The sequence below is a fragment of the Streptomyces sp. NPDC038707 genome (assembly GCF_040636485.1).
Taxonomy (GTDB): domain Bacteria; phylum Actinomycetota; class Actinomycetes; order Streptomycetales; family Streptomycetaceae; genus Streptomyces.
Map to the genome: position 1 here is coordinate 1 of NZ_JBEZUP010000044.1, position 57,671 is coordinate 57,671.

35 protein-coding genes and 7 pseudogenes (1 of these 42 running past the window's edge) are annotated in these 57,671 nt (G+C 68.4%); 17 read left to right on the forward strand and 25 right to left on the reverse strand.

Annotated features, from left to right (window positions below):
* The first annotated feature begins 645 nt into the window (after positions 1-645).
* Together AB0E62_RS35670 and AB0E62_RS35675 are read left to right on the forward strand one after the other, a co-directional pair.
* Positions 646-1,107 (forward strand): hypothetical protein, encoded by a 462-nt coding sequence (locus AB0E62_RS35670; RefSeq protein ID WP_362203760.1) that lies wholly within the window; start codon positions 646-648, stop codon positions 1,105-1,107.
* 167 nt (positions 1,108-1,274) lie between these two features.
* The gene (locus tag AB0E62_RS35675; protein WP_362203763.1) at positions 1,275-3,506 is read left to right on the forward strand and encodes a hypothetical protein; all 2,232 of its coding nucleotides are present in this window, start codon (positions 1,275-1,277) and stop codon (positions 3,504-3,506) included.
* A gap of 408 nt (positions 3,507-3,914) precedes the next feature.
* On the opposite strand, the gene AB0E62_RS35680 is transcribed toward AB0E62_RS35675, so the two are convergent.
* Entirely contained in the window at positions 3,915-4,067 is a 153-nt protein-coding gene (locus AB0E62_RS35680; protein ID WP_362203766.1) for a hypothetical protein, read from the reverse strand.
* A gap of 160 nt (positions 4,068-4,227) precedes the next feature.
* Entirely contained in the window at positions 4,228-5,790 is a 1,563-nt protein-coding gene (locus AB0E62_RS35685; RefSeq protein ID WP_362203769.1) for a hypothetical protein, read from the reverse strand.
* An 848-nt stretch (positions 5,791-6,638) separates the two neighbouring features.
* On the opposite strand from AB0E62_RS35685, the gene AB0E62_RS35690 reads away from it, so the two are divergent.
* Together AB0E62_RS35690 and AB0E62_RS35695 are read left to right on the forward strand one after the other, a co-directional pair.
* The gene (locus AB0E62_RS35690; protein ID WP_362203772.1) at positions 6,639-7,811 is read left to right on the forward strand and encodes an XRE family transcriptional regulator; all 1,173 of its coding nucleotides are present in this window, start codon (positions 6,639-6,641) and stop codon (positions 7,809-7,811) included.
* Positions 7,808-8,344, forward strand: a complete 537-nt coding sequence (locus tag AB0E62_RS35695) for a hypothetical protein (RefSeq protein ID WP_362203775.1) — start codon at positions 7,808-7,810, stop codon at positions 8,342-8,344. Before AB0E62_RS35690 ends, AB0E62_RS35695 begins: the two co-directional genes overlap by 4 nt.
* Before the next feature lie 15 nt (positions 8,345-8,359).
* Here the strand turns inward: AB0E62_RS35695 and AB0E62_RS35700 are convergent.
* Positions 8,360-9,231, reverse strand: a pseudogene (locus AB0E62_RS35700) (IS5 family transposase).
* A 152-nt stretch (positions 9,232-9,383) separates the two neighbouring features.
* On the opposite strand from AB0E62_RS35700, the gene AB0E62_RS35705 reads away from it, so the two are divergent.
* Genes AB0E62_RS35705 through AB0E62_RS35720 form a run of 4 tightly spaced genes read left to right on the forward strand, consistent with a single transcriptional unit; the run spans position 9,384 to position 17,813 of the window.
* Positions 9,384-10,988 (forward strand): TIGR02677 family protein, encoded by a 1,605-nt coding sequence (locus AB0E62_RS35705; protein WP_362203778.1) that lies wholly within the window; start codon positions 9,384-9,386, stop codon positions 10,986-10,988.
* A complete protein-coding gene (locus AB0E62_RS35710) occupies positions 10,985-12,241 on the forward strand; it encodes a TIGR02678 family protein (protein ID WP_362203781.1) in 1,257 nt (418 codons plus the stop codon). The genes AB0E62_RS35705 and AB0E62_RS35710 overlap by 4 nt, the downstream gene beginning before the upstream one ends.
* Complete coding sequence (locus tag AB0E62_RS35715; protein ID WP_362203783.1) at positions 12,238-16,470, forward strand: TIGR02680 family protein; 4,233 nt, start codon at positions 12,238-12,240, stop codon at positions 16,468-16,470. Before AB0E62_RS35710 ends, AB0E62_RS35715 begins: the two co-directional genes overlap by 4 nt.
* Positions 16,467-17,813 carry a TIGR02679 family protein gene (locus AB0E62_RS35720; RefSeq protein WP_362203786.1) on the forward strand — a complete coding sequence of 449 codons (1,347 nt, stop codon included), beginning with the start codon at positions 16,467-16,469 and terminating at the stop codon, positions 17,811-17,813. The genes AB0E62_RS35715 and AB0E62_RS35720 overlap by 4 nt, the downstream gene beginning before the upstream one ends.
* A 289-nt stretch (positions 17,814-18,102) precedes the next feature.
* On the opposite strand, the gene AB0E62_RS35725 is transcribed toward AB0E62_RS35720, so the two are convergent.
* From AB0E62_RS35725 to AB0E62_RS35740, 4 genes are all read right to left on the reverse strand, one after another.
* Positions 18,103-20,346, reverse strand: coding sequence for a Helicase associated domain protein (locus tag AB0E62_RS35725; protein WP_362203789.1), 2,244 nt, complete (start codon positions 20,344-20,346; stop codon positions 18,103-18,105).
* Positions 20,347-20,418: 72 nt separating this feature from the next.
* Positions 20,419-23,427 (reverse strand): SMC family ATPase, encoded by a 3,009-nt coding sequence (locus AB0E62_RS35730; RefSeq protein ID WP_362203792.1) that lies wholly within the window; start codon positions 23,425-23,427, stop codon positions 20,419-20,421.
* The gene (locus AB0E62_RS35735; RefSeq protein WP_362203795.1) at positions 23,427-24,623 is read right to left on the reverse strand and encodes an exonuclease SbcCD subunit D; all 1,197 of its coding nucleotides are present in this window, start codon (positions 24,621-24,623) and stop codon (positions 23,427-23,429) included. Before AB0E62_RS35735 ends, AB0E62_RS35730 begins: the two co-directional genes overlap by 1 nt.
* Positions 24,624-24,998: 375 nt before the next feature.
* Positions 24,999-26,825, reverse strand: a complete 1,827-nt coding sequence (locus AB0E62_RS35740) for a hypothetical protein (RefSeq protein ID WP_362203798.1) — start codon at positions 26,823-26,825, stop codon at positions 24,999-25,001.
* 415 nt (positions 26,826-27,240) lie between these two features.
* Between AB0E62_RS35740 and AB0E62_RS35745 the strand changes: the two genes are divergently transcribed.
* From AB0E62_RS35745 to AB0E62_RS35760, 4 genes and pseudogenes are all read left to right on the forward strand, one after another.
* Positions 27,241-28,347 (forward strand): exonuclease domain-containing protein, encoded by a 1,107-nt coding sequence (locus AB0E62_RS35745; RefSeq protein WP_362203801.1) that lies wholly within the window; start codon positions 27,241-27,243, stop codon positions 28,345-28,347.
* A gap of 448 nt (positions 28,348-28,795) precedes the next feature.
* Positions 28,796-28,870 (forward strand): annotated as a pseudogene (locus AB0E62_RS35750) (hypothetical protein); the annotation flags it as partial.
* A gap of 193 nt (positions 28,871-29,063) precedes the next feature.
* Positions 29,064-29,288 (forward strand): annotated as a pseudogene (locus tag AB0E62_RS35755) (integrase core domain-containing protein); the annotation flags it as partial.
* A gap of 439 nt (positions 29,289-29,727) precedes the next feature.
* Entirely contained in the window at positions 29,728-30,222 is a 495-nt protein-coding gene (locus AB0E62_RS35760) for a hypothetical protein (RefSeq protein ID WP_362203804.1), read from the forward strand.
* Positions 30,223-30,346: 124 nt separating this feature from the next.
* Here the strand turns inward: AB0E62_RS35760 and AB0E62_RS35765 are convergent, their stop codons facing one another.
* The 3 genes and pseudogenes from AB0E62_RS35765 to AB0E62_RS35775 form a co-directional block, all read right to left on the reverse strand.
* The gene (locus AB0E62_RS35765; protein ID WP_362203807.1) at positions 30,347-30,955 is read right to left on the reverse strand and encodes a ComF family protein; all 609 of its coding nucleotides are present in this window, start codon (positions 30,953-30,955) and stop codon (positions 30,347-30,349) included.
* A gap of 137 nt (positions 30,956-31,092) precedes the next feature.
* Positions 31,093-32,049 carry a DNA-processing protein DprA gene (locus tag AB0E62_RS35770; protein ID WP_362203810.1) on the reverse strand — a complete coding sequence of 319 codons (957 nt, stop codon included), beginning with the start codon at positions 32,047-32,049 and terminating at the stop codon, positions 31,093-31,095.
* A 725-nt stretch (positions 32,050-32,774) separates the two neighbouring features.
* A pseudogene (locus tag AB0E62_RS35775) lies at positions 32,775-33,164 on the reverse strand (transposase); the annotation flags it as partial.
* An 11-nt stretch (positions 33,165-33,175) separates the two neighbouring features.
* Here AB0E62_RS35775 and AB0E62_RS35780 point away from each other — a divergent pair.
* Together AB0E62_RS35780 and AB0E62_RS35785 are read left to right on the forward strand one after the other, a co-directional pair.
* Entirely contained in the window at positions 33,176-33,691 is a 516-nt protein-coding gene (locus tag AB0E62_RS35780; RefSeq protein ID WP_362203812.1) for a tyrosine-type recombinase/integrase, read from the forward strand.
* Positions 33,688-34,023 (forward strand): helix-turn-helix transcriptional regulator, encoded by a 336-nt coding sequence (locus tag AB0E62_RS35785; protein WP_362203815.1) that lies wholly within the window; start codon positions 33,688-33,690, stop codon positions 34,021-34,023. The genes AB0E62_RS35780 and AB0E62_RS35785 overlap by 4 nt, the downstream gene beginning before the upstream one ends.
* 536 nt (positions 34,024-34,559) lie before the next feature.
* Here AB0E62_RS35785 and AB0E62_RS35790 read toward each other — a convergent pair.
* Positions 34,560-34,799, reverse strand: a complete 240-nt coding sequence (locus AB0E62_RS35790) for a hypothetical protein (protein ID WP_362203817.1) — start codon at positions 34,797-34,799, stop codon at positions 34,560-34,562.
* Positions 34,800-35,170: 371 nt separating this feature from the next.
* Here AB0E62_RS35790 and AB0E62_RS35795 point away from each other — a divergent pair, with 371 nt between their 5' ends.
* Complete coding sequence (locus tag AB0E62_RS35795) at positions 35,171-35,482, forward strand: hypothetical protein (RefSeq protein WP_362203820.1); 312 nt, start codon at positions 35,171-35,173, stop codon at positions 35,480-35,482.
* Between the two features lie 218 nt (positions 35,483-35,700).
* On the opposite strand, the gene AB0E62_RS35800 is transcribed toward AB0E62_RS35795, so the two are convergent.
* From AB0E62_RS35800 to AB0E62_RS35810, 3 genes and pseudogenes are all read right to left on the reverse strand, one after another.
* The gene (locus AB0E62_RS35800; protein ID WP_362203861.1) at positions 35,701-37,050 is read right to left on the reverse strand and encodes a relaxase domain-containing protein; all 1,350 of its coding nucleotides are present in this window, start codon (positions 37,048-37,050) and stop codon (positions 35,701-35,703) included.
* Positions 37,051-37,125: 75 nt separating this feature from the next.
* Positions 37,126-37,456, reverse strand: a pseudogene (locus tag AB0E62_RS35805) (conjugal transfer protein TraA); the annotation flags it as partial.
* Positions 37,457-37,467: 11 nt separating this feature from the next.
* Positions 37,468-37,668: pseudogene (locus tag AB0E62_RS35810) on the reverse strand (transposase family protein); the annotation flags it as partial.
* An 88-nt stretch (positions 37,669-37,756) separates the two neighbouring features.
* Here AB0E62_RS35810 and AB0E62_RS35815 point away from each other — a divergent pair.
* Positions 37,757-38,563 carry an IS5 family transposase gene (locus AB0E62_RS35815; protein WP_362203822.1) on the forward strand — a complete coding sequence of 269 codons (807 nt, stop codon included), beginning with the start codon at positions 37,757-37,759 and terminating at the stop codon, positions 38,561-38,563.
* Between the two features lie 189 nt (positions 38,564-38,752).
* Here AB0E62_RS35815 and AB0E62_RS35820 read toward each other — a convergent pair.
* The 9 genes and pseudogenes from AB0E62_RS35820 to AB0E62_RS35860 form a co-directional block, all read right to left on the reverse strand.
* Positions 38,753-39,558: pseudogene (locus AB0E62_RS35820) on the reverse strand (IS5 family transposase).
* Between the two features lie 179 nt (positions 39,559-39,737).
* Positions 39,738-40,055, reverse strand: coding sequence for a hypothetical protein (locus AB0E62_RS35825; RefSeq protein WP_362203825.1), 318 nt, complete (start codon positions 40,053-40,055; stop codon positions 39,738-39,740).
* A 20-nt stretch (positions 40,056-40,075) separates the two neighbouring features.
* Positions 40,076-46,654, reverse strand: coding sequence for an RHS repeat-associated core domain-containing protein (locus tag AB0E62_RS35830; RefSeq protein WP_362203828.1), 6,579 nt, complete (start codon positions 46,652-46,654; stop codon positions 40,076-40,078).
* 165 nt (positions 46,655-46,819) lie between these two features.
* Positions 46,820-50,368 carry a LamG-like jellyroll fold domain-containing protein gene (locus AB0E62_RS35835; protein WP_362203864.1) on the reverse strand — a complete coding sequence of 1,183 codons (3,549 nt, stop codon included), beginning with the start codon at positions 50,366-50,368 and terminating at the stop codon, positions 46,820-46,822.
* 602 nt (positions 50,369-50,970) lie between these two features.
* Positions 50,971-51,336, reverse strand: a complete 366-nt coding sequence (locus tag AB0E62_RS35840; protein ID WP_362203831.1) for a hypothetical protein — start codon at positions 51,334-51,336, stop codon at positions 50,971-50,973.
* Positions 51,337-51,512: 176 nt separating this feature from the next.
* Positions 51,513-51,635: a hypothetical protein gene (locus AB0E62_RS35845; protein ID WP_362203834.1), complete on the reverse strand. Its 123-nt coding sequence runs from the start codon at positions 51,633-51,635 to the stop codon at positions 51,513-51,515.
* Between the two features lie 132 nt (positions 51,636-51,767).
* A complete protein-coding gene (locus AB0E62_RS35850; protein WP_362203837.1) occupies positions 51,768-52,598 on the reverse strand; it encodes a hypothetical protein in 831 nt (276 codons plus the stop codon).
* On the reverse strand, positions 52,595-53,485 hold the full coding sequence (locus AB0E62_RS35855; RefSeq protein ID WP_362203840.1) for a sigma-70 family RNA polymerase sigma factor: 891 nt from the start codon (positions 53,483-53,485) through the stop codon (positions 52,595-52,597). The genes AB0E62_RS35850 and AB0E62_RS35855 overlap by 4 nt, the downstream gene beginning before the upstream one ends.
* Complete coding sequence (locus tag AB0E62_RS35860; RefSeq protein WP_362203843.1) at positions 53,482-53,709, reverse strand: hypothetical protein; 228 nt, start codon at positions 53,707-53,709, stop codon at positions 53,482-53,484. The genes AB0E62_RS35855 and AB0E62_RS35860 overlap by 4 nt, the downstream gene beginning before the upstream one ends.
* A 907-nt stretch (positions 53,710-54,616) precedes the next feature.
* Between AB0E62_RS35860 and AB0E62_RS35865 the strand changes: the two genes are divergently transcribed.
* Positions 54,617-55,363 (forward strand): hypothetical protein, encoded by a 747-nt coding sequence (locus AB0E62_RS35865; protein WP_362203846.1) that lies wholly within the window; start codon positions 54,617-54,619, stop codon positions 55,361-55,363.
* Positions 55,364-55,440: 77 nt separating this feature from the next.
* Here AB0E62_RS35865 and AB0E62_RS35870 read toward each other — a convergent pair whose 3' ends face one another.
* Complete coding sequence (locus AB0E62_RS35870) at positions 55,441-55,776, reverse strand: hypothetical protein (RefSeq protein ID WP_362203849.1); 336 nt, start codon at positions 55,774-55,776, stop codon at positions 55,441-55,443.
* Positions 55,777-56,238: 462 nt separating this feature from the next.
* Positions 56,239-57,671: the final stretch of an RHS repeat-associated core domain-containing protein gene (locus AB0E62_RS35875; RefSeq protein WP_362203852.1), read on the reverse strand. 1,816 nt of this gene lie beyond the right edge of the window; only the last 1,433 of its 3,249 coding nucleotides appear in the window; its start codon lies beyond the right edge, outside the window; its stop codon occupies positions 56,239-56,241.

The window sequence follows — 57,671 nt, forward strand, 5'->3', positions numbered from 1 at the left end:
GGGGGCGGAGAGCCGGTTGGCTCTTAAGTTGGCCTGACGGCCAACTACGGGCCTGACGGCCCGTTAGGTGCTGTCGTCGTGCCTGACGGCACGACTGTGTGTCAAGTGTCAGGGTTGGCCCTGGCGGGCCAACTCGATTGGTTTAGATGTGAGTTGGCGGGCCTGGCGGCCCGCTCAGTAGACGGAATACGGTCCTGCCTGACGGCAGGACCGGTGGAAGAAAAAGGGCAGCCCCTCCCCTGGCGGGGAGGGTTGGGGTGGGCTCAGGGGTGCCGGCGCCTGGCGGCACCGGCGATGTCATAACGGGGTGGTTGCACAGTTATTTGAGTTGCCTGCGCTCCCCTGTCGGGGAGCTTGAGCGGGTGGTGTCCGGCTGTCGCCGGACTGGATAGGTGTCAGTCTCCTTACATACGGGGGGGCGACATCGATCGTCTGCGCTTGCTTTTCCTCTCCTTCCGGAAGCCAATGACAGCACGTGGGCGATGAAGCCGAAGCTGGGTGAGCGATGATGGCCGCATGAACGAGCAGTGGGCCGGAGTGGTGGGTGCAGTCGCAGGCGGAGTTCTGGCCGGTGTTCCGGCGTTGCTGAGCGCTTCCTAGAGTCGCAGGAGCCAGCGTGAGCAGACCCAGGCTCAGCAAGTACTCATGGCAGGGCAGCTGCAGTCGGCCCATCTGCTTCAGGCCATGGAACCGCGGAGGCGTGTCTACGGTGACTTCGTCGCCACGGTGCACCGAACGCGCGCCAAGCTGTTTGAGGCATGGACCGACGGACCCGGCGACGGGTACAGCCGTCTACTTCTCGCTCTCGAAGATGAGGAACTCATCGACCAGTTGGAACGCGTCAGAACTCAAGTTGCGCTGGAGGGGCCCGAGAAAGTCGTCGAGGCGGCCGACAACGTCATGGACGTCATCTCCGCGATGCACACTCGCATCCATTCCGTCGTGGAGAGCGACATCCTGGCCGAGTTCGCCGCTCATGGTGAGACGATCAGCATTCCCCCGGAACTGACGGAACTGAAGCAGTGCCTGGACCGCATGATCACAGCGGCGCGGGAGGCATTGGCGCAGTACGGTGCCGCCGCTCTGCTGCCTGCGCTGCAGCGTTAGCGGACGACACCCGACGTGCCCAGGCTCTCGTAAGTGGTACCGCATTGCCCGGGATGCGCTGTACGTCGCTCAGGCTGGGTCGCTGATGTGGAGCCGGCTGCCAGACAGTCGCTCGTCGATGTCAGTGGCCACGGCTAGGCTCACCCGCACCACCAGCGGGAGGTTGTATGACGTACGGTCTGCTGACGCCAGATGTGCCGCTCGGTCCGTTCGAAGGTGCTCGCGTCACCCTGTGGTCGGCGCAGGGCAAGCAAGCGAAACTGCACTCCAAGTCCTCGTGCTCGTATCTGCGTTCCGCCCGTGTCACCGAGGTCGAAGTGTGGCTGGAGGCCGCGACGATCGGCCGGCTGTGTGCCCAGTGCGCGGCATACGGCGGCTCCTGGGCCCGTCCCGGGACGGGCCTGGCCCTTTTCCTGGACGCGCTCACCGGCCTGGGACTGCTGTATGAACTCGAGCGCTACGGCCAGGGGAGCGAAGACACGTTCGGTGATGAGGAAGTAAGGGAAGCAGCCTCTGTACTCCTCGGCGTGTCCTCGGGCAGCGATGAGCAGGCCAGCACCGGCATCGAGGACGACACTGAGGACGGAGCCTGGGAAGATCTGCGGGATGCCCGGCATGTACGTGAGACCGTCTTCGCCGAGTGGATCAATGCGCTGGCCAGCCTGCATCGCGTATACCAGGTGTTGGACCTGTTTCCCTGGTTGAGGTCCTGGGCCGAACCAAGGGTGCAGCGTAAAACCGATTATCTTCATGTGCTGCGTGCCCGGGCCAGGCAGCTGATCGCCCCGGACTCTCTCGTTCTGGCGGCAGCGGTGTCGGCTATGGACGAGCCGGATGTCCCTGCCGATGATCCCGCTTTCGCCCCGCTGGGTACGCCGGCCGAGGCGGCCAGGGAGCTGGTCTCCTTGTGGCGGCGGTGGCGTAGCAGGGTGGGGAGCAGTTGGGACCATCCGCGGGAGCAGGAGTACCTCGTCCATCATCTGGCCAGCGGGATGAGCAGTCGGCGCAAGGGACGAGACCGGATGCTGGAGCAGGCTCAGGCGCTTCTGGGCGTGTGGGAGGCGGCTGCGCGGTCCGCCGCGACGGACGGCAGGGAGCGAGTCCTGGTCGCGCGTCTGGCCGACGGTGCTCCGGCAGAGTCTGGCAGGGGTGCGTCTGTTTTCGACCGGGTCGGTGAGTGGGAGCGAGGCGTGCTCGCCTCGTACATGGTCTCGGTGGGCTGGGAGCGGTCCGCGCAGTTGGTGATCTCGGTGCGGGTGCCGGAAGTGGTGGCCTGCCGTCTGCTGTCGCAGCCCTCTGTACTCGTCTACGAGGTTCCGGTTGAGGGTGCGCTTGCGCGTGATGCCGACGTGGCAGCGTCGGAGGCGGGCGAGGGGTTGCTGCCCGGGGTGTTTGACGACACCCCGGTTCATGGCCGGCGCATGGTAAGGCCGGAGCACCTGCGAGCCCTGCGTGGCGCGGGGGCGGACGCCGAGCAGTTGTATGCGGTACTTGGCGGTGGCACTGGCGTGGAAGTGGTGGCGTTGAGTGTTCTGGAGCAGCGGTGCGCGGCCGGGTGGCAGGGTGTGATCCTCGCCGCCGCCAGTGACTTGCCCGACGTCTTGTTCGAGACGGGCCTGCATGGCGGGGTCGGGGAGGAGAGCGTGTGGTCTCCTCGCGTGTATGACCCGGAGCACGAGGAGTTCGGCCGCAGCCTGAGTGCGGCGGAGGGTGAGCGAGTGCTGGTGCGGCTGTGCGAGGGGCGGCAGGACGTCGGGCAAGCGCTGAAGTCACTGGTGTTGGCCCGGTCGGTGACAGATCTACGTGATCTTGAAGCGGTCGGATACGACGCGCGGGGGCATCCGCGCCGGGCCTTCGTACCGGCTGTGTGGAACGGACTGCTGGCGATGGAGCAGCTGGACCTGGAGCCCTTCACGTCCGAGTCGGACGACGACTGGCCCGGCGGATCGGGTCTTCCGCTGGGCGTGCTGGCGTCTGTACAGGCGTACACCACAGATGCGTCCGGCCGCTACCAGGGCCGGGCCCACTCCCCTGTTTGCGCACACCGGCGCCCCTATGGGGGCGTCGACCGCCAGGACGACATGGTGACCATCGACGAACTGCTGGGCAACAAGAGATTCGACCCATGTAGCAAGTGCGGCGGATACGCGGTGCGCCGCCTCAGTGAGGCCCAGGTCGCCTATTACCGGGCCGGGCACCGGTTGCACAACCTCATCCAGCGTTCCCCTGCTCGCCATGGGAGAGGCGGTATCGAGCAGTTCCGCCGGACGCTCGACGAGCTCAGCGACCTGGATGTGGCAACAGAGGAAGCGTGGTTTCCCATCAGAGAGCATGCCCGTCAGTGGCGAAGGGTCACCCGTCGCCTGCAGGCAGAACTGCAGGCTGCTACTTGCACGTGATCGCGTGATGCGGCGTGCCTCGTGGCCCCGGGGCTGCCGGGTGCTCCGTTCTACGTCGGTTACACGGAGTTGGCCCTATCCACCGGGGGAGTCGTATCTCGTCCTGGGCCGCTCGGCCGACGCCCGGGCCTGCGCCGCGTCCTCGGTCGAGGTTGCGTTCCCGGCACGTCCGGCTTGGCAGTGGCCTCCCTGGCCTCGCTCAGGCCGATGTCCGCGGTGCTCCGTAGGGCGCCGCGCAGCGCGGACGCAATGTCCTCGAACGGGTGCCGGCTGCACGGCTGTGGTCCACTGTGCGCGCCCGGCTGCGGTAGCTCGATGCGCGGCTGGCCGCGAGGGGGGCGACCGCGCACGGCCTGGCCGAGCATCTGTGTACTCTGCCCGCGCCGATCGGCGCTCATGGCCGTGGGATCAGCTGACCAGCCTCTTGTCCATTCGCACGATGAGCTGGTGAGTGCCGGGCGCGTCGGCCCGGGCACTCGTGGCGTACCCCCGCCGCCGGACGCGGTCGATCTCGGCGGCCATCGCCGGCTGCCGGACGCCGTCCGTTACTGCCGCGACCACGCCGTACTGGTCCGGTCGTGGTGCGGCTGCTGCCCGCGGCGGCAACCGACGTCTGCCGATGGGGGCAGCACGGGCCGCTTGGAGGAACACAGGGCGCGCTTGGTGCCTTCGGCCTAACCGGAGCCCGGTCGGCGCCCTGCGACCCCGATGCTGCGTTGGGTCAGGGCGTGTCGGCGGTTGCCTCGTGGATCAACTTTTCCAGGGTTTTGGGGGCGCTGGGTGTGAGCCGAAGGACGCTGCTGCGGAAGCGGTCCCATGCCTGTGTGTCGTCACCCAGTTCCTCAACCAGCAGTGCCGCCACGGCGGACGCGTGGCCGGTGTGCGCCAAGACCAGGGCCGCGGGCAGCTGGCGGAGATGGGATGCGTCGGCGTAGCGAGAATCCAGGATGGCCTTTGCGGTCTCGCGGCGTCGGGCTGCGGGGCCTTTGAGAGGGAGGAGGGACGACAGCACTGTCGCAGGATCGTCCTGTTGGGTGAGGCTGTCATCCGCCGGCACGGTGAGCCCAGTCAGCGGGTCGCGCTGCTGCGGTGCCGGCTCAGTTTGATGGATGCGTTCCATAGCCTGGTCGACGATGCTTTTCGCAGCCTCACGGACTTGCTCGTCGGGATGTTCGACGAAGTGAGCGGCGGTGGCGTCGGTAAGGAACGGAGTGAGCAGGGCGAGCGCTTCGGCCGGACAGAAGGGGTTGCGGGCCAAGGCATCGGCGGCCTGCGAGCGTGCGGCATTCCACTTCGGGGTCGGGGGCTGTCGCTGTTGCCACGTCGGTGGGACAGCCTGGCTGAGGCACTGGGCGGCGTCTGCCAGCAGGGCGGGTGAGGTGCACACGGCGGCGAGTGCTTCGAATACGTCCCAGCTGCTTTCGTAGATGCCTTCTTCGCGGATCTCGCGTGTCAACTCGCCTGTGGCGGTGGCTATGGCATGGCGAAGGGTGGGACCGTGGAGCAGGAATGCGCGGGGATGCCTCTCTATGACGCTGGCGACCCTGCTGAGGGTCAGTGTTGCGCCAAAGACGCCGGAGAAGAGGTCGTCTTGGTCTGCGTCCTCGGCCGCGTCTTCCGGGAAGGCCGATTCCAGGCAGGTCAGCAGCACCTGGTCGTCGAGGTCGTCGGCACGGTTGAGGAGAAGGTTCGTGATCAGACGGCCGGAGTCGGCATCATGTACGAGCTCTGGCCACAGAGGGCGGGCGGGTGCTGCTTCGAGCAGGGCCCACACATCGTCATGCCATGCTTTTACCACGGCATGCAGTTCCTCGCGCTCCGCTTCGGTGAGCTTCTCGGGACGGTTGCTGAGAGCAGCCGGAGGACGTGCTGCCGCACGGATCAGCGCGCAGCGGATTTGCGGGGTGATCTCGCACTCGGTCATGGCCACCCGGCGGGCGGCACGGTGATCGAGCTGGTCGATGAGCGGGACCAGCACCTCTTTCGGATCGCATCGCGACCGCATGGCCTGCGGCAGCACCGCGTCGGCTCCCAGCACTTTGGCCGCGGTCAGCAGGTGGCTGCCGGTCACCACCGGCGTCGAGAGAAGGGCCGCCAGCACACGTGGGTTGCGTGCGTGCCTCACCATGTGGTCACGGGTCCCATGATCGAGATCGTGCCGGGCGAAGAAGCGCGCTGCAGCATCCGGATGCTGCTCGATGAGGGCTTCGGCGACAGCACGCTGCTGCGTCGGCGACAGGCCAGGGGTTTCCGCGAGCGCGTCCCAAAAGGAGTACGAGTGCATAAGACATGAAAATAGCTGCCCGCACTGACAGCCGCTGGGGCGACGGAGCACGAAGCGGACCCCTTGTGGCGCGGGGACGATGATCCGGAGTGGCTGGAGTGATCGCTGGGGCTGCGACCGCAGTGAGACCGATGTGTTGTTCGACGGCCTGGTGGCAAGGCTTGAGAACGGCCTCGCCGCCTACTGTGCCATTTGAGCGGGACGCGCAGGACTCCAGCGAGTGCGGGCGCGTCACCGTGCCGGCGGGCGCTGTCGTGTGCGGGCCCCGGATCGTCGTCTGCGTGAGAAGTTCCGGTCACTGGCCGGGCTCTGCGCCGACGATCCGGTACCTTCCTCGGCGCCCAGGAAGCACAAGCCGAGGACGAGTTGAATCCTGCGGATCCTGACAAGGTGAACCAGGTGTCCGACCTCGGGTATGCCGTCGCGCCCGAGGAGCTACTGGCGGACGCGACGACGGGCCAAGCCGGCTCCCAAGCCGGCTCCCCTGGCACGTGCAGACTCCCAACTGGTGGCATCGTTTCTTCGGCAGCTTCTGATGAGGGAGGTTCGAGGTCCGCCCCGTGCCTGACAAGGCAGCTATCTCTCACTTCAGGCCGATACCGGAGCCGCTTGATCCGGCGCTTCACGGCCCGGATGATCTGGCCGAGTCACCTCGCTCGGGACGAGGAACCGTTCCTGGACGTCGTTTGGTGTACGGCCTGCGCCACACGAAGCGGCATAGGTCGTTACACGGGGCGACTGCTTCATTCATCGACGCCCTGGAGGTGCACCGTGACTGAAGGTGATCAATTTCGATCATGCGCGACCAAATCATTGCGATTTTCGCAACGTCCGATTAGGGTGGAGTGATGACTGATTCGTTGAATGCGCGGGTGCGCCAGGTACTCGAAAGCGTCGGCGACAGCCAGGCAGATTTCGCGCGGCGCATAGGGATGAGCGCGGACAAACTCAGCAAGTCACTCACAGGTATCCGCCGTTTCACCTCCCTGGAATTGGCGCTGATCGCCGAGCAGGGGCACACAACTGTCGACTGGCTGCTGCACGGAACAGAACCACGCAGGGTCACCGCGATGGCGGCACGTACTCGCGAACGCGGCGCGACCGCGCCGGACGACAGCAAGTCGGCAGCACTTTGCTACGCGGAATGGATCGACGCGCTGGCCAACATCGGGCACCGTCTGACGCTGCCTCGGCTGCCGTCCCTGCCCACCGAGGCCGGCCTCATCCAACAGGGGACACGGCTGGCTGAAGCAGCCCGCACCGCAGTGGGCCGAAGCCCGCGTGGCGTGACCGCTCGTGGGCTTGCCGAGCAGTGGGAGAAGACTTTCGGTCTTGTAGTCGCGGCCACCGATCTACCCGATGGCCTCGACGGACTGTCCTGGGACACAGGCGATTTCCGGCTCGTATTGGTGGGACGGACGGACGTGTGGACGCGCCAGAGATTCACGCTCGCCCACGAGCTGGGGCACATCCTGGCGGGTGATGCAACAGAGGAACTCCTGACCGAGCACGTCGCCCCCAGCGTGGACCAGGACCAGGCGGAGATCAGAGCCAACGCCTTCGCCGCCGAACTGCTCATGCCGCACGAGGAGGTGACGCAGAGCGCCACCGAAATCGGCAGCATGGACAGAGGGGCACTGTTGTCCCTGTCCTGGGACTACCAGGTCTCACCCAGCGCGATGGCAACACGACTTCGCACTTTGGGGATCATCAGCGACAGTCAGCGTCGCTCCTGGTCGGCCGCCACCACCCGCGAAGCGGCCCAGCACGCAGGGAACCCCGACCGGCACATGCAGTACGCCCAACAAGCGGGCGATGGCTGGTACTCCTCAAGCCTGGCTAAAATGGCGATTTCAGCCTACGCGCACGGCGACATCAGCATCCGGTTGGTCGCCGCCGTGACCGGACTAGACTCAGACCGTCTGCTAGACCTGTTCCACCCGGATTCCGAAACACAGAACGAAGCCACGCAGCCCACTGCGCCGGCAACCAGCCCAGCAGAACTGGCCTTCTTCCCGTGACCTCTTGGTGGTTCCCCGACAACACGGTGCTGTGCAACTTCGCCTGCGTGAGCGCTCTTGGCCTGCTCGAGCGCATCCTCGACGGACGTGGGAGGTGGGCGGAAGCCGTCGCACACGAGGCCGACAGGTCAGCCCGCATCTATCCTTCGCTCGCCCGCGTGAAAATTGACGGCTGGCTGGGGGAACCACTGGAGATCCAAGATGACGAGGCGGACGTTGTCGAACGTGTGCGCGTGGCCGCGTTCGGCGGTCGAGCGAGTGAGCCACTGCAGCACCTGGGGGAAGCGCAGACTCTGCACATCATCCAGCGGTGGCCGGGTTACCAGGAGTCCTTCTGGCTCAGCGACGACCGTGCGGCCTGCGATCATGCCCGACGCCTGGGCATCACGACGCTGGAGACGCGGGATGTACTGGCCCGTGGATGCAGCATGGACGAGGTCTCGCCCACCGAGGCCCACAAGTTGCTCCAGCAGATGCGGGACGCGGGCCAGCATCCCTCCATCCCGGGTGACGCCTCCTGGTTCCTCCGCTAGGCGGTTTCGTTTGGATCATCGGGCGGACCAGAGGAAGATGCCCGCGATGTGGAGTCCGGCCAGGTAGATGGTGGCGGTCTTCTCGTAGCGGGTGGCGATGCCTCGCCACTGCTTCAGGCGGTTGATGCAGCGTTCGACGGTGTTGCGCTACTTGTAGGTCTCGCGGTCGAAGACCGGTGGTCTGCCGCCGCGACTGCCCCGACGTAGCCGGTGTGCGCGCTGATCAGCGGGGATGGGGATCACTGCCCGGATGCCGCGCTTGCGCAGGTGCTCGCGGATCGCCCGGGAGGAGTACGCCTTGTCGGCCAGGACCAGATCCGGCCTGGTGCGAGGCCGTCCTCGCCGACGAGGAACCCGCAGACGGGCCATGACATCGGTGAAAGCGGGTGCGTCACCGGCCTGGCCCGCGGTGAGAACAAACGCCAGTGGTCGGCAGCGGGCATCGGCAGCGAGGTGGATCTTCGTGGTCAGTCCGCCGCGGGACCGGCCGATGGCGTGGTCGGCGGGTTCGCCGGCCGGAGCCCCCTTTTGCGGGCCCCGGCCGCGTGCTGGTGAGCCCGCACGATCGTGGAGTCCACCGACACGGCCCAGCTCAGGTCCTCGTCCGCGTCGGCCTGAGCCACCAGAGCGGTGAACACCCGCTCCCAGGTGCCATCCACGGCCCACATCCGCAGCCGGTTGTAGATGCCCCGCCAGTTGCCGTACTTCTCCGGCAGGTGAACCCACTGCGTGCCGGTCTGGAACTTGAAGGCGATCGCGTCGATCACCTCACGGTGGTCCCGCCAGCGGCCACCCCGCTTCGGCGTCCGGTCCGGGAGCAACGGCTCAATCCGCGCCCACTGCGCATCAGTCAACGGCACACCCGGACCAACGACCGACTGATCCAAACGAAACTGCCTAGCCCCGGTGGCCGATCAGAATCGGATGGTTTCGGCCTTTACCGATCAACTGCCCGTCGGGGGAGGCTTTTCCTCTCTAGTCTGATCCCTTGGTGCCTCCCGGCTGCGGTATCCGGGAACGAGCCGGAGGTCGGAGAGGCGTGGGGGAAGAGCAGTTCGATGGCCAGGACGGCCTGGAAGAACGGGACGAGCGACGCGATCTCTTCCGGTACGTGACAGCCGAGCACGCGACCGACTACCTCGCGATCATGGACCTGTTCACGCAGACACTGCTGACCGACCTGTCGGCTGCCGAGGTGAGCGAGGCACTCGCCAAACGCGGCATTGCCCTCTCCCCTGAGAGCGCCGAGGAACGCTGCAACCGTCTGGTGCGTTGGGCGAACCTCATGCCGACCGCACGCGACCCACGCGTGCCCACGGTCGCCGCGCTGCGGCACACGCGGGCACGCTTCCAGATCACCCGGCTCGGTGGGACGGTGCACCGGGAGGTCACCAAGGTCCTGCACCTGCGCGACGGTGCACGGGAAGTGGCGCGGGAGCTGCTCGGCAGCATGGCCGTGTTGCTGACAAGGATCCTGCGCCAGGCACGCCAGCCACGCAGCGTCGACGCGGAGGTGCTGGCGGCCGACGTCACGACCGTCTTCGCCAACCAGGCCTACTTCGCCGACAGCATCCGCGACTTCTACGCCTATCTGTCGTCGGTTCTGGTCCGCTACGACCTGGCGGGCGAGGAGTACGCGTCGTTCAAGGGGCTGTTGCTGGAGTACGTCCACCTCATCGACACCGACGTCTCCCGTCACTCGCCCGCAGTCCTGAAGTGTCTGGAAGAGCTGCAGCCCGTCCTGGACCGCGTCCTGACTGCCCTGGACAGCCTTCCGGGCCTGGCTTCCGCGGACGGCGCACCCGTCGAGAGGCTGCCGGGGCGGCAGGCCGAGGACTGGGCGCAGCTGCTGTCCTGGTACAGCGGCGGGGACGGCGGCATGTCCGGCCCGGCGCAGCTGCGGTCCGCTGCCGAGTCGGCCCTGGGGCAGCTGCTGGCCAACGCACGGCGCATGCTCGCTCCGGGCGGCACGGGAGGGGCCCGGCGCAGTGAACTGCTGCATCTGGCTGGCCTGTTCGCCCAGGCGAGTGTCGAGGAGGCCCACCGGGGTTTCTCGGCCGCCTTCGGCGCGTACCCCGCGCGGCATTTGGGTTTCGGTCCTGAGGAACCCGACTCGCGCAGTACCGCGTCGACCTCGTGGTGGGACGCGGCGCCCGTGGATGTTCCGGTCTCCTTGCGGGAACGGGGCGATCGCACAGCGCGCGGGCGTGCCTCCCGTGTCCCCGACCCGGGTATGGACATCGCCCGTTTGCAGGAGGAAGCCGCGCGGGAACTCGCGGCGCGCAGGGCCGCTGGGGCTGAACTTGCCGCAGCGCGGGCGCTGAACGGGGTCCGTCTGACTCCTGCGGCTCGTGACTTGTTGCTGGAGCTGGTGTCCGCGGCGCTGGCCAGGGGGAAGAGCCTGACGGAAGCGGTGCGCGCGGAGGACCTCGACCTCGATGTGGCCGTGGAGGTGGCCCCGTCCGAGGGCGACACGGTGGTCAGGTCGCTCGACGGAGACACGACATTCGCGGGTGTGGCGTTGACGGCCTCCGACGCGGGCGCGGACCGCGTCGGCGACGCGCCGGACGGTGCGCAGGGCCAGGACGCAGGGCCGGGTGCCAGCCGGCAGCCGCCCTCGGCTGCCGCGGGAGGCTCCCAGTGAGCGCAGATGCGGGCCGGCCGGTGTCCACCACGGCCCAGCACGAGGCGGCGGAGCGTCGCCAAGCGGCCCGCACGCTTTTGTCGTGCCCCGTGCTGACATCACACCGGCAGCCGGACGAACTGGCCTTGGTGCGCCGGCATTCCACTGCTCTGCGGTCCACGTTCGCAAGGTTGCTGGGCTACCACCTCATCGTCGAGCCCTCGTTCGCCCGGCTGGTGAAAACCCCTCCGAGTGCGGACAGTCCCCCGCGCACCGTGAGGCGGGGAGACAGCCCGCCGTTCACCCCGCACACGTACGCGCTGTTCTCGCTGGCCTGTGCTGCGCTGCTCACGCCCGGGACAGGGGAATGGCTGCTGATCTCCTCTCTGGTGGAACAGGTCCGGGCCGACGCGGTCACGGCCGGGGTCGAGCTGCGGGACACACCTGCGGACAACCGCCGTCTGGTGCAGGCCGTCGGGCTTCTCATCGACTGGGGCGTGCTGACCGAGACCGACGGATCACTGTCTGCGTGGAGCGAACGGCGCGAGGAAGGGGTGCTACAGATCCATCGCCCCCTGCTGCCGCATGTGCTGCCCCGTCCGCTGCGCAACGTGGTCTCACTGGCCGACCTTTTCGAACCCATGCCGGCCACAGCGGCGTCCGAGCCCCGGCGCAGCCTGCGGCGGCGTCTGGTGGAAAACCCTCTGGTGAGGCGAGAAGACCTTCCTGAGGACGAGCGCGACGTCCTCTCTCGGGAGCGGTCGGAGCTGTCACGGCTGCTGGAGGAGCACTTCGGGCTCTCGCTGGAGGTCCGAGCGGAGGGGGCAGTTGCCTACGACACCGAGGGAACCCTCAGCGATGTGGCCTACCCCGGCCCGGGCACCGTGCGCCAGGCGGCGCTGCTGCTGACCGACGCGCTCACCGATCTGGCCAGGCCGACCGGGGACCGCCCTGACCTGCTGGTGTCGTGGGACACCGTGCGCAGCGAGCTGGACAATGTGACCGCCCGTCACGCCAGGGCGTGGGCCGGTGCTTTCGTCGCCGATCCGGACCGGTTGCGAAAAGAGGTCGTCACCCTGCTCGAGTCCATGTCGCTGGCCCGCAGTCTGCCCGAAGGGCTGGCGCTGCACGCGGCAGCGGCCCGGTACCGTCCCGAACCTCACGCTCGACCGACACGTGCGGCACAGCGGCTCGCCGTGACCCGCCGCCGGGAGGCCGACGAGCCGCCTTCCGATGCTCTGTTCACCGAGTCCTTCCTCGGGGAGGCACTATGAGTTCCCTCATTCCCGGCCCGCGCAAGCACGACAGCTCCTTGGGCGACCGGCCGCCCGTCGGCGCGCGCCCCTGCCGGTGGCGGCTGAACCGGGCGGGGATCGTCAACGTCTGGTTCTACTTCGACCAGCGTTTCATCCTCTCAGGGGGCCGGCTGGTGCTGCGGGGCTCGAACGGGTCCGGGAAGTCCCGGGCCCTGGAGATGCTGCTGCCGTTCGTCCTGGACGCCGACCGGCGCCGCATGGACGCCACCGGATCCGGCAAGGTCCGGCTCGAGGACCTGATGCGAGCGGGCGGCGACGGTCAGACCAACCGGCTCGGGTACGTATGGCTCGAGCTCGCCCGCAATCCCGAGGATCCCGGTGGAGGTGAGCAGCGCACGGAGTTCTTGACGGTCGGCGCGCTGATCCGCTTCTCGCACAGCACCTCGGAAGCGAAGGCCTGGTATTTCCTCACCCCTTTGCGCGTGGACGAGGAGCTGAAGCTCCTGGACGCCAGCCGCGTCCCACTGTCGAAGGAAGGCCTGGCCGCGGTCATCGGCGCCGATCGTGTGACCTCGTCCCCGGACGTCCACCGGGACCGGGTGCGCGCGGCCGTCTTCGGCCTCCATGGCGACCAGGGGCGCGAGCGGTATGCAGGGCTGTTGCAGTTGCTGCACACACTGCGCTCGCCCGACGTGGGCAACCGCATCGACGAGGGCCGCCTGCCCCAGATCCTCTCCGACGCCCTGCCGCCATTGTCCGACAAAGCCATCGCCACAGCGGGCGACGAACTCGACGGGCTGGAAGAAACCCGGGCGGCGCTGGACCGGCTGGAAACCGCCTACGGTCACGTCGCTGACTTCCTGCGGGTCTACACCCGCTACGCCACAGGTGTTTGTCTCACCGCCGCCGACCGTACCCGGGCCGCAGCCGTCCTGGCCCGGGACACCGATGCAACGGCCTCGCAGCAGGAGACGGCCCATCTCCAGTTCGTGAGCGACCATGCCGATGCGGTGGCCCGGACCGGCGAGCTGGAGGGGTACCGCGATGAGCTGGAGGCCACCGTCGCCGGGATCCGGCTGTCGAGCGAGTACAAGGCCGCACGGGAGCTGAACGAGCGTCTCAACACACTGAAGGCACTGGAAGGGGCCGCCCGTAACGCCCTGGCCACCGCCACGGGTGCCCGTGCGGAAGAACAGCGCACCGCCGACGCGTGCAACGAGGCGGGGATGGACGCTGCGGCCGCTATCACGGAGATGGCCGACGCCGTTGGCGAAACACGCCGGCTGCTGGACGGGGCGGGGCTGAATGTTCCTCTGCCGAACGCTCCTTACGTCGAAGTGCTCACCCCGGATGTCCACGTCGAGCCGGTGCGCACGACGGTGGATGCCGACCCGGAGCCTGTCCGTCGCCCGTCGGCTCTGCGCATGGCCCCTTCACCCGAGGACGTCACCACGGCCATCGAGGCGTTTTTGGCGGCGACTCCCGCTCTGCTCTCCGCTGCGAACAGCCGTGCCCAGCAGGCTGCGGCTCGTGCCGTGGAGGCGGAAGAGCTGACGTCCTTGCTGCAGACGCTTCACCGCGCCCAGGACCGGGCGGAGGACGCGGCCGAAGACGCCGCGGCGGCAGAAGGGCGAGCCGAGCAGGCGGAAACGGACCGTGACGAGGCGGCGGTGCAGTTGGCCATGGCGTGGCGGGAATGGGCCGATTCCTCCGGCTCACAGCGCCTGCTCGGCGCCATCGACTGGAGCAGCACGGCCGTGACCGCCCTCCTGGAGGACGTGGAAGCTCTGGCGGGAGAGGGGGCCGGCCCGGAAGCCGACCGTGAGCTTGCGCGGCTGGACGCCCTGGCCCAGCAGGTGGCCGCTCCGGCCAGGGCGCGGCACGCACAGCAGGTCGCGGCACTTAAGGCCCGGGCCCGGCAGGACACCGCCCGGCGTGAGGAACTGCTGGCCGAAGCAGAAGAACTGCGCCAGGAGCGGGACCTGCCCCCCGTGGCGCCCGACTGGCTGGACAACCCTCCCGACGGCGCGCCGGCGCTGTGGGAGCTGCTGGAATTCCGTCCCGAGGTGGACACCCAGGCGCGTGCGGGTATCGAGGGAGCGCTGCTCGCCTCGGGACTCCTGTACGGCCGGCTCACCCGGGACGGCGATGTCGTCGCGGGCAAGGGGCAGTTGCTGCTGAGCTCCGGCCGTCCGGCGGCGTTGCGCTCACTGCGGACTGTGCTGGCCCCGTCTTGCAGCGATGCCGCGGATGCGGCGCGCGTCATTTCCGTCCTTGACCAGATCGCCCTGAGCCCGGGACACCCTACCTGGGTGTCGATCGACGGGTCCTGGGGGAACGGGCCGCTGACCGGGCGCCATCTGCCTTCGGCGGCCCGCTACATCGGAGCTGCCGCTCGCGCGGCTGCCCGTGCGGCGCGTCTCGCCGAGATCGACCTGCTGCTGCGAGAACTGCAGCAGGCGGCGCAGGCCCGCAGCGAGGAGCAGGATGCATTGGAATCCTGGCTGCGGCAGCTGGAAGAACATCTGATGCAGGCTCCCCGCTCCGTCCAGCTTGCGACGCTTCGGCTGCGGGCCGCTGCGGCTCGCAAGGACGCGGTCGCCTCTCTCAGGCAGGCAGGCGCGCTCGCGGAAGAGGCGGAACGGCTGCAGCGGGCATGGGCGGCCCGTCACCTGCGTCACCGTGAGGTCTGCACAGCTTTGGGTATGCCCGACGACACGGAGGGACTGCGGAGCACCCAGACCAGCGCGCAGCAGGCGCAGACCGCCTGCAGGAATCTGCAACGGGCCGGTGAGGCGGTGGCCAAGCACCTCGCCCGCTGGCAGCGCTTGGCCGGGCGTCTGGAAGAGGTCCGCGAGGCGCGCGGTGCGGCGGAGCGGGACGCCGAGACGGCGAGTCTGGCCTGGTCGAGGGAAGCCTCGGAGCTTGCCGCCCTGCGGGAGAGTCTCGGCTCCAGTCCCCAGAAGGTGCACGAGCTGTTGGAGGCGGCCGAACGCGAACTGAAACAGACCAAGGATGCCCTGCAGAGTGCCCACGCCGATGTTCTGGCTCTGACCGGCAAGGTGGCCGCGGCGAAGGAGAAGGCCCACGGCGCCCGGGAGAAGGCGCGGCAGGCGCGGCAGGCGCTGGTGCTGCAGGCTCAGGCGCTGCATCGGCGTCTGAGCCACCCGGCTTTGGCCGTGGCCCTGGAACCCGGCACCATCGCTCCCCCGGCGCTGTTGTCGGCAAGTAGCGGCGCGGAGGACGTCCTGGCGGCGGTGCGCGAGATGAGGGCAGCCGTGCGGCGGCCTGAGAGCACGGCTGACGCGACGGCGCTGGTGCGGGCCCAGTCGGTGCTGGAGCGTCATACAGCCGGCGCCTACGACGTAACCGTCACGGTCGAGGACGACCTCCATGTCGTGGAGCTGACGGATGCAAGTGGTCGGCGCCACGTCGCTGATGCCGCAGCGGACCTGCGTGAACGGCGCGACCGTGGGCGCGGTGCGCTGACCGAGCGGGAACGCACGGCCTTCTCCGCCTTCGTGCTGGGCGGGATGGCCGAAGAGCTGCGCAACCGCATCCAGGAGGCCGAACGGCTGATCGAGGCGATGAACGAGTCGCTTCTCCCCATCAAGACCAGTCACGGTATCGGCGTGCAGGTCCGGTGGCGTCTGGCCGACTCGGCCAACGAGCACGTCATGCGGATCAAGAAATTGATGCAGCGCGACGTCAGGGTGCTTCGCGACGAGGAGTCCGAAGAACTCATCACCCGGCTGAAGGCACTCGTAGACGTGGCTCACAGCAACGATCCCCAAGCCGGGTACGCCACCCATCTGCGCACCGCTCTCGACTACCGAGCCTGGCATGTCGTGGACGCCTACATCACAGGCCCCGGTCCGAAGCAGGAGCGCAAAATCAGCCGACGGGCCAAACTGTCGCAGGGCGAGACGCGTTTCGTTTCCTACGTGACCCTGTTCGCGGCCGCCGACGCCTACCTCAGCGGCCTGCCCGACACCGGGCGCGCGCTGCGGCTGATCCTTCTGGACGACGCCTTCGCCAAGGTCGACCACCGCACCATCGGGGAGCTGATGGCCCTCCTGGTGCGCATGGACCTCGATTTCGTCATGACCGGTCACGCCCTGTGGGGGTTCTTCGAGGAGGTTCCCGCGCTGGATGCCTACGAGGTCCGGCGAGCCGAGGGCACTGCCGCCGTCACCACGCACGTCCACTGGGACGGCCATACCCGCCATCTGCGCGCCGCGTCATGAGCACAAACGCCGTCCCTCGCCTGCCCGGCCCCATCCGCAGCTACCTCGGCGACCCCAGCCTCACCAGCCTGTGGGGGGCAGCCCGCCAGCGGCTGGAACGCAACCGCCTGGCGCCCACGGGCACTGTGCAGGTCCAACTCGACACGGAAGGCGCCAACCGGCTGGGCGGGTTGCTCGGCACCCGGCTCGCACCCGGCCTGCGCCGTATCCAGCTGGGCGCGCTGGACGCCGCCTTGCGTGCATCGGCCGCCCAGTGCGGGCTTGTCAGCGTGGTCGCGGACCTGACCGGCCAGCCTCTACACGACCGGGCATCGGCCAAAGAAGCACAGCAGACGGCATGGACGGCGCTGTGGCAGCAACTGGACGCCGACCTGACTCGTACCGGACTGAACCACGCCGCCTGGGTGCCGGACTGGCTGACAGAGCTGCGCAGCACCGGCGTCCTCACCCGCGCCGGCGTCGACGCCGCCGCTATCGCGCTCAGCAGCACCGTGCGCGTCTTCACCGCGCTCACGCATACCCCGCTCAACCCTGCAGACGGCGTCGAGCCGAATGCGGCGAAGCAGTGGGAGCTGGGCGAGCTGGCTTCTCACACGACGGGAGACGCCCATGGGCTCGATGAAGGACGCCTCGCCGGCCTTCTGGTCCTGAAAGCCATTGCTACGGCCTGCGGCATGCTGCAGGCCGACTCCACGGCAGGACGCCGGGCACTGTGGGAACGGGTCGGGGTCAGCATGGACTCGCTGTCGGGAACCGTCTTGGTGTGGGGGCTGGCTCCGCCGGGAGAACATTCCTGGGCACGGATGATGCGCACGCGACGTGACCTCGCGCTGGTGACCCATCTGACACTGCAGGAACTGCACACCGTCCCCGATGCCCGCCTGGCAGAGCAGGCACAGACCGTGTACTTCTGTGAGAACCCACAAGTGCTCCAGGCCGCTGCCCGTTACAGTCCTCCCGGCATCCTGGTGTGCGGCAGCGGCAATCCGTCCGCAGCCGGATGGGAACTGCTGCAACGTCTCACCAGCGATGGCGCGGATGTCGCCTATCACGGCGACTTCGACTGGCCTGGTGTCGCCATCGCCGACCGCGTGATACGGGCCGGAGCCCGCCCTTGGCGTATGTACGCAGCGGACTACCTCAGCGCGCTCGCCGAACTGCCCGCCGACCAAGTTCTTCCTCTCACCGGGCCGGTCACTGCCACACCCTGGGATCCCGACCTCGCGGCCGCCATGGCCCACCATGGCCTCGCTGTACACGAGGAAGCCCAGATGCACCGCCTCCTTTCAGACCTCCGCCGCGACGAAACGGGCCGGGACGGAGAGGTGCTTGTATCTCGCTGAAGCGCTGCTCCCACCTCACCGTAGGGCGACGGGCAAAGCGGTGCGGGAGGCAGTCTGGTGCCACTCACAGGGGCATGGTTACTCGGCGGCACGCCAGCCGCTGCAGCGGCTGGCAACCACCCAACACCGATCCCATGGCTGCCATCAGCCGGGAAGCCGACGCTCGGTGCAGGCCCTCACGGATGTCCTGAAGGACCACTACGACACGCATGGCATCCCTCATCCCGTCGAATGAGCCATCCCTGGAGCAGACCCGGGCGAAGTGCATGCACCCTTGGTCTCGGGGAAGTCAGAGCCCGAGCTCGGCAAGTGCCGCTATCCGCTGCGGGCTTAGGCTGGAACGCCGACGGCGTAGGTTGCTCAGCCACTGCCCCAACCGCACCTGGTGCCCATCGATCTCCTCGATGTGCCGCTGCGGGACGTCGAGATGTCCCTCTCGCTCAAGGTAGGCGCGTGCGGCAGCGAGTCCGCGCTGGAAGGCTCGCTCCCTCGGGGGCAGCGGGGTGTCCTCGGTGTGCGGGGCGTGCAGGTCCGGCAGGTCGGGTGCCAGTTCGTTCAGCAGGCGGCGCTGCTCGGGGCGGAGGTCACTGGTGCGCTGACGCTGGGCTGTGAGCCACTCCCCCACCGCTGCCGGGTCCTGCTGTATCTGCCGACGGGCCGCGTGGTAGGCGCGTTGCCAGGTGATCGGCCAGGGTGGGTTCCACCATGGGTCCAGGGCAGTGAGGGCGGCGGCGCGTTCTGTGGTGAGGTGGTGGGCACGGGTGCGCTGGGTGGCCAGCCAGCGGCCGAGGGGGAAGCCGTCGTGGAGGTAGTCGACCGGAACGGCGAGGTGGCCGTTGTGGGCAGCGTAGGCGGCTGCGTGTGCCAACCCCCGCTCGAAGGCCTGCTGGCGGGGATCCCAGATGATGCCGAGGCGTTCAAGGGCTTGGGTGCGGGCCGGGTCGAGGGCGCCGGTGGTGTGGAGGTGGCGTTGCCAGGTGAGCCAGCGGCCCAGGGGGTAGCCGGTGGGGTCTTCGTGGTGTTGGGGGACGTCGAGGTGGTGGTGGGTGCGGTGGTAGCGGCGTGCCGCGTTCAGGCCGCGGCGCCATTCGGCGCTCTTGGGGGCCAGGACGCGCAGGGAGAGAGCGAGGGCGACTTCTTCGGCCTGGGTGGGGCGGTCGAAGTGGAGCCAGGCGCCGGGGTCTTCGGGGGGCACGGTGGTGCGGTGGGTGCGGGGGTCGGCCAGGCGTGCTTCGAGGCGGTCGTCGTGGGCGCGCAGGGCCTGGATGGTGTGCCAGAGGGGGGTGTAGGCGTCGGCGCCGAGGAGGTCGTCGGGGTCTTCGCCGGGGGTGAGGTAGACGGGGACGACGAGGGTGGCCTTCTTGCTGGCGCCGGGCTGTTGGCGCAGGGCGCGGCCGACGGCTTGGACGGTGTCGACGGGGCTGGTTTTGGGGTCGGCGAAGACGACGGCGTCGATGGCGGGGACGTCGATGCCTTCGCCGAGGACGCGTGCGTTGGACAGGACGGCGGGGGTGTGGGGGTTGGTGTGGGAGGCGAATTCGAGCAGGAGTCGGCGGCGGATCTGGGGGGCGTGGTGGCCGCTGATCCAGTCCGCCCACAGGCCGTGGGGTCGCAGGCTGGCGGGGAGGGTGGCGGCGGTCTCGTGCAGGGTGGTGGCGAAGGCGCGGGCGTCGGCGACGCGGTGGTGGAAGGTGATGATGCGGCGCAGGTGGTGGTCGTGGATGGCGCGCAGGGCGGCGACCTGGCGGCCGGCCAGGCGCAGGCCGTCGACGCCGGCGCCGGGGCCGGTGGCGAGCCAGTCGCGCAGGTCTGTGTCGGTGACGACGGGGACGAGGATCTGGTAGTCGGCGAGCAGGCCGAGGTCGATGGCGTCGGAGAGGGTTAGCCGGTAGGCGACGGGGCCGAAGATTTTTTCGTCGTCCATGGAGGCGACCACTTCCGTGTCCCCGTCGCGGTCTTCGTCCGGGTCCCAGATGCGGGGGGTGGCGGTCAGGTAGAGGCGGCGGGCGGCGGGGAGCTGGTCGTTGTGGTGGACGGCGGCCCAGGCCTTGCCGAGGCGGCCGGCGGTTCGGTGGGCTTCGTCGACGACCACGAGGTCCCAGGGGGGCAGGTGGTGGTCGTGGTGGGCGGCGAGGACGGCGGGCAGGGAGGCGTAGGTGGCGTATGCGGTGACCGGGCCGGGGCGGGGTGGGGTGGCGAGGGCGGTGAGTTCGCCGGGGTCGGTGGTGAGGGGGGTGTCGGCGCCGAGCGGTTCGTGGTCGAGGGCCTGGCGGGCGGAGCAGACGGCGATGGTGGTGCCTTTGCGGCCGGCGGCACGCCAGGAGCGGATCGTCTGGGAGAGCAGGTCGAGTGTGGGCAGGAGGACCAGGACGCGGCCGCGGGGGGCGATGCGGGCGGTGGTGCGGGCGGCGATCAGGGTTTTGCCCGTGCCGCAGGCGGCGATCACGCTCGCGCGGGTGTGGGTGCGGAGCGTGGCGGTAGCGGCGGCGACGGCTTCTTTTTGGTGGGGCCGTAGCTCGATGTCGGGGGCCATGGAGGTGCGGCGCTCCGGGGGTCGGCTGGGTGCTCAGGAGGGCGGGGCGCATGCTCCGCTCTCCTGAGCAGGTTATTCGGCTGCTTCGGTCAGGTGGGCGAGGGTGGAGCCGGTGGGGCCTTTGCGGACGTGGAGGCGCTGGGTGATGCGGCGGCGGAGTTCGGGGATGTGGCTGATGACGCCGACGGTGCGGTCGTGGGCGCGCAGGGAGTCCAGGACGTCGAGGACGTTGTGGAGGGTGTCGTCGTCGAGGGTGCCGAAGCCTTCGTCGATGAAGAGGGTGTCCAGGGGGTTGCCGCCGGCTTCGTGGGTGACGACGTCGGCCAGGCCGAGGGCGAGGGAGAGGGAGGCGAAGAAGGATTCACCGCCGGAGAGGGTGTCGGTCTTGCGGGGGTGGCCGGTCCAGGCGTCAGTGACTTCCAGGCCGAGGCCGGAGCGGGCGCCGTGGGCGGCTTGGTGGTCGGAGTGGCGCAGGGCGTAGCGGCCTTCGGACATCAGGTGCAGGCGGGTGTTGGCCGCTGCGACGACCTGTTCGAGGCGGGCGGCCAGGACGTAGGCCTCCAGTTGCATGCGCACCCGGGTGCCGGAGGCGGTGCCGGAGGCGAGGTCGGCGAGGTGGCGGGCGGTGTGGTGGGCCTGCTCGAGTGCTTTGAGGCGGTCCACGACCTCGGCCAGAGCGGTGGTGAGGTCGGTGAGGGTGGTGGTGCGGGTCTGGGCGGTGCTGGAGGCGGTGACCGCTTGGGCGTGCTGGTCGTCTGCTGCGGCGCGACGGGCTGCCGCCGTTTCGATGTCGGCGGCCGGCTGGGCGGCTGCTTGTTGGAGGGCGGGGTCGTCGAGGACGGCTTGGTGGGAGGCGCGGGCCTCGCGCCAGGTGTTGATCTCTTCTTCGATGCCGGTCAGGTCCTGCTCGCTGAGCAGGGCCTGTTCGGCTTGGGTGAGCGTGCCGAACCCCTGGGCTGTGGCAGCGTCGGTGGCTTCGCTGGTGCGTGTGTGCAGGGTTTGGGTGGCAGTGTTGGCGGTGCGGGATGCCTCGGCTGCCTGCTCGAGGTGGTCGGCGGTGCGGGTGAGGTCGTCGATGCGGGCCGCGAGGGTGGGGGCGGTGCCGCGGGCGGCGTCGAGTTTCGCGGTGAGTTCTGCGTGGTGCTGGGACAGGTTGTCGTAGTGGGCGTTGCGGTCGGACAGGCCCGCGGTTGCGCTGCTGTCCTGCTGGGTCATGGCCGTGTGTTCGCGGTCGAGCGCGAGGAGTCCTTCTTCGGCGCTCCTGCGGTCGGCGGCTCGCTTGAGGGAGTCGGCCAGCTGCTTGGTGAGTGTTTCGTGGTCGGCTTTGAGGCTGGCCAGCGGGGTGTCGCCGGCTTCGCCCGTGGCAGCGGCGGCGTCCTCGCGCAGCTTGTGCAGCTCGGCCGCGATCTTGTCGCGCTTCTGCTGGAGGCGCTGGTGGGCCTTCTCGGCGGCTTGTTCGTCCTCGCGCGTGGGATGCCCGTCAGGCGCCTGGGCGGGATTCGGGTGGGAGCAGGAGCCGCATACCGGGCACGGTGCGCCGTCGGTCAGGCCGGTGGCCAGTTCGGCGGCCATTCCCTCGGTGCGCCGGCGGCGGATGCCGATGTGGGCCTGGGCGGCCTTCTCGGCCTCCTCCTCGGCGGCGGCCAGGCGCTGCTCGGTGGCGGTGATCTGTGCGCGGTGGGCGTCGCGGCGTTCGGCGGCCGCCATGCGGCCGCTCAGGTTCTCCAGCTGGGTCTGCTGGCGCCGGCTTTCTTCCTCGGCTTCGCGGGCCGCCTCCCGGCGGATCTCCAGGGCGGTGCGCTGGGCGGTCTCCTGCTCGAGCCAGTCGCGTGCGGTGCTCTGCTGGAGGGCGAAGTCCTGCCGCTCGGCGTCGATCCGCTTCAGCTCGGTAGTGAGCTGGTGAAGTCCGGCTTCCTCAGGGAGGAGAGCGTTCAGCACGGCAATGTCGTCGCGGATGCGCTGTCCGGCCGTGGCGAGGTCGGCGGCCTCCAGTTCGGCATGCTCAGCAAGGAGCCGGGTTCGGGCGTCGCGTTCACTGCTCTGGGCGCGGCTGTGGTCGGCGCGGGCGGTGCTCAAAGCATGCAGCAGTGGTGCCAGCTGCTGGGCACGCCGAGCCTGGTCCCGGCGCCGGGTAAGGGCTTCTTGGTGGGGGGTCTGCTCGTCCAGCCAGTCCAGTTGTTCACGGGCGGTGGCGTAGGTGGTCTGCTGCCTGTGCAGGTCGCGGGCGGCGGCCTCCAGCTTCTGCTGGGCGAGCTGGTTCTTCTTTGCCTTCTCGGCGTCGGCCTGGGCGGTGAGGGCGTCGGCCTGGCTGGCCTGGATGAGGTCGCCTGCCCAGGCCAGGGCAGGGTCGGTCACGTCGTGTGCGGCGTCGGCGCTGGGAGCGTCGTACTGGGATTTCAGGTCCGGGCCAGCGGCCTGGTGGATGCGGGCCGCCAGGTGCAGCACCTCGTCGCGGGCGGCGTCGCGGTTCTTCTGGATGGTGCGGCTGTGGTCGCTCAGCCAGCGTTCGATGAAGGCGTACCGGTCGGTGTGGAAGAGCTTGCCGAGGAGTTCGCGGCGCTTGCCGGCGTCGGCGTAGAGGAACTTGGTGAACTCGTTCTGTGGCAGGAGAACGACTTGGCAGAACTGGGTCCGGCTCATGCCGAGCAGGTCCTTGATCTCCTTGCCTGTCTCCTGGTGGGACTTGCTGGAGGGCTCCCAGTGGCCCTTCCCCGCCGAGTCGGTGGTCCACCGGCTGAGCCGGGTCTCGGCCTTCTGCGGGGTTTCGCCCGTGCCGTTCTTCTTGGGGCGCATCTGCTGGGGGACGCGGTCGATGCGCAGCCGGTGGCCGGAGATGGTGACGTCGAGGGTGACCTGGGTGAGCAGGTCGGCTGGGGCGTGGTGGCTGCGCAGCATCAGGTCGCGGTCGACCGGGGGTTCGCCGTACAGGGCGAAGCAGATGGCGGTGAACAGGGTGCTTTTCCCGGCGCCGGTGTCGCCGTGGAGGAGGAAGAGGCCGTCGGCGGACAGGGCGTCGAAGTCGACGGTGTGGGTGCCGGCGAAGGGCCCGAAGGCCTGCAGGGTGAGGTGGTGCAGGCGCATCAGACGGTTTCCTTCTGCAGTTCGTTCACGCGGGCGGCGTCGACGGCCTGCTGGAGCAGGTCGTGTTCGTCGGGCGTGGGTGCGCTGCCGCGCAGGTCGGTGATGAAGTCACAGGCGATGTCGAGTTCGCTGCGGCCTCGGAGGCGCTCGGTGTAGGTGGGGGTGTCGGTGGCCTGGGCGGGGATGAAGGCGCGCTGGTGCTTGAGGCTGAGGGTGTGGGGGAAGCGGCGGCGCAGCCGGGCCATGGCTTCGAAGGGCAGGGCCGGGTCGGTGAGGGTGACCTCGAGCCAGGCGTCCTTGAGCGTTTCGTGGGCGGGGTCGTTGAGGAGGTCTTCGAGAGGGCCTTGGAGGCGTTCCAGGCGGTGGGGGGTCGGGCAGGGCAGGCGGGTGACGGCGGGGGCCGTGCCGGGGGTGAGGTCGACCAGGGTGAAGGACTTGGTGTGATCGGCCTCGGAGAAGGAGTAGGGCAGGGGGGAACCGCTGTAGTGGGCGCGGTCGGTGAGCTTCTGGGGGCCGTGGAGGTGGCCGAGGGCGACGTAGTCGATGCCGTCGAAGACGTCCGCGCCGACGTGGGCGACCCCGCCGACGCTGATGTCGCGTTCGCTGGCCGACTCCTCCACCCGGTCTTCCTCGCTCTGGCCGGTGCCGGGGGTGACGAAGGCGTGCGCGAGGACCACCGAGCGGGTTCCGGCCGGCTGTCGGTCGGTGAGATCGGCGTGGATCTTGTCCAGGGCTGCGGTCAGCACCGAACGGTGAGTGGCGGCCTCTGCCTCGAGCTGGGTGCGGACCATCGACGGTTCGAGGTAGGGGATGCCGTACACGGCGACCGGGCCGTCGGGATCGTTGAGGATGACGGGGACGGCGCAGGTGTCCGGGTCGGTGCGCAGGTGGATCCCGGCGCGGGCGAAGAGGCCGGATCCGACGCCGAGGCGGTGGGCGGAGTCGTGGTTTCCGCTGATCATGATGATCGGCACCGTGAGGTCGGCGAGCTGGTGCAGGGCGCGGTTGAACAGGCGCACGGCGTCCAGGCTAGGGATGGCACGGTCGTAGATGTCGCCGGCCACGAGGATGGCGTCGACGGCCTCGGTGCGGGCTGTGTCGACCATGTGGTCGAGGAAGGCGCGCTGGGCGGGGATCAGGTCTTCTCCGTGGAACCGGCGGCCCAGGTGCCAGTCCGAAGTGTGCAGAAACCGCATGAGCACAGACAGTAAACACAGGGAGAGCGGTGGCGGGCGGTTTTCCTGATAAACGGGCATCACAGCGGGAACCCTGCGGCGGCGCCCCGTACGGCTTTCGGCCACTTTGCCCACCGTTGGGTGGGGGTGCTGTTGCCGGGTGATTGTCAGTGGCAGGAGGCAAGATGAGCAGTAGGGGGAAGGAGGATGTGATGTCGATATCGCGTTCTGGCAGCAATGAAGCGATGGTGGCGCCGGGCGGGTGCCGCTGGTGCGGGATCGAGGCACGCGGTCATGGCAGGCAGCACGTGGCGGGGGTGGGCTGGCATGCCTGGACGGCTCCGACGCTGCAACAGCGTAAAGAGCGCATGCTGCAGCGCCGTGGCAACCGATCGGTCAGGACGCCAGGGCCTGGATGTCCCTGAAAGCATCCCTCAGCTGTGACGGGACGTCCTCGGCGCGGGTGAGGGTCGTGACCAGCGAGTAGAGCATGTCGTCCTTGCCGTCGGGGCTCGTCCGTTCGGCTCCCTCTTTGATCATCGCCAGAATGCGGCCGCTGAATTTGCCGCCGCGGTGAGCTGCGAAGTCTGCGGCGGTCCATTCCCTGCCCTCGGTGCGCTTCCAGTGCGTGTTGGCGGCCACGGCCCACTGGGAATCGGTGAAGAGTTCCTCCAGCTCGTTGAAGCCGTCGGCCTCACCGACGTAGGTGACCTGAGTGTCGAGGTCGAGTCCGGTCCTGATGAGCCGTTCCGTCTTGAAGTGCTTGTTGGTGCGGCTGTCGGCGTCGACCATCAGCATGACCGTGCGGCGGTTCTTGACGAGGTAGCCGGCCAGATGGAGAGCTCCTTCGTTGTTGCCGCAGGCCCACAGGGCGATGCCGGTCGCCTGGAGGGACAGGCCCTGGGAGAGGCGGAATAGCAACGGCAGGCACTGTTGTTCGGTGGGGCCTTCCACGGCGAGGAAGCAACGTTCGTGCAGAAGGACGGAGTTGCGCAGTCCCACGGCGGCGGCGATCTCGCCAAGGTGGAAATCGACGCCGTCGTGGGACTCGTCGGCAAGGCGCTCGACGACTGTGCGGCCTGTGTCGCTGAGACGGAGGTGAACGACATCGGCGATGTCGACACCGTCGATGAGGTTCATGGAGTGGGTGGCGACCACCACGCTCACATGGGGCAGGGCGCACTGCTTGCGGATGATGTCCATCACGGTGCGCTGGTTGCGGTAGTCGAGGTGGGTGTCGGGCTCGTCGTAGACGACGATGGTCTGCGTCGGCTCCTGCCCTCCCCTCTCCCCCGCGGCGGCAAGTTCACCGTCCTCCAGCAGGCTGCTGGTCCACTCCCACACCGCGAGCGCGATCCGGCGGTTGCTTCCCTGCCCGGAGCGCGTGAGGTCGACCGCTTCCCCGTCAGCCTTGGAAACCTCCAACGGGGCACGCTTGAAGCCTCCCTTGAAGGACACCTCGGGCCTGACCTGCACGCCGACGAATTCCTGGCAGTGCCGGCGGATGTGCTGGCACAAAGAGTCGGCTTCCTTCTCCAGGCGCTGGGTGATCTCCGCTTCGATCTCCCGCACCCGTCCCTGCAGGGTCTCGTCTTCCAGGTAGGTCTCATAACAGCTGTTCAGTGCGGTGCGCACCGCGTCGTCGGGGCGCTCATCCTTGCCTCCGAACGGCAGCAGTCTGGGCAGCCGCTCCTGAAGCTCCTTGGGAAGGGACTGCCACTGCTCCACTTGAGGTGCCGTGGCCGCGTAGGCCGTGACCGCCTGCACCAGGTCATCCTTGAGAGGCCCGGCAGGGGACAGGGAGAACTCCCCTACTAGCTCCTGCAATTCTCCCTTCAGCAACCTGGCCACGTCGTGAAGCCGGCTGTCTTCCGGACAAGAACCGTAGTACTCCCATCGCGCTGTCTGGCCTTCTTCAGCGATACGGCGGATCCGCACGGTCCGCGGCAGTGCGGTGACAGCGGCCTGCTCACCGTCATCCAGAGTAAAAACACCCTCCACCCAGGTCTCGGAGCAGCGGCCGCCTGCAGCGTCTCCCGCCTGCTGGTAGGTACGGTCCTCGTCCGTCAACCGGTGGTGACCCAGGAGAAAGGCCAGCGCCGTCAGCACGGCACTCTTGCCGCCATCGTTCCGGCCAGCCAGGATCGTCGGGCCGCTGACGGGGATGTCCTCCACCAGCGCCAACGAGCGGAAGCCGCACACGGAGAAACGGGTGAGGTACACGGTCGAGCTGCTCCGAATCTCCCTCTTCGGCCTGAGGGTGTGACGTGCGAGTACTCCGGGGACGGATGAGACGGATGAGCACCCAGAACAGACCGTCATCTTAAAGGCACGATCCACAACGGTCGGACGGTTCTCGCCAATTGCCACCGAGGCCGCTCCCCTGCTGTCGATAAACGGAACGCGAGACCGTCTCCGGGACGACGGTGCCCCGGACTCCGCGCACCGCACCACGGGCGGATGCACTGACGCTGGACAGACTCCTGAGTGCGGTGCAGATCATCATGCGTTTCGTCGACCATTTGAGGCGAGGGCTCGGACCGCAGGCCGCTGCCGGTGCACCTCTACCGTGGTTTTACGATCAGCCGGTTCGCACCGGGCTGTCCGGGCCTGGTACTCGCCGCTACAGGACAGGTGCATGTTCTTCGATTCTTGCGCGCCCGAGCCGTTCCTTGACGCCTTGATAGAGGCGCTGCCTTATGAGTGGAGTGGATCTTGCACAGGCCCCCAGCTGTCCGACAGCCATCTGGAGATGCTGCGTCAACGGGATCTAGCCCGTGATGCGCAGGCCTGGGCTCGCTTCCTCCGGCCGGGTGAGGCTACGGGGCCCGGCGAGCGGCTGCTGCTGTCCTTGGGTGACGACGTAATCCGCTACGGAGTAGTGGTGGGATCCCTGTCGGGACCGGACCACGCACCATCCTTGTTCATCTCTTCTTCGGGTGGACTGGCGGACCAGGAGGGCGAGTTTCAGCGGCTGCCCCTTACCAGCACTCCCACCGAGGTGGCTCATCTCCTGTGCCGACTGGCCCGTGCTGCAGACCGGCGTGCGATCGAGAGGGAGCTGCATGAGGCGGCAGCCGAGGGACGCCACAGGGCCGGATGGTTTCCTGGCGGACGGATCATCGTTCTGGATCTCGAGACGACCGGTCTCGACACGGAGACGGCTCGCGTCGTGGAGGCTGCCTGGCTGCTGGCCGACCATCGCGCCCTGGCCTGGGACAGCATCCTGATCGATCCTGGTGTTCCCATCCCCCAGGATGCCTACAACGTCCACAGCATCGACGACAGACTGGCCAGCGGTGAAGGCGCAGCCCCGAGTGAGACCCTTGACGCACTTGTCGGCGTCCTGGCCAAGCACATCAGCGATGGCGCCACACTGGTTATCTTCAACCGCACCTTCGACCTGCCGCTGCTGGACGCAGAGTGCGGACGCCACGGTCTCCCCACGCTTGCCGACCGGCTCGGTCGGCATGTACAGGCCGTGGATCCGATGCGAATCAGCCAACGGACCAGCAACCGGGACGGTCATGCCCTGAGTGATCTGGCAGCCTTGTACTCCACCGGCGCCATCGCCGCACACATGGCTCTGGGTGATTGTCTGGCCACCTGGGACGTCCTGGCCGCGCTTTGCCAAGGCGAACACGGCCGCCGCATCGTACGGCTGCTGGCCCGCTGGCACGAGAATCCCCGCGCTGATGAGCCGCTATCGGTACGGCACCTGCTCGCCTGCAGCAGCGGCTGGTGAAGAACCACCACCTGCTTCGCTCCCGGCGCCAAGGTTTCGGACGGGCTCTGGTAGGCCTATTCCTCCCCGGTTCCAAGGAGAGTGCCATTACTGACTGCCTGTTCTCTATCCGCTCGGGTGGTCGGTGGGGTTCGAACAGGGGCCTGATTCGGGTGAGTCTTCCAGCGCCGGTGCATGGAAGAAGGGCCTCTTGGTAGCTCGCGGATGTCGAGTCCAGCGAGGAGCAAGAGGCCCTGTTGTCGAAGTGTCGCGTGGCCATGGTCGCCGACACCAGTCCGTCCACTCCTGGGCGTGACTGTCTCGCCCACAGGTTCGGGAACGCGGCCGACCGGCCGGGGCGCCGGCCCCGGTATGGCTCGAAGATGAGCGATGCCGAGTGGGCCCTGGTGCGGGATCTGCTGCCGGTGCCGGGATGGCTGGCCGGCCGAAGGGCTCCTGCCACCGGCAGATGATCGACGCGATCCGCTACCTCGTCGACAACGGCATCAAGTGGCGGGCTATGACCTCGGACTTCCCACCCTGGCCACGGGTGTACGCCTTCTTCAGCCGCTGGCGGGATGCAGGACTTGTGGCCGAGCTGCACGACCGGCTGCGCGCGTCCGTCCGCCGGGCTGAGGGCCGTGATCAGGAGCCGAGTGCGGCGGTCGTGGACTCGCAGTCGGTGAAGGCGGACGCCACCGTCGCCCTCACCTCGCGAGGCTTCGACGCCGGGAAGGAGATTAACCCGGCCCTACCGACCCCAGACGAACGGCAAGGTCGAACGCTTCAATCGCACCCTGCTGGACGAGTGGGCCTACGCCCGCCGCTACCGGTCAGAAGCCGAGCGCCGCGAAGCGTTCCCGCAATGGCTGCACACCTACAATCACCACCGCGGACACACCGCACTGAAAGGGCAACCACCCGCCAGCCGCGTCCCCAACCTCACGGGTCAGTACATCTAGGCCGCCTCCTCCCACCCGCCTCCACTTCCTGAGTGTTGCAGGGTCACATCCGTATTGAAGCGCCTACGGTCAGCGTCGTCGGTACCGATCACCAGCTCCGGCGCGACGCAGGCACACTCCCGCTTCATGGCCTGGGCCATGGGCGTGTCGACCTCGCAGTAGGCGATCCAGGCCCTCGCCGGCATCTCAACCCTTCAGTCCGCTTGCCCTTGCTGGCCGCCTGGCACCACCGGTACACCGGCGACATCTCCTGGTGCCTTCCGCCGCCCGCAGCCGCACCGCGCAGGTGGCCCACAGCCAGCCCTGGGGCGGTCGGGACCTGTCCCCGAGGGGTGGACACCTGGTTGCCCCGCGTTATGACAACACCATAGGCCGCGGCGGGCGGTGCCGGTTCTGCAGCCGCCGCGGACCCGGTGACCCGCAGCAGGCGGTCATCGACATGAGGGCAGCCGGTCTCACCCCGCTCGAGCCGTACCGCAACGTCAGCACGCCCTGGACATCGCTGTGCAACGGCTGCGGCACCGTCGTCTCCCCCAATCTCAACAACGTACGCACCCGCGGACAGTGCTGCCCGCACTGCGCGAAGTACGGCCTCGATCCGGCCGCGCCAGCCTTCCTGTACGTCATGGCCCACGTGGTCTTCGGCGCAGTGAAGATCGGCATCACAGGACGCCACACCCGCGAGGACCGCATCGCCCGCCTGCAGGGCTCTGGATGGGCGGTGGTGCGCACCTGGCTGTTCGACACTGGCGCGGCCGCCTACCGTATCGAGCAGACCGCCCTGAAACAGCTGCGCACGCAGGGGCACGGCCCCTACCTGACCGCCGAGCGGATGCCCGCCGGCGGATGGACCGAGACCTTCGACGCCGCCGCTGTGACCGCGACCGCGCTGTGCAGCAGGGTCACCCATGCCCTGACCACGTCGCTGGTGTAGAACCCTCAGGCCTGCTGGGGCCGCGGCACGCCAGCCCCGTACTGGGAGGTCGCTGAGCGGCCTCGGCCCGGTGAGGGCTGGCCCCGCCCTCCGCCGAGGGAAAACGGGCCCCTCCCGTTGGCCGTCAGCCAGGTACGCGAGCCAGTACGAGCCCGCGGACTTCCCTCGCCTGACCTTTCTCGATCAGGAACTTCCCAACGGTGTGGAACTGAGAGCCGGTGGTGAAGACGTCGTCGACCAGCAGGACCCGCTTCCCCTCGACGCCCCGCCGAAGCTTGAGCGCCGCAGCGTGCTCGCGGGCGGCCTCCATCTTGTCGTACCACCCGCCGCCTGCCGACTTGGCGGTGTCCCGCGTCTTGATCAGAACCGGGCTGTCGGGGTCGGCGATCGGCCAACGGTCGAGCTTGTCCTCTGCGTGCGCCGCCTTCATCATTTGCTCGATGTGCTGGAGGGGCGCCCGGTTCGGTGCGGTGGGATTGCCGATGATCAGGTCGATGTCCGCTACCAGGTCCTCGTTGGCTTCGAGCCATCCGACGATGAGTCGTCCGAAGATGACTCCCCAGCCCTGCGAGCCGTCTCTGAGGCCATACTTGTAATCCTTGATTGTCTGTTCCAGGGGGGCGGCGTACAGGGCGAGGGCATCCACTCGCGTGAAAAAGCGCCGACTCGGACTCCAGCCGCAGATCCTGTTCCAGCACTGCGCGCCCTGGGCAGCCAGGGTCTGGCTGCACACTTCGCAGTGGTGCTCGGCAAGCGGACGCACCGCCGAGGCCGCGCATTCCGCACACCCATGGGTGGTTCCTGTGAACCGGTATGCGCAGCGGCGGCAGTGCGGAAAGACAAGGCGCTGGGGAAGGTCTAACTGGTGGGTCACAGGCCCGCCAGAGCAAGCTGGAGGCGCTGCTGCGCGGCCTGCTGGACTCTCTTGGCATTGCCCAGGCGCGAGAGCACGTCGTCGAGTTCGCTGACTTCGACGGCCTTTCCTTCCGCGACCATCTTCGCCGCCCAAGGCTCACTCGTCGCGAGGGACTTGATTAGGAAGACCTGCTTACCGTGCTCGTGGGCGATGCGAGCCTGCATCTTGGCGCCGGAGGTTGAGGAAGCCTCAATCACGATCGAGCCCATGGTGGAGCCAGAGGTGACAACGTTTCGCCTAGGGAAAGTCCAGGTGGCCGGCGCGGAGGTGGGCCAGAACTGCGAGACGAGCGCTCCGCCCTCGGCGACGATCCGTGCGGCAAGGCCCTTGTTCTGGGCGGGATAGACCTTCGCTGCAATGCCGGTCCCCATCACAGCGACGGTCCGACCACCGGCATCAAGCGTGGCCGTGTGGGCGGCGGTGTCGATCCCCTTTGCCAGACCACTGAAAATGACCACGTCCTCAGCCACGAGGAGGCGCGCCATGCGGGCGGCCCGGCGCATTCCGTCCTCGCTGGCGTTGCGGGTGCCGACGATCGCGGCCGAGCGGGCGTCCTTCTCTTCCAGGTCGCCGAGATGGAACAGGAAGGGCGGCAGGTTCGGCACGAGGCGCAGGTTCGCGGGGTAGTCCGCGTCGAGCACGGTCACGAGGCGGGCCCCGGCCTTCTCGGCGGCTTCCAGCTCCGTGGCCACGCGCGCGCGGGCGTCATCGATTGTCGGCAGGGCCTTACGCAGGAGTGAGAGGTTCTTCCGTGCGACGGTGGAGTCCTCCGGAATGTCACCTCCGAGAACGACCTGGAGGGCTTCGGGTGACTGGCAGGTCCGGGCGATCAGGCTCCAGTCGACGGATTTGCTGTCTGCCCGCAAGGCGCAGATGGTCAGCAGCTCCCGCTGCTGAGGTGTTGCGATCATGTTGTGTCCTTCTACTCGCGGCCCCGGTGTGTTCGAAGGGTGCTGCTCGTTGTGAGTGGGCCTTTTCCATCATGGCGTACGCCGGATCGAGTCCGCACGGGGGTGTATGCAACCAGTCGGGTGAACCGCCATGCATTCATTCCGTGACGGTGAGTAACTGATTCGTTTTGGAAAGCCCGCAGGGGTTCAATCCCCGTAGGCCGCTGGGGTGAGCCGACCTGTCCCTCCATGGAGTGGTCCCTGCCAGACCCACGGTGCCCTCTTCCCCGGCGTGGGTCCAGGGCGGCACGCGCCAGGCCGTCGTCGTCCTGGTCCGGTCGTCACCGCGCCGCGCACCAGCTGGCGCGTGATGCGCGCTCCGACCACCGAGATGCAGCAGCCGCCGCCGGAGTCGACCTGACCGCCGCGATAGGCCAGCGCCGTTCAGGGTGCCGTCCGCTCCATCACCGACCGGTTGGTGAACAAGTTCCTCACCAACCCGCCCAAGTGGCTCAAAGCCCTTTGGCACGCTACCGAGGCCCTGGGAGTAGCCACCGCGGCCGGGCAGTCCCGCCCTGTCCGGCCGATGCCGCCGCGCAGACGTCAGGCGGCGCTGAACTAGCGGGCGTGACCGCCGCACCACTCCACCCAGCGCGGGCCGTCCAGGATGGCCTCGGAGGCGCGACGCCGGACAGCATGCCGCTGGCGCCCGCACCGAGCCACCGCGGGCGCCCGCTTAAGAGGTCCTAACAAAGGCGTTGGACGTGGCGGTGTGTGATGAGGCAGGTGGCGAGGCCGAGGAAGGCTTCGTGGATGTCGTCGCATCATTCCCAGCGGATGCGCAGGCGGCGGAAGCCGTGGAGCGAGGAGATGGTGCGTTCGACGACCCAGCGGGAGATGCCCAGGCCGGTGCCGTGTGGCTGGCCGCGTTCGGCGATCGCGGGCCGGATGCCTCGTTTCCACAGCAGTCGCCGGTACTTGTCGTGGTCGTATCCGCGGTCCGCGAAGAGCATGTCCGGCCGTCGCCGTGGCCTGCCGACGACGCCGGCGACCGGTGGGACCTTGTCGAGCAGGGGCAGCAACTGGGTGACGCCGTTGCGATTCCCACCGGTCAGCGACACCGCGAGCGGGGTGCCCTGGCCATCGGATGCTCGACGCCACCGACTTCGGGCGCAACCCGCACGGCGGCGAGTTCGGCGAGTACGGCCGGTGCCAGGTCCGGTTCGGCGAGGCCAAGAAGGGATCTCCGCCCAAGCGCCGCGGGGTGCTGACCGTCTTCGACTGGACCCCGGACGTCTTGGACGAGTGGTTCACCGAGGTTCGCCCGCTGTTCGGCACTGACAACAACCCGGCGGCCTGGCCCTCCGAGCGGGGACTGCGGATCGGCTGCCAGCGGCTCAACTCCCGCTTCATCGCCTACCGCAAGGCCCTGGGCCTGGACGACGGGCTCGACTTCCACTCCTTCCGAAGGTCCTACGTCACTCACCTGATCGAGGACGGCTGGGACCCTCGTTTCGTCCAGGAGCAGGTCGGCCACGAGCACGCCAGCACCACCTCGCTTTACACCTGTGTGTCCTCGGACTTCCGCACCCGCACGCTGCGGCGGTATCTGGACTCCACCATTGCCGCCGCCCTCCAGACCCAGGCCGGGAGGCAAGCATGAAACGCAAGGTCGGCTACACGTGGCGGCTGCGTGAGGTCATGGCCCAGCACCAGATCTTCACGGCCACCGAACTGGTGCCGCTGCTGCGCGAACGCGGCATCAACCTGTCCGCCTCCCAGGTTCATCGGCTGGTCTCCGGCACCCCGGAACGCCTGTCGTTGCAGGTCATGGCCGCGCTCTGCGACATCCTGTCCTGCACCCCGGCCGACCTGGTGGCCACCACCGCCGAGAATGCCGGGGTCCGCAAGACTGCCACCGGCGACCTGCCCGCCCCGCCCGCGAGCGTCGCGAAGCTGCGGCCCCGCGCGGCCCGCATCCTGCCCGACGCATGACCCGCACCTACGCCACCGACGGGCAGTACGAACGCTGGTTCATGGCGGAGTGCTGCCGCTGCGGCCGCCGCAAGCACAAGGCCGGCCACTGGCCCGACGGATACGTCTGCCGGAACTGCTCGGACCGCGCAGTTCGGACACGCGGCGCCTGCCCAGGCTGCGGCCAGGAACGTGCCCTTCCCGGACTCCGCCCCGGCGACGGCGCCGCGATCTGCACGACCTGCGCCAGCTTCTCCCAGTCCTTCGACTGCTCCCGGTGCGGCTTCGAGGGCAAGCTGCTGGGTGGACGGCTCTGCGAACGCTGCACGCTCTGGGACCGGCTCACTGCCCTCCTCGACGACGGCACCGGCCGGGTCCGTCCCGCGCTGGTCCCTCTGTTCGACCTGCTGGTGGCGATGGACAAGCCCAGCAGCGGAGTGGCCTGGCTGGCCCTGCATCACGACCAGCCGGGGAACCCCTCGCAGAGACTGCGGCAGCTCGGCCTCGGTCAGATCCCGCTGACCCACGACGCCTTCCACGAACTCCAGCCCTGGCGGTCAGCGGCTCACCTCGAAGAACTCCTGATGGCAAGCGGGGTCCTGCCCGCGGTCGACAAGTACATCTGCTCCTTCCAACGCTGGCTCCACGGCCATCTGGCCGACATCGAGGACCCCGAGCACGTCAAAACGATCCGGCTCTTCGCGACCTGGCGCGTCCTGCCCCGACTGCGGGCCCGCGCCGAACAGAGCCACATCACACCGAGCATCCGCCGCTTCGCCGCTGATCAGGTCAAACACGCGACTTCCTTCCTCCAGTGGCTCGGCGAGCGGAACACCACACTCGCCTCCTGCTCACAGCTCGACATCGACGCCTGGTGGGCCGGGAACAGCGAGCACGGCCGCACCTGTTTGAGGGCCTTCCTCAACTGGGCCATACAGAGCCGCCATTGCCGACGCTCGCTCTCCATACCCGCGATGAAGACCACCCGACGAGCTCCGCTGAGCGAGGACGAGCGCCTGGACGCCCTGGGGCGGCTGCTGGCCGACCAGGAGATACCAATGCACCTTCGCGTCGCCGGCGTCATCTTCTACGGATCGGGGAACCGGCTTCACCCGTCCCCGCACCGGTCGATTCCCTGCTGCTGGAGCACATCGCGAACCGCGACAACATGGACACCGCCACCAACCCGGCCTCCCGCTGGCTCTTCCCCGGCCGCCGCGCGGTCCAGCCGTTCCGCCCCGACCACCTGTCCGCACTCCTCAACAAGGTCGGTGTCCCGGCCGCAGCCGCCCGTGGCGCCGCCATCCGGCAGCAACTCCTGGAGATGCCCGCCCCCGTCGTCGCAGAGGCTCTCGGCTACCACGACAAGACCACCACGCGACTCCCCAACGAGACCGGCGGGGCATGGAGCCGATACGCCCCCGGGGACCACACACGGTCACCAGCGGGCTGGGTTCCTCGGGGATCTGACGACAGTTGAATACGAGAGCCCACCAGTACCAACCCCGCCATCCCACATGATCTCTCCTGCTCCCCCGCAGCCGCGGGGATGGTCCGCTGCTCCGCCAGGGAGTGAATGTCACCGGGTGGCGGGTACGGACCACTCGGTGGAGGCCATCGGATGAGGTGGGACGGAGGAGCCCACCGAGTGGAGTGGATGCGCGGCATCGCCGGTGCAAAACGGAGCATCGGATGCGCTCAGTGGTCGGCCTCCCGGCCTCGGTGCGGTCCGGGCTCCTGCGGGCGGTGGGCCTGCTGGCCGTCCGGGCGCACCGGGCCAGTGCCGTCGTCCTGGACGGTGTTGCGGTCCGCGCGGGCGCGGGAATCGTCGCCCGCCTTGGCGAACGCGTCCTGGAGGCGGCGCAGCCGGTCGGCCGTGAGATAGAGGGCTTCCACGTCCGTGCGGGACTTCCGCAAGGCCCGCAGCGCGATCATGTCGATCGCCTCCCCGCGCCCGGTCTCCGGCTCCTGGTCGTCGTGCTCGACTTCGGTGGCGGCCGGGGGCGCGAGCATCTGCTCGGGCATCGCTGCCTGCTGGTGGGCGACGACGTCGTACGCCCGGCCTCGCACGGCGGTGGCGGTGGTGGCGCGCAGCTTCTCGCGCACCACCACGCCGGCGAGGACGGCGCGCTCGTACTGGAGCGGGATGCGGGGGATCTCCCACTCCCCCGCATCCTGGCCCGGGGGCCGGTGCGCGGGCGGCTCGCCGGGATCGGCCGGGGGATGCCGGTCCGGGTCGGGCGCGGGGGTGAGTGGTCGGCGGCGGGCGGGGAGGTCGGACAGGGACCACCGGGCTGTGTAGAGGCGGTAGGCGGCCTCCCGGCCGCGTGTGTTCTTCGGCTCGGTGATGTCCAGGCAGTGGGTGGTGATGGCGGCGGCCACCACCTGGTTGTCCAGGCCAGGGTCGCGGCGGCGGCCGCGCAGGACGAGGGCGAGGTGGCGGCGGGCCTCGGCGAGCAGGTGCCGACGGTGGAAGCGGCCGCCCTCGTTCATCACGAACACGGTCGCAGCGACGTCGACAGCCGCCAGGGCGACGTCGACCGCGGCCGCCACCCGGGCCCGGATCGCGGCGGCCGCGGCGCGGGCGTGCTCGAGGAGGGAGTTGATGACGTCGGCGGCCACCTTGGACGTGCGGATCGCACTCTCCTTCCACTCCTTGCGCAGCTGCGCGAGCGGCCGGGTCTTCCGCTTGGGCGGGCGGGTCTTGCGGGCGGCGATCTGGTTCAGCTTGGCGCGGGCCCGCTCGGAGACCACGGGCAGGAACCTCAGCTCGCCGTCGTCGTCGACGGCAGTGACGTACTCGTGCTCCAGCTCGGCCAGACAGGCGGCGATGCGATCGCTGCGCCGGGCAGTCCAGCGGATCAGCTCGTGCGGCACCCCGGCAATCTCCATCACAGGCCGGCGCCCCGGGGTGACGATGCTCGGCTCGGTCGCAAGCCCCAGCGCCTCGCAGACCTCCGCGGCCACCAGCTCGTTGTAGAGCGCGGAGGCGGCCACGGTGTTCTCGTGCAGGGCCGTGGTGTGGACCGAGCCCCACTTCCCGTTCAGACGCTGCCCCTTTCACCGGCAGCAGCAGATGGTCATGGAGCAAGGGCCGCCCGGAGCGCGCCTCGTAGTATCACCGCCGGTCTCCGGCTCCAGGAGGCGGCCGTCCTTCCGGCCGGTACGGAACGGTCGCGGGTGCGAGCTCGAGGCGGCGGGCACCGCGACGGCGTACGGCTGGGGGCGGGAACCCAGGCGCTCCGCTCGCCGCGCGGCGTGAACCCTGGCAGCCAGGGCACCGGCGGCGAGGCGGGCACGCTCGTACGGCGGAGCGGTCCGGTTGCGGGTCAGCGGGCGCAGCACGGCCCGGTCCCCGGTGTCACGCAGGTACACAGCGCGCAGGTCGGCGGTCATCCTCCGGCCGCGCCCGACAGGGCCGGGGGTAGTCGTCGACGACCGCCTGCACGATCCGTCGCCCAGGACCTTCAGCAGACCCGGCGCTCGTTCGGTCAGCAAGTGGATGACCGCGCTGGTGTAGGCGTGGGCGGTGGACTCGCTGATCCCGAACCCGGCAGCGACCTTCGCCAGAGTGACGTGTTCGCGCAGGTACACCAGTGTCACCATCGCGCGCTGGGACGGGCGGAGCTTGCAGCGCCGGTCGCCCTCACGGGTGACAATGAGCATGGTGACTGAACCTCTTTCATCCTGCGCTGGAGGGTGAAATGGGCTGGTCAGCGGGTGTGGTGACGAGACAGGGCCCCTCGTCATTGGCGTGGTGATTCCACTCAACACACCGGCGACCGAAGGGGCCCTGTTAGTTCCGTATCCTGCCACGCTCGACGTCCCGCACGAGCTCGTTGAACACGTCGCCTGGCTGCTGCACGAACACCGCCGGGTCCGCAACACACGCTGGCGCAAGCTCGGCTGCTTCCGTCAGGCGTTGCTCACGCTGGTGCACCTGCGTAAGAACGAGACGTTCTCGCAGCTCGGAGCAGGTTTCGGGATATCCCAGGCCACCGCCTGGCGATACGTGGACGAGGCCCTGGACGTTCTGGCCTCCTGGGCGCCTGGACTCCACGAAGCCCTCACCGGTCTCGGTGAGGGCGACCATGTCATCGTTGACGGCACCCTGATCCCCACCGACCGGATCTGCGCGGACGAGCCGTACTACTCCCAAAAGCACCGCAAGCACGGCATGAACGTGCAGGTCATCGCCCGCCCGGACGGCACCCCGCTCTGGTTCTCCCGCGCGACGCCGGGGAGAACCCATGACCTGACCGCGGCCCGTGCCCACGGCATCGTCCAGGCCTGCCTCACCAGGCAGATCCTCGTCCTCGCGGACCGCGCCTACCAGGGTGCCGGCGCCACCGTCCGCACCCCGTACTACCGGCACCGCGACCTGCCCGAGCACTACCAGCAGTACAACCGCGACCACACCCGCCTGCGCGCACCCGGCGAACGCGCCTTCGCCCGGCTGAAGTCCTGGCGAGCACTGCGCAGAGCGCGCTGCTCAACCCGACGTGTCGGTCGTAACGTCCAAGCCGTCCACACCCTCTTGACCTGCGACTACACAGGATGAAAGAGGTTCACTCACTCAACGAGCGCATGCGGCAGGTCGAGTGCGGCAGGATAGATGACCAACGAGGCCCCCGAGCTGCTTGGTTGAGACGTCAGACATCTCCATCAACAACCCGGGGGCCTCGTCTGTTACGCGCTCTCGGCCGTCACCCGATCAGTGGCCAGACTGAAGAAGCTCAGTAAACCGTTTTCATCCTGAATATGTGCAGGTCATCAGGGTGTGGACGGCTTGGACGGCTGTGCCGATGCGGCGGGTGGAACAGCGGGCTCGCCGCAGGAACCGCCAGGTTTTGAGTTGGGCGAAGGCGCGTTCGCCAAGGGCGCGGAGTCGGGCGTGGTCGCGGTTGAACTGCTGGTAATGCCCGGGCTGTTCGCTGTGGTGGTAGTACGGGGTGCGGAAGGTGGCGCCGGCGCCCTGGTAGGCGCGGTCCGCGAGGACGAGGATCTGCCGGGTCAGGCAGGCTTGGACGATGCCGTGGGCGCGGGCCGTGGTCAGGTCGTGGGTGCGGCCCGGGGTGGCGCGGGAGAACCAGAGTGGGATGCCGTCCGGGCTGGCTACGACCTGGACGTTCATGCCGTGTTTCCGGTGCTTTTGGGAGTAGTACGGCTCGTCCACGGCGATGCGGTCGATGGGGATGAGCGTGCCGTCGACGATGACGAAGTCTCCTTCGCCCAGGCCGACGAGTGCCTCGTGCAGGCCGGGTGCCCAGGAGGCCAGGACGTCCAGGGTCTCGTCCACATACCGCCAGGCGGTTGCTGTGGAGATCCCGAACCCGGCTGCGAGTGGGGGCAGCGTCTCGTTCTTGCGCAGGTTCACCAGCGCGAGCAGAGCCTGGTGGAAGCAGCCCAGCTTGCGCCACCGTGTGCCGCCTTCACACCTTCGGGCATAGATCAGCCAGGAACATGCTCGACCAGCTCATGCGGGACATCGAGCGTGGCACGATACGGGACCAAGCGAGGCTCCTCGGACGAAGCGTGGTGCGTAGAGAACACCACCGCAACGACCAGGAGCCTCGCCTCGTCACACCACCCCGTTGACCTGCACCATCACCCCTACAGGACAGGATGAAAACCGTTCAGTGATCGGGGCCGCCGTGCTGGAGGCGCAGCGCCTCCAGCACGGTTACTCGAAGGGTACGGCTGCGGCAGATGATCGGGGATCCCTGCAATTTTCGTCAGACGGTCTCGGACCGGAGCAGGTCAAGTTCCTTCACACGCGACAACCGTTCCTCCAGTTCGAGTCGACTGTAGTTCAGATAAATAAGTGTCGAGTATTCAGGGAATCCCTCCTCTACATGTACATCATCCTCATCGAGCACATTCCCTTCGATGGAGATCTCTGCGCCGTCCGCATAACGGTGGGTGAAATATTCGCCGCCTTTATACGAACTCTCCCTCATCTCTAGATCCACACCCAGGACCTCGCTCACCAATCTACCTACTTCAGGGACACCCAGCCCCTTAGCGCCAAATAGAGTGAACAGCGACGCCATCACTTCTCCTCTCCCATATTCTAGGGGTGCATGACAATGCTTGGTGCTCGCGAGACGGCATCCTTAGCCGACCCGTAGATCATGAAGTTAACATCGCGCTCAGCCAGGTCTGAGAGGTCCTGCTTCAGCGACGCCAATCCCATTCTCTCCAGATCTGGCCCCTTCAAGGGGGCCGTCCTAGTACCACCGGACCTCAAGGATATTCCAGCGTCTTTGGCGCGCGCCAGCGCTCCTTCACCGCTCAAAGCAACGTCGAAATCACTGTCCGGACCAAACGGGCGCCCATCCCTGAAGCGTTTACCCGTTACCGAACTGCCTTGCATGATAGGTGTCACATCTTCATACCCGGCTTTCTTCAGCCCCGCGGCAAGGTTAGCTTTGAAAGCTTCAAACTCCGCAGCGTTCGCGAAGCCCATTGGCACCCTTCGAGGTCCCGGCAGAGGGCGTCCGCGCGCTCCTCTATCCCTCCCCATGAAAGGAATCGAAGACGCTAGGCTAGCCAGCGGCGAGTCAGGGGAGTAGCCGTGCTTGGCACCCCATGCGTCATACTGCTTCGTAAGACATGAGTGCTCTACCACACACGCGGGCGTGACAAATATACTAGCAACGTCGGCAAGCTGAACAACAGGACGACCAAGCCCGAAGAGGAAAGTACCGAAGTAGTGGCCGACATTTCCACCGCCGCCGCCCCCAAGGCCCATCGTCCCTCCACCAGCGTTTTGTTCACTGTCGGGCGGTCCACTGACTACGCCAGTCCCGGAGTCGGTGTACTGGAAGTCACCGCCGCCGCTATCTCCCGAAGGATCCACGGAGACAGTGCCCGATTCCCCAGAATTGCCGTTATCAGAATACTCATGCGGGAAACGCTTTTTGTGCTTTTTCTCAGCTTCCTCGATCGAGCCCTTGCCTCCGCACATTCCGCCGGGGAGGTAGAGGCATTGACCGGTGGGGTCGCTGAAGGTGATCGGTGAGTTGTTGGCGTAGGCGTAGCCGTTGAGTGACTGGTGCTGGTCGAGGACCAGCATGGGGTCGACGCTGATGAACTGACCGGTGGTGGGGTCGTATTCGCGGGCGCCGATGTGGGTGAGGCCGGTGGTGTCGTCGGCGGGTTTGCCGAGGAAGGCCTTGTCGTCGGGCCAGGTGGTGGGTTTGGTGCCGCGTGGGGTGCCGAAGGGGGTGCTGTAGCGCTTGGTGAGGGCGTAGGTGCCGGCTTCCATGGCGATGCTGGAGGTGCCGTGGTGGTCGGCGGCCAGGAAGCTGAGCTTGGTGCCGGTGACGCCGGTGGTGGCGGTGCGGACGGCGATGGTCTGGCCGTTGGCCGTGTAGTAGCGGGTCGCCGAGGTGGTCTTCGTGGTGCTCTTGGTTGTGACGTGGAGTTCTGTGCCGGCGCCCAGGTAGAGGATGGTGTCGCCGTCGCCCTTGGCGCGGCGGATCAGCAACTCGCCGTTCGCGTCGTAGAGGTAGCCGGTTTCCTTGGTGCCCTCGGTGAGTTTGCTGAGGTCGCCTTCGGTGTTCCAGGTCAGCGTCTGCTGGGCCGTGGGGCCGGGGCGGGAGGTGGTGTTGCCGGCGGCGTCGTAGGTGTAGGTGGCGGTGCGGGTGCCGGTGGTCTTGTCGAGGGTGTGGGGTTTGTTGTCGGCGGGGTCGTTGTAGGAGTAAGTGGTGGTTTTGTCGCCGGTGGTGGTGTGCTGGGTTTCGGTCTTGCGCTGGCCGGCGTTGGTGTAGGTGTACGACGTCCAGTAGGGGGCTGCGCCATCAAGGTTGGTAACCGTGCGGCCGGTTGCGGCGCAATTCGCAGTCTTGGGGGTCCAGGCTTCGGTCAGGCGGCGGTTGCCGTCGTAGGTGAAGCACTGGTTGTCGGCCTTGGTCGTGCCGCCCAGGGTGGTGGCGTCGGTGATGGAGGTGACGTTGCCGGCGTCGTCCTGGGTGAACTTCAGCTCCTGCGGCATGTAGCCGTGCACGTCGTCGGTGACGTAGGAGCGGGTGAGGCGGCGGGTGCCTTCCTCGTAGTCCCAGTTGAGGTAGGCCTTCTTCGCCGAGGACGTGCCGTCGGTGCCCAGGGTGAGCTGGCGCAGGTCGCCCTGCGGGGAGAAGGCGGCGCCGTGCAGGTAGCCGGTGGTGCCCTTGGCGGTGAGCTGCTGTCCGAGGGCGTTGAAGGTGTAGGAGACGCCTTCGGAGGGCAGGCCGCCGACGGCGGGGGCGGAGTACTGGCTGATCGAGCCGTCGAGGTTGTAGCCCGTGGTGAAGGAGAGGGTCTTGGCCACGTGGCCGCCGGAGACCAGGGGCTCGCTGTCGGGCAGGAGCAGCTGGTGGGCGGTGACGTGGTACATCGCGTCGTAGGCGGTGACCTTGTCGGTGTATTCCTTGCCGGTCACGCCGCCGTCGTAGCGGGTGGCGGTGTCCTGCTGGCCCTTGGCGAGCTGGTCGAAGGTCCAGGCGGCGAGTTTGTTGGCGTCGGTCTTGTCCTTCTGCCACATGTCGGTCTTGCGGCCGAGGCGGTCGTACTCGTAGAGCAGTTTCCTGGACGTGTCGTCGTTGGGGGTGGTGCTGACGACCTGGTCGAGGTCGTTGTACTCCGTCGCGGTCTTGCCCTTGTCGGGGTCGGTGGCCGTGACCTGGCGGCCGAAGAGGTCGTAGGTGTAGGACCACTTGGTCTGGTCGGGGCCGGTGACAGTCTTCTGCTGTCCGGCGGGGGTGTAGGTGTAGTCGGTCGTGGTGAAGTCGGTGCCGGTCGGTGCGGGGCCGGCGTACTCGCGGCGCTGGGTGGTCTGGCCGAGAGCGTTGGTGACCACGGCGGTGGCCTGGCCGCCCGTCGGCGCGGTGGTGGCGACGGTGTCGCCGGTGTAGGTGGTGTCGGTGGTCCAGCGGGTGACGCCGTGGACCTTCGTCACCGCCTTCTCCGGCCGGGCTGCCCCGTCGTAGGTGGTGTCCGTCTGGAGGGGTGCCTGGCCGCCGGAGACCTCCACGGCGGTGGAGCCGGGCAGTGCGGTGCTGTCCCAGATGTCGGACTGCTGGCTGACCGCGAGGCCCCGTGCGTCGTACTCGGTGAGGGAGACGAGCCGGCCGCCCTGCGGGGTGGGGGCCTGGGTCTGGCGGGAGCGCAGCAGGGAGTCGTAGAACTCGTAGACGGTGTTGTATCCGGAGCCGTCGTGTCTGAGGGTGCCGGTGGACACCCATGGCATGTCCGTGCTGGTGATGTGGTAGGTGTAGACGTAGTTGGGGGTCTTGTTCAGGGCCTGGAGCCGGTTGGGGAGCCAGAGCTTGACGATGCGGCCGAGGCTGTCGTATTCGCTCTCGGTGACCCTGTTGTTCGGGTCGGTGACCTTCAGGGCTGCGCCGGTCGCGAAGTCCAGGTCCTGGGTTGTCTTGTAGGTTTTGGCGTCCTCGACCGTTGTCGAGGTCAGCGGGCCCGAGTCGGCCGGGTCGTAGGTGGTCGAGGCGGCCGGCAGGTCCTTGGTATCGGTGACGGCCTTGACACGCCCGAGGGCGTCGTAGGTCGTCTTGGACACCTTCTGCCAGGCGGGGGTGTCATCGGTGCCGTAGCCCTTGGCGCGTCCTGTCCAGGTGACATCGCCCGTGACCGGCTTCTGGGACGGCGACCAGGCGTCAGCCGTCGGGTCGTCGTAAACGATCGCGGTGTCGGCGATGACGTCGCCGGGCCGGGTGGAGTCGGCCGGCAGGTCGAGTGCCGAGTCGGCGGTGGCACACGTCGCGGCGACGGTGCGGCTGCGCGAGACGAGGGAGTTGATGCCCTTGTCGTCGTTGCGGGCGTACCAGGTGCGGGTGCACTTCTCGTCGCCGGTGGCTGCGTCGTCGCCCTGGTCCTCGACGGTGGTGGCCATGCCGTAGTCGTCGTAGGTGGTCTTGACGGTGGTGACGCGGTCGTAGGGGGTGAGCTTGCTGGTGATGCGGGTGCGGGTGTGGGTGACGGCGGTACGTACGTAGTACGCCTCGGTGTCGGCGTAGGACTTGTGCTGGGTTGCTGTCCGCTTCGACCAGGGGTCGTTGACGGTGCCGCCGACTTCCTCGTCGCCGTTGTAGGTGACCGCTTCGCGGGTGAAGCCCGCGTACTGCTCGGTGTCGGTGATCTGGCCGGCCTTGATGCCGGTGACGGTGACGGTCTTGCGTTTGTCAGGGTCTGGGGTCTTGCCGTCGGAGCCGAGGACGCGGTCGCCGTTCATGCCGCGCAGGTAGATGCTGGTCTGTTTGCTCTGGGTGTGCCCGGACAGTCCGGTGAGGTGGGTGACCTGCTGGTAGCCGCGCCAGATGGACCAGGTGCGCTCCTTGGCGGGCGTCATCGGGTCCTCGTTGTAGTGCCACGCGCCGCCGCCGGTGTACTGGTAGCTGTGCTGTACGGCTTCGGAGCCGCCGTGCGGGTCGGTGGTGGAGACGGCGCTGACCGGGTACTTCTGGAACCAGTCGAGCCTGGGGTCCTTCTCGCCGTTGGGCGACCAGTAGACCGGGTAGCAGCGGCGGGTGTTCTCGTCCAGCTTGGGCTTGGTGCCGGCCGCGGTGCAGTCGGCGTCCAGGTAGGTGACGATGGTCTGGGCGCCGGTCTCGGAGGTGACGGCCTTCAGGCGGGGCTTGTCCAGGGACAGGATGTCGTCGGCCGCGCCGTCGACCCGGTTGGGCAGCATCACATGGTCGAACTTGACCGGGTCGAGGGAGAGGTCGGTGCCGCGCTTGCCGGTGTGCTTGATCTCGTCGAGCCAGAGCGACTGGTCGGTCGAGTCACCGGTGTCGCCCGGGTCGAGGTAGAGGTGCTTGAGCGACCAGACGTCCACCGGCTCGTAGGTGGCTGCCTTGGCGTTCCAGGCGTAGGTGGTGATCGCCGTCAGCCGCTTGCGGGTGAAGAAGGACGGGCCGACGTTGCCGGTGCACTTGTCGCCGTCCTTGCACAGGGCGTCGAAGGGGACGTCCGGCCAGTTGTCGCGGGTGTCCTTGGTCAGTGAGTCGCAGCCGCTGCCCGCGGCCAGGCATCGCTCGGCGTAGTCGAAGACGACCTTGTCGGAGGCGGCCGGGGCGGCGGAGAACAGCTTGCCGGCGCGCTGGCCGTAGCGGATCTCCTTGAGGTAGCCGCCGCGGATGTAGTCGGTGCCGGTGGTGTCGTCGCCGAGTTTGTCGTAGTTGTTGTGCTCGGCGGTGTACCAGTAGGACGAGGCGTTGCCGTGGGTGTCCTCGATGTAGTCGAGGTTCCAGCGCCAGGCCTGGTTCTTGGCGCGCCCGGCGAAGGAGTCGCCGGCGCCAAAGCCGGGCTCGCCCTGGTCGTCGCCGAAGACCGGTACCGTCCACACGGAGTTGGTGCGGTCGTTCGTCCCGGCGCCGTCGAGTTTGTTCAGGCCGAAGACGTACTTGGTGCCGTTGCCGGTGACGACCGTCCAGTACTCGCCTTCTCCGTCGACGCCCGTCGAGCCTTCATCCCCGTTGTCGGCGCCGGTGGAGTGGGTGACGGTGGATGCCTCGTCGTCCTTGAGCCGCCAGGTGCCCGTCTGATCGTCCTTGACCAGTTCGGTGGCCTTGCCGTTGAGGACGAGGGAGGCGTTGTCGTACTTCCAGCACAGGTCGTACTTGCCGTCCTGGCCGTCGTCGTCGCAGGCGTGGTACTTGCGTTCGATGTAGGAGGAGGTCAGGTCGAATCCGGTGCCGACCTGGCTGCCCTGGTTGTTGGAGTTGGCCGTCTGGCCGTCAACGGCTCCGGAGTCGTAGGAGATGGACAGGTCCGGCTCGGGGCCGGCCGCGGCCGGCGGAACCCGCAGGGGGTAGGACCAGGTGAAGGAGCCGGAGGAGCCGCCGGCCTCCCACGTGGAGGAAGCAGACAGAGGTGTCGCCTTGTAGCTGCCTGCCCCTGACGTCGCGCCCGCGGTGACGGCCAGCAGCATCGGCTGCCCGCCCGAGGCGAGGGTCACCGGTGCGGAGATGCTGTTCTTCTCGCGGTTGTTGACGGCGTCCAGGACCTCGCGCCGGTGGCATTTGGCCGCGGCGGGGTCCTTCATAGCGCAGTCGGCCAGGCGGGCGAGCTGGAGGCGGCCGGCCCAGTCACCGCCGTAGGCGGAGGCAAAGGCGGAGTAGTCGATGCCGAGCCGTGTGGTACCGCCGGCACCTTGGCCGGTGAGTTTGAGGACCACGCCCTTGACGCCGAGTGTGGCGGCCTTCGTCTGGTCGAGGACCTCGACGGTGACGGAGCCGGCCCGCTTGCCCTTGGCCGGGCTGGTGGCGGTGACCGGAAGTGAGCCGGGGGCGGCTTTGGCGGTGCCCTTGTCCGGGACGGTCAGCGAGGCCTTGCCGGGCTTGGGCCAGGTGACCGTGCGCTGCTGGTCGCGGCGGGCGCGGGCCGCGGCCGCCTGGTCGGCTGCGGCTGCCTTCTTCACCTCGGCTGCGGCCTTCTTGTTCACCTGGGCGGTGAACGGGCTGACCTTGGTGGCGTGTTCGGGCTTCAGGTCAGGGCGGCCCAGGGGTGAGGTGTCCGCGGCGAAGGCCACGGGGGTCAGCAGGCCGGGCAGCAGGGCCAGGCCGGTGGTTGCGGCTATACGCCGGGACCAGCGTCTTCTGGTCCCGGCCCCGCGGCGGCCCCCGTCAGGGCGGGGTATGCCAAAGGGGTTCATGTGGGTTCTTCCTACGCGGCGCCCGGCCGCATCGGGCCGGGCGGATGCCGTTGAAAACAGGAGGCAGAACAGAGAAAGAGACGGTGTGCCCGCAGGCACCACGTACGCCCGGTGGCGAGGGCTGCCCCGCGTGTGGCGGGGCAGCCCTGCCGGCGTCGGTGTTCCTCAGATAGCGTCCTGGCTGTCCAGGACTTGGGAGCGGATCTGGTCGAAGTTCATCGCCCCGGTCCACATCCGCAGGGATTCCAGCGAGCCGGGCAGGTAGTAGCCCGTGGAGCCGCCAGCCGCTCCCCTGCCCGCGGACAGGGTGCCGCTGCCCTGCTGGACGGCGGAGAACCCGGAGCCGTCCTCGCCGGGCTGCTCCTGCCCGCCGACGTACAGGTGCAGCCGGCCCATGCGGTCCTCGAACCTGGCGGGATCAGCGGGATCGGTCCACTGCCACTTCTCCTGCGCGTCATAGATGCCCGTGACGTCCACTGCGGTGTTCAGCTCGGCGAGGTCACCGGCTGCCACCTGCGCGCTCTGACTGGCCTTTCCGTCGGCTCCCACAGCGGTCCGGGTGAACTGCCACTGGTAGGTGCCAGCCTCGGACTTGACCACCCACAGCGCCCAGGAGGACTCGCCGCCTGCGGCCTGTCCGGCCACCTGGGCCCGGTAACCGACGGGCTTGGCCGCCAGCTTGTCACCGTCCAGCCTCACCCGGGCGGAGACGGTGAACGAGCTTGTCTCATCGGTCACCGGACCGGCCACCGAGGCATAGCCGGACGTCCCGTCGAGGACGAGCTCGTTGTTGTCCGCGTCCAGCACCGCGCCGTTGGAAGACAGCGGCAGCGCCGGTACCGGATAGGGGCTCAGTTCCCTGACCTGGGTGCCGGTCGAGGAAGTGGCATCCCAGTAGGCGACGAGTTCGCTGGCCGGCACACCGTCCTGCGTCAGCTGGGCTTCCTGGGCGATCTGCTCGGGGCTGAGCGCGTACTGCCACGCCGAGACCTCGTCGATACGGCCGCGGAAGTGCTCATCCCCGGCTCCGCCGACCAGGGAGCGACCGAACTGGAGACCTGCGGTGGAGGTCCATGGCTGGTATGCGGGCGACACCGTGTTCAGCACGACCGGCCGGTCCTGTGGGCGGCCGTTGACGAACAGCTGGATGGTGTCGTTGGTCTTGTCCGTGTCGCCCTTGGTGTCGAAGACGGCTGCCAGGTGGGTCCACACATTCAGCGGCGGCGGCCCCGCATCGGCGATCGAGCGCAGATGGACCGGACTGCCGACGTCGGTGGCGGCGCGGTTGAACACCCACTTCTTGTAGCTCGCGGAGTAGTACAGGGAGAAAGCCGAAGCAGTGCTGCCGGGCGCCGACAACACCACACGCGTCTGCGAGGCGTCGGTCAGGTAGACCCAGGACGAGACGGTGAAGGAATCCTTCGTGTTCACCACCGGTGTCCCCGTGGCGGCGTGGCCGGAACGCAGGGAGTCGTCCGAGCCGTCGTTCAGCCACAACGAATAGTCGGCGTCGCCGCGGCGCCCCAGGGCGGACCAGCCCGCACCCGCCGTCTGCAGCGTGGCGTCGTGCCGGGCTCCCTCCGTCGCGGTGTCCTTGGCCAGTGTCTCGCCCGAACCGGGAAGTGCGTCGTCGAAGTGCCAGCGTCCCACCGCGCCGGGAGGCGGGGCCACCTTGAAAGTGAACTCAGCAGGTGTGCCCCACCGGTTGTAGACGTCCCTGACCCACACCGACAGCACGTGTGTGCCCGCCAGAGGCGGAATCACGTCCTTCACCTGGGCCTTCGTGGTTCCGGAAACCGAGGCCGCCCGCGTGGTCAGCAGCTTGTATCGATACATGGTGACGTCGGTGTGCCCGCTGGCGTCGATGTCCGCGGTGTTCGGCTGGAAGGTGAAGGATCCGGGGATGCCGGGGCCGCCCTTGCCCTCACACAGGTTCGCCGTGCACTCGGTGTAGGGGGCTCCGGCGGTGATACGGGGCGCCTTGGGCGCGCTCGAGTCGATCTTGAAGTAGCACCAGGAGCTGTAGGGCGACCACAGGTCACCGCTCTTGCCGTCGTAGGACCAGTGCGACTGGGTCCGCGCCTTGTAGCGGTACAAGCCCTTATCAGCTCGGTCGCTGGTGCGCATCTTCTCCAGGGTCTCGTCCGGATGCCAGCCGGTGTCGGGCATGTGCCCGAGCCACACCTGGTGCCAGGCCGCGTCGTCACCGCGCTCGACCACGTACTCGGCCTGCAGCGAGCCTTCTTGGTCTCCCTTGTGGGCCTCGACCAGCGTCTGCACGCGGGCCTGGAGCATCGGGTCCGTGCGCGTGACCACCAGCGGCTCGGAGGAGGACTTGTTGCAGTAGCCCGTGCTACCGCTGCCCGGGATCACCCCGACGCTGGTCGGCACGCCTGGCTTGTAGGCGAAGATCACCTTCAGCTCGGCGCTCTCGTCGAATCGCTTCCACGCCCGGGGGTCGTCCTCGTCCTTGGCGCGCAGCATCAGCGTGAGTCGGCTGATCTTGCCGTCCGCGAAGGAACGGACGGTGCTCGTGAGGTTCTCGTCCGTCTCCTTGGGGTTGTCGTTGAACTCGACCCAGGCATCCGGCTGGTCGGGGCTGCACAGGTCCCCGCGGCCCGCCGCGACGTAGCGGTCGCCCATCCAGTCCAGCTGCTTGGGTCCGGGCCAGACTGTGCCCTCGGAGATGTTGTCGGTGCGCACCAGGTCCACCCAGTGCGGGTCACAGTTGAACGACCACGTCTCATGGGCCCGGAAGGTGGCGTCCAGCACGTACTTGCCGGCCAGCTGCGTCGGGGCCATCTCGAAGTACATGCGGTCGACGTAGCCGCTGCCGCAGTAGTAGCCGTCCGCGGTACCGCAGTTGCCGACGCCCTTGTCACCGTCGAACATCCAGAACTTGTCGCCGTCGGAGGACAGCTTCGTACGCTCCGAGATATCCAGACCGACCGGGGGGTCGATGTAGACGGGGTAGACGGTGTCGTTGCCGCGCAGCAGGTAGAGGTCCGGGCGGACCGTGACCGCGTCGTCATCGACGTTCACCGGCAGCACCGCGGTGGCATCGCCGTTCCCCGGCTGCGAGGGATCGTCGTCACCCGGTGTGCCGGCGGAGGCGGCAGCATCGGCACGCATCAGCTGGGTTTGCGGGCCTGCCTCCTCGTCGCCGGCGGAGTCCCACATCTGCCCCGCGGGACCGCGGAAGACGGCGTTGCCGTCCCCGTCGACGGCACGCAGACCGCCGCCCGCTCCCGGCACCACGGACAGCCCGTCACCGGACGCCGTGAACGTGACCTGTTCCAGGGCGGGATTCTGCGCCGCCTGGGGCGTCTTGACGACGAAGATCTCGCGGTAGCCCTCGGCGGTCGCCGTCAGCTGCAGGTCCACCCCGTCGAAGACATTCGCGTACGTGGCGGTCGGACCGTCGAGTACCGGCTGGGGCAGGACCCCGTCCCAGTCCAGCGTGAGAGAGCGGCCGCCCTTGCCCAGACGGATCATGCCCGCCCCCGGGCCGCCGCCGGAGAACGACAGATCCACCACCGCACCCCGGGGAGCGACCCGACCGTCCGCGCGCCGCTCCAGAACCGGATCGACCCCGCCCCAGCCGCCGCCTGCCTCTTTCACCCGCTGAGGAGTGGTGGACTGCGTGAGCGTGAACGAACCGTCCGGGTTCGCATGCGTGGTGGAGTACTCGGTACGGTCCGCCGTCACCTCCACCGGCTCCCCCGAAGCCTGGGCCCGGGCCGACGCCGCGGCCTCATCAATCTCACCCACGGAGGCGTCAGCGGTCACCGCCGACGCCGGCGCTATCGAAACCGGAAGCACGGGCAGCGCGGAAACAACCAGCGCCGCCGCCACACCCCCCAAAACCACTCCCGGCGATCTTCGGGCTTTCCCCGACCGCTCTAAAAATCCCCACCAGTTACCCACGTATCCCCCCCTGACACAGGACGCACAAAGATCCCGCAAAGTAAATGCACCGTTACCCAGAGGCGTCAATCGAGTGTGTCGCAGGTCACATTACTATGGCTGAAAGCAGTTGACCTGCGCAGATAGCGACTCCACCTGTCCACGCGGCCTGAACCGGGATCGATCCTCGCAGCCTGGTTCAGACCAAACATGGCGCTGCGTACAGCCGCTTATACACACAAACGCACAGCGGGCGAGCGACCGGCCAGAGTTTTCGACGGCCGCATTGGAGTGAAAAATCCGCGTACATCCAAGGGCTGGCCGGCACGCTGAATTGGGCGGATTTCTATCGGCCAGCGTGACGGTCCGCGAGCAAGAACGGTCCACCAGCCTCCACACAGCAGGGCGATTCACCCAGCGTCCGTGCAGCGCGGCCTGATCGCGGTCACCGGTAGCCAAGCGGCCAACGCGGCAGCGGCCGGAGCCACATCACATGCGGGCGGTGCGGCGAGGAGCACGGTGGCGTTGTCCACGTACGGGCCGCTCAGTTCATGCGCGCGCCGGACGGCATCGCCGACCAGGCGCTCACCGGCGGTGTGCGGGTCGCCGGTCAGGTAGCCGGCCAGGTCGCGGTCGGCGTCCTCGTGGGGCTCACAGGCGCCGTCGGAGGTGAGCAGGAGCCAGCCCGGCCGAGCGGGACCACGGAGGTATTCGATGCTCGGGTGGCCCCAGAGGCGTTCGGCCTCCTCGTCACTGTGGGCTTCGGCACGGCGCACCCCCAACCGGGCGGCGGCCTGCTCGGGTCCGAGCGGCGTGTCGTCGGCGACCGGCGACTGGCGCGATTGGCCCCGGGCATCGGTGCCGGGCGGCGATCAGTCCTCTCATCGCACGCTGACCGTCCAGCACACGCCGGGCCCAGCCTCCGGAGGACAGGATCCGCAGCGAGCGCGTGTCAGCGGGGGGCGGCAAGTTCTTCGAACCGGTCGACCAGTTGCTGGTCGGCGTGGTGGAACTCGCCGCACGCCTCGGACGTTGCCGACTCCGGGAGCCAGTGGGAGAAGGAACTGGAGGTCATCCTGCTGGACGATCTCGAGGGCCGCCCCCCTCATCCGGTGAACAGCCGGTCCCGGGTCCAGAGCGTTCGAGCGAGGTCGGTGCGGTCGGCACGCCCCCGGGACGCTTGTGTGCTCCCGGGGGCGTGTCGGTTTCAGCGGGTTGCGGCTTCGTCGACTTGGCGGTGGGTTCGCCGCTCGGCCGGGTCGGCCTCTGGCCGTCGGGCGCGGTGGGCCTGGCGGCGGGCGGGGAGGTCGGTGGGGCGGTCGGGCTGTTCGGCGACTGCGGCTAGGCGGGTGCGGACCTGGCTGGCGAAGTCGGGGCCGGGCAGGGGGAGTTCGCTGTCGGGTTCGCGGAGATAGCCGACGGCCACTGCGATGGGCATGTAGGTCATCAGTTCCGCGACCACGGCGGAAGGGGGCCGGGACACGTGGCTGGCCAGGCGTCGCAGGACACGCAGCAGCGTCGTGGTGGAGGCGCCGTCGCCGTCGCGGAGAACTGCGGGCACCACGTCGTCGTCCCCCAGTACGGAGGTGCGCCTGCGGGGGGTGCGGGTGGCGGGTTTGGGCTGGACCTCGTTGGTCTGGGTGTGCCACCAGCGGGCGGCGTGGGTCTCGCCGAGGGCGAGGTGGTGGAGGTAGAGGCAGTAGGCGGCGGCGGGCTGTCCGGCGCCGGCGGCGTACTGCCACCAGAACCGGGCGCCGTCGTCGGTGTCGGTCAGCTGGAGCACGCAGGCCAGGACCAGTGCGCTGCGGGGCTCGGGGAGCTGGTCGGTGAGGAAGGCGGCGACTGCGGTGGTCGGGGTGTGCCGGACCACGGTCTCGCACAGGGCCTTGAGGTCCGCGGCCGCTGTGTTCTCCATTTCGCGTCCTGTGATCACCGGCCGGTGGGCGGGTCCGGTGTCCTGAGGCGGGGCGGTGTCGTGGGGCACGGTGCGGTCGGGTGCGAGCAGTGCCCTGGAGAGGATGTTGTGGAGTGTGGTCACTGGGTGGGTCCTTCGGTCGCGGGCGGCTCGATGGTGTCGGCCAGGAAGCGTCGGGCGTGGCGCTCGGTGGACCGTACGGTGGCCAGCGAGAGCCCGAGGAGATCGGAGACCTCCTCGGGCGGGTAGCCGCACAGGTGCCGCAGCACCATGACGTCGAGCTGGGTGTCGGGCAGCCGGCTGATCGCCGCGTACAGCTCCAGGCTCTCGGCCAGCTGGGCGGCCTGGCCCTCTGCGGAGGTCTCCTGGCACAGGGCGAGGGTGTCGAAGGCGGCCTCGCCCAGCACGGGTCGCTCGTCCCGGTAGTCGGCCCGGGCCTTGACCGTGGCGCGCAGCAGGTCCCAGGCGTAGCGGCGGATGTCGGGGCTGGCCAGGGCCTCGTCGAAGCTGAGCCAGAGGATGGCGAAGGCGTCTTCCACCGCCGCGTCGCGGGCGTCGCCGGTGAGGAAGGTGCCGGCGTAGGCGAGGTAGCCGTCCTGGACGGTCAGGCGCAGGGCGCCGTGTTCCAGGGGCGGGCCGGAGTGGGCGGTGGCCACGACGGTGGCGCCCTCGGTGGACCGGTTGATCCAGTCACGGCTCTTGCCGGCGTCCAGGGCGGCCTGCTTCCACAGCCGGTACAGCGGCCAGCCGGGGATGTCGAGGACGGCGGCCAGGCGGTGGATGACCTCCCAGCGCGGGTAGTGCCCGACGCCGCGCAGCAGCTCGGACAGCTTGGACTTGGCCAGCAGGACATGGAAGCTGAGGTCGCTGAGTGTCCGGCCGCTGGCGAGGTAACGCTCGCGGGTTGGCTCCAGCCAGGCGCGGTGCAGGGTGCCGACCGTGGGCGCGATGGGTCCCAGCTTGCGGCCGGGACGGCCTGGGGACGGCTCCGGTGAGGGGAACGTGGTCACGGGGCGCCGTCCTTCTTGTCGGGCACCGGCGCCACCTGGTGCCCGGAGGCCGGCGTGGTGCGCGGGCGGGTGCCGCGCAGGACCTGGTCGATGGTCATTCCCAGGATCGGGGCCAGCCCGGCGATGAGGGCGGCGTGGCCCAGCGCCGCCATCGCCAGGCTCCAGGCGAGCACCGCCAGCACCAGCGCCAGCACCGTTGCTGCCGCTATGCGTTTCCTGCTCATGAACGTCCTTGTCTTGGTGTCGGTACGGCGCAGGCATCCGGAAGAGACCACGCCAGGGGGAGCCCTCCAACGGTCGGGTGCCGAGCCGCCGTTGAGGGATCTTCAGAATGGACCGAGGCGCACAGGTCACGCGACGTGATCAGGAAATCACGGAAAATTAGGAGTCGCGGACGGTCAGCCGCGACCCGGCAGATGACCAATCGGGTGCACGCAGGGCACACCGCGGGCACCCGGCGGGTGAAGTTCCCGGTTTTCCTTGCAATCCCCGACCGCACACCGTCATATGGAGACAGGACACCTTGGTGTCGGTCCTTCCCATCCGGAAGAACGGCGCGGCCCCCGTGCCGAAGAAAAAAGGGGGAACGCGCCACGCGCCCCGCCCGGCCTGACCTAGAGACCGGGCGGGACAGCGCACCCCCTCAAGGGGGAGACGACCGTAACGCAGACCACTGACAACGCCCCCCTCGGCAGCGCCGCACAGCTCCAGGCACTCTCACCTGTTCATCGAGCCCCCGTAGGAGCGCCAGCCCTGTCGGGCACAGTCGTCTTCGCCCGTCGGCTGACGGTGCACCGGGTGGCGGATCGGCGCCAGGTGGAGCGGCGCCGGGCGAGGAGGGCACGGCCTGTTCCGCCGGCTGATCGCCGGCAGGTGCTGCACGTGATCGGCCAGTGGGGGGCAACCGGCAGCACCGGGCACCCGCCGCCTAGGATCGATGAGTGTGCATGAGATCCCCGACGAGCTGATCGTCTCTCAGCAGTCCGGCGTGTACCTCGTGTTTGCCGACATCGCACGCCCGTGCCCGGGAATGCGGTTCACCGGCGCGACCAGGGTGAGTTGACCGGCTTTGCCGCGCGGCGCTATTGCTGTCGTCGGCTGCGGCTGTGGCGTCGCAGAAGGGGGATACGCATGATCATGATCGGGTGGGCCGTCGCCGTGGCGGCCCTGGCAGTGGCGTGGATGCTTCAGCGGCTGGTGCGGTACCCGGGTGGGTGGAGATACGCCTTCCACGAGGAGCACCGTGCGGCGCGCGGGGTCCTGAGGGATGCGCGCAGTGCCGTACGCCAGTTGGGCGGGGCCGCGCGCCACGAACGGTGGCAGGCGCTGGCGGGGGTGCAGCGGGCCGAGTGGGCCTACCGGCGCCGGATCCGCCAGGTGGAGGCGGAGCTCGAGCGGCTGCGCACACCGCACCGCGGGGAGCGGATCGGGCAGCTGGGCGAGATCACGCTGTACGAGCACGCTCTCGTTCTTCGTGAGGACGAGGTACCGCTTGCGGATCTGCAGGTTCGTTTCGAACTCGCCCGCTCCGCGCACTGGTCGTACGTGTATCTCACCCAGCCCGACGGGCGTGAACGGATGGAACGCTACGAGGAGCAGGAGTACCCCGAGGACGCGGTGCGCCGGTTCACCGTACAGATCCAGAACGCGGTCGTGGCCACGGACCGGCTGCAGCAGCAGCGCGCCGAGGAGATCAGCGCGTGCGAAGCCGAACTACGCGCGGCACGCAAAGCGACCGCGCCGGTCGAGGCGGCCCAGGAGAGGCTGGAGGAGATCCGGGCCCGCCACGACGCCGACCTCGGATTGCCGCACGCACGGGCAGCCCTTGATGACGCCCGCAGTGCATGGGCCAACCTGACCGGCCGACGGCCGCTGTAGCCACACCACACCACCGGAACAGGGCAGCCGCCCGGTGCCGGGACACCGGCCCGGGCCCGGGGACGCGGTGGGACGGATTACTGCACCAGGGCGGCCAGAGCCTGGTCAGCCATCTGTACGTCCATCGTGGCCGCGATGGTGGTGTCGGCCTCGAGCTTTTTTCTGCCCGTGCGATGTGCCGTCTTCGTAGCAGTGATCCACCTCGGGATGGACCGACTCATGGAGCCCGCCAGGTCGTGGCCGGCCTCCTTGTGGGGTTCACAGGCGCCGTCGGAGGTGAGCAGCAGCCAGCCCGGCCGGGCCGGATCGCGCAGGTGCTCGATGGCCAGGTGGTCCCAGAGGCGTTCGGTCTCTCGTCGCTGCGTGCTTCCCCGAGGCAGGCGGTGATCAGGTTGCGGTCCCCGCCGTCGCACGCCCAGTGGGCGTTGTGGTTCTCGGTCAGCAGGCGCAGGTGGCCGCCCAGGAGGAGGTAGGCGCGGGCGTCACCGGACCACGCGACGGAGAACAGGCCGCCGGGTGGAAAAGGGGTTCGTTGTCGAGGATGCGGATCAGGTTCGGCTCGGCGTGGGGGGGCGACGGTTGATGGGTCCCTCGCCTCTGGAACCCGAGGCGAGGGGCCCACACTTTTGTGGCTTACTTACCCCTATGAACGGATTTCTGCACCGCTCGGTTGAGTAGCGGCTGCACTATGCCGACGGCTCCTCCGATCAGCCCCAGCACGAGTGCCCCTTGCCAGGGGCTCCCTATGTAGCCGAATGCCAGACTGAGTATTGTTCCGAGGAGTGCACCGACGAGGGCGCCAACAAGGCCGCGCCTCCAGTCGATCCGATGTGTCCGGTCAATGCCCGTCATAGGCGTCTCCTGTCGTTACGCTTTCAGACTTTGGCTCCGCCGATCACGCCGCCTATGACGGAGCCGAGAACAGCATTCTCAGCGTCTTCGGCGTCACCGCCTGCGATGACAGCACCAAGACCTGCGCCGGCGCCTCCCCACAGGGCTCCTGTCACGGCTCCTGCCGCCATGCAGCCAACGCCCGCTGTGCCAGCGCAGGCGGCTCCGACGGCAGTGGCAGCGGCAAGACCAGCCACAGCCCCTCCTACAGCGCTGCCGACGTCGGGCCAGCTGAACAGCCCGGTGGGGTCGCTGCTGTTGACCGGATCGCCTGCTGCATACAGGTACGGGTTGTTTTCCTTGCCGCTGGGGTCGGGTTGGGTGAAGCGGCCGAGGTTGGGGTCGTAGTAGCGCGCGCCCATCTTGTAGAGCCCGGTCGGGTCGAGGTAGGCGCTGGTGAAGCGGAAGGGCTGTTGGGTCCCGGTGTTGGTGCGCGGCTCGCCGTAGGGGCCGTAGGTGTACGTCGCGGTGCGCTTGCCCGAGGCGTCGACCAGGCCGATGACCGAGTTCTGGGCGTCGGTGAGGTAGTACTGGCTGCTGCCCGTGCTCCTCATGGCCACCAGGGTGCCCGAGGGTTCGCGGACGAAACCGGTCGCGGTGCCGGAGACGGTCTGTCCGGTGATGCCGAGGGCGGCGTTGGTGAAGGTGGCGCTGTCGCGGGTCAGGCGCTGGGTGTTGTCGATGCCGGCGTAGGTGTTGCTGGTGGTGGTGCCGGACTGGGTGTAGGCGGCGAGCTGGGTGAACGGGGTCCAGTTCTCGCTGGTGCGGGTGCCGGTGGGGCTGTCGGCGCTGGTTTCGTTGCCGGCGCCGTCGTAGGTGAAGCCAGTCTTGGAGTCGTAGGCGGTGAGTTCGCCGGCGTCGTTGTAGGTGGAGGTGTGCTGGGGCTTGTCACAGGCGGGGAGGCTGGTGCCCGAGGAACGGCCGGTGCGGTTGCCGGCCTTGTCGTAGCAGTAGGCCCAGCCGGCCGTGGTGGAGCCGTCCTTGGTCTCGACGGCCTTGGTGAGGCGGCCGAGGGTGTCGTAGGTGTAGGTGGTGGTGGCGCCGTCGGTGGTGCGCTTGCGGATCTTGTCCGTGTCCTTGCCCGACAGCGAGTAGTCGTAGGAGATCGACGACAACGTGGTTGAGCCGGACTTCACTTCGACCTTGGTGGGGCGGCTGGAGTCGTCCGGGGTGACGGTCTGGGTAGTGCCGCCGGGGAAGGTCGTCTTGGTCCGCTTGCCGTTCTTGTCATACTCGAACGTCGTCTTCCCACCGCCGGGTTCGGTGACGGAAACCAGCTCGTTCGCGTCGTCGTAGCCGTAGGTGACGGTGCCGCCGGAGTCGGTGGCGGTGGCGACGTTGCCGGAGGGGTCGTAGGTGATCTGCGTGGTTACGGTGCCGGGCAGGGTGCGGGTGCGTTCACGGTTCTGTTCGTCGT

Coding starts and splice junctions, on each gene's coding strand:
- AB0E62_RS35670 (WP_362203760.1), top strand. CDS start 646: ATGGCAGGGCAGCTGCAGTCGGCCCATCTGCTTCAGGCCATGGAACCG.
- AB0E62_RS35675 (WP_362203763.1), top strand. CDS start 1,275: ATGACGTACGGTCTGCTGACGCCAGATGTGCCGCTCGGTCCGTTCGAA.
- AB0E62_RS35685 (WP_362203769.1), bottom strand. CDS start 5,790: ATGCACTCGTACTCCTTTTGGGACGCGCTCGCGGAAACCCCTGGCCTG.
- AB0E62_RS35690 (WP_362203772.1), top strand. CDS start 6,639: ATGACTGATTCGTTGAATGCGCGGGTGCGCCAGGTACTCGAAAGCGTC.
- AB0E62_RS35715 (WP_362203783.1), top strand. CDS start 12,238: ATGAGTTCCCTCATTCCCGGCCCGCGCAAGCACGACAGCTCCTTGGGC.
- AB0E62_RS35720 (WP_362203786.1), top strand. CDS start 16,467: ATGAGCACAAACGCCGTCCCTCGCCTGCCCGGCCCCATCCGCAGCTAC.
- AB0E62_RS35725 (WP_362203789.1), bottom strand. CDS start 20,346: ATGGCCCCCGACATCGAGCTACGGCCCCACCAAAAAGAAGCCGTCGCC.
- AB0E62_RS35730 (WP_362203792.1), bottom strand. CDS start 23,427: ATGCGCCTGCACCACCTCACCCTGCAGGCCTTCGGGCCCTTCGCCGGC.
- AB0E62_RS35735 (WP_362203795.1), bottom strand. CDS start 24,623: ATGCGGTTTCTGCACACTTCGGACTGGCACCTGGGCCGCCGGTTCCAC.
- AB0E62_RS35745 (WP_362203801.1), top strand. CDS start 27,241: ATGTTCTTCGATTCTTGCGCGCCCGAGCCGTTCCTTGACGCCTTGATA.
- AB0E62_RS35760 (WP_362203804.1), top strand. CDS start 29,728: ATGAGGGCAGCCGGTCTCACCCCGCTCGAGCCGTACCGCAACGTCAGC.
- AB0E62_RS35770 (WP_362203810.1), bottom strand. CDS start 32,049: ATGATCGCAACACCTCAGCAGCGGGAGCTGCTGACCATCTGCGCCTTG.
- AB0E62_RS35780 (WP_362203812.1), top strand. CDS start 33,176: ATGCTCGACGCCACCGACTTCGGGCGCAACCCGCACGGCGGCGAGTTC.
- AB0E62_RS35785 (WP_362203815.1), top strand. CDS start 33,688: ATGAAACGCAAGGTCGGCTACACGTGGCGGCTGCGTGAGGTCATGGCC.
- AB0E62_RS35795 (WP_362203820.1), top strand. CDS start 35,171: ATGGACACCGCCACCAACCCGGCCTCCCGCTGGCTCTTCCCCGGCCGC.
- AB0E62_RS35825 (WP_362203825.1), bottom strand. CDS start 40,055: ATGGCGTCGCTGTTCACTCTATTTGGCGCTAAGGGGCTGGGTGTCCCT.
- AB0E62_RS35830 (WP_362203828.1), bottom strand. CDS start 46,654: ATGAACCCCTTTGGCATACCCCGCCCTGACGGGGGCCGCCGCGGGGCC.
- AB0E62_RS35845 (WP_362203834.1), bottom strand. CDS start 51,635: ATGACCTCCAGTTCCTTCTCCCACTGGCTCCCGGAGTCGGCAACGTCC.
- AB0E62_RS35860 (WP_362203843.1), bottom strand. CDS start 53,709: ATGAGCAGGAAACGCATAGCGGCAGCAACGGTGCTGGCGCTGGTGCTG.
- AB0E62_RS35865 (WP_362203846.1), top strand. CDS start 54,617: ATGATCATGATCGGGTGGGCCGTCGCCGTGGCGGCCCTGGCAGTGGCG.